The 57,509-nt window shown below is 65.8% G+C and carries 44 protein-coding genes, 1 tRNA gene, 1 pseudogene and 2 riboswitches (1 of these 48 only partly in view); of the genes and pseudogenes, 17 read left to right on the plus strand and 29 right to left on the minus strand.

Features of this window, described 5'->3' with window-relative positions; translation table 11 throughout:
* Positions 1-236: 236 nt before the first annotated feature.
* Positions 237-488 carry a hypothetical protein gene (locus ACPDIX_RS10155; RefSeq protein ID WP_423431684.1) on the minus strand — a complete coding sequence of 84 codons (252 nt, stop codon included), beginning with the start codon at positions 486-488 and terminating at the stop codon, positions 237-239.
* Between the two features lie 216 nt (positions 489-704).
* Here ACPDIX_RS10155 and ACPDIX_RS10160 point away from each other — a divergent pair, with 216 nt between their 5' ends.
* A complete protein-coding gene (locus ACPDIX_RS10160; RefSeq protein WP_423431685.1) occupies positions 705-1,850 on the plus strand; it encodes an ATP-binding protein in 1,146 nt (381 codons plus the stop codon).
* A gap of 71 nt (positions 1,851-1,921) precedes the next feature.
* On the opposite strand, the gene ACPDIX_RS10165 is transcribed toward ACPDIX_RS10160, so the two are convergent.
* A complete protein-coding gene (locus tag ACPDIX_RS10165) occupies positions 1,922-2,617 on the minus strand; it encodes a hypothetical protein (RefSeq protein ID WP_423431686.1) in 696 nt (231 codons plus the stop codon).
* 293 nt (positions 2,618-2,910) lie between these two features.
* Here ACPDIX_RS10165 and ACPDIX_RS10170 point away from each other — a divergent pair.
* Positions 2,911-3,153 (plus strand): annotated as a pseudogene (locus tag ACPDIX_RS10170) (hypothetical protein); the annotation flags it as partial.
* A gap of 14 nt (positions 3,154-3,167) precedes the next feature.
* The gene (locus tag ACPDIX_RS10175) at positions 3,168-3,485 is read left to right on the plus strand and encodes a hypothetical protein (protein ID WP_423431781.1); all 318 of its coding nucleotides are present in this window, start codon (positions 3,168-3,170) and stop codon (positions 3,483-3,485) included.
* Between the two features lie 356 nt (positions 3,486-3,841).
* On the opposite strand, the gene ACPDIX_RS10180 is transcribed toward ACPDIX_RS10175, so the two are convergent.
* The 6 genes from ACPDIX_RS10180 to ACPDIX_RS10205 form a co-directional block, all read right to left on the minus strand.
* Complete coding sequence (locus tag ACPDIX_RS10180) at positions 3,842-4,540, minus strand: cytochrome c biogenesis CcdA family protein (RefSeq protein ID WP_423431687.1); 699 nt, start codon at positions 4,538-4,540, stop codon at positions 3,842-3,844.
* A gap of 3 nt (positions 4,541-4,543) precedes the next feature.
* The gene (locus tag ACPDIX_RS10185; RefSeq protein ID WP_423431688.1) at positions 4,544-5,119 is read right to left on the minus strand and encodes a nitrophenyl compound nitroreductase subunit ArsF family protein; all 576 of its coding nucleotides are present in this window, start codon (positions 5,117-5,119) and stop codon (positions 4,544-4,546) included.
* 141 nt (positions 5,120-5,260) lie between these two features.
* Entirely contained in the window at positions 5,261-5,773 is a 513-nt protein-coding gene (locus tag ACPDIX_RS10190; protein WP_423431689.1) for a thioredoxin family protein, read from the minus strand.
* Positions 5,774-5,971: 198 nt separating this feature from the next.
* Positions 5,972-6,748, minus strand: coding sequence for a pyrroline-5-carboxylate reductase family protein (locus tag ACPDIX_RS10195; RefSeq protein WP_423431690.1), 777 nt, complete (start codon positions 6,746-6,748; stop codon positions 5,972-5,974).
* 17 nt (positions 6,749-6,765) lie between these two features.
* Positions 6,766-7,032, minus strand: a complete 267-nt coding sequence (locus tag ACPDIX_RS10200) for a thioredoxin family protein (protein WP_423431691.1) — start codon at positions 7,030-7,032, stop codon at positions 6,766-6,768.
* A 24-nt stretch (positions 7,033-7,056) separates the two neighbouring features.
* Entirely contained in the window at positions 7,057-8,361 is a 1,305-nt protein-coding gene (locus ACPDIX_RS10205; RefSeq protein WP_423431692.1) for a permease, read from the minus strand.
* A gap of 607 nt (positions 8,362-8,968) precedes the next feature.
* On the opposite strand from ACPDIX_RS10205, the gene ACPDIX_RS10210 reads away from it, so the two are divergent.
* From ACPDIX_RS10210 to ACPDIX_RS10220, 3 genes are read left to right on the plus strand one after another with little or no spacing between them, the layout of a single operon-like run.
* Positions 8,969-9,901 (plus strand): ATP-binding cassette domain-containing protein, encoded by a 933-nt coding sequence (locus tag ACPDIX_RS10210; RefSeq protein ID WP_423431693.1) that lies wholly within the window; start codon positions 8,969-8,971, stop codon positions 9,899-9,901.
* Positions 9,898-11,175, plus strand: coding sequence for an ABC transporter permease (locus tag ACPDIX_RS10215; protein ID WP_423431694.1), 1,278 nt, complete (start codon positions 9,898-9,900; stop codon positions 11,173-11,175). Before ACPDIX_RS10210 ends, ACPDIX_RS10215 begins: the two co-directional genes overlap by 4 nt.
* Positions 11,172-12,305: an ABC transporter permease gene (locus ACPDIX_RS10220; RefSeq protein WP_423431695.1), complete on the plus strand. Its 1,134-nt coding sequence runs from the start codon at positions 11,172-11,174 to the stop codon at positions 12,303-12,305. Before ACPDIX_RS10215 ends, ACPDIX_RS10220 begins: the two co-directional genes overlap by 4 nt.
* 524 nt (positions 12,306-12,829) lie before the next feature.
* Here ACPDIX_RS10220 and ACPDIX_RS10225 read toward each other — a convergent pair.
* The 11 genes from ACPDIX_RS10225 to ACPDIX_RS10275 all read right to left on the minus strand — a co-directional run bounded on the left by ACPDIX_RS10225 (position 12,830) and on the right by ACPDIX_RS10275 (position 24,469).
* A complete protein-coding gene (locus ACPDIX_RS10225; RefSeq protein ID WP_423431696.1) occupies positions 12,830-12,958 on the minus strand; it encodes a hypothetical protein in 129 nt (42 codons plus the stop codon).
* A 12-nt stretch (positions 12,959-12,970) separates the two neighbouring features.
* Positions 12,971-13,861 (minus strand): HlyD family efflux transporter periplasmic adaptor subunit, encoded by an 891-nt coding sequence (locus ACPDIX_RS10230; protein WP_423431697.1) that lies wholly within the window; start codon positions 13,859-13,861, stop codon positions 12,971-12,973.
* 54 nt (positions 13,862-13,915) lie between these two features.
* On the minus strand, positions 13,916-16,582 hold the full coding sequence (gene mgtA, locus ACPDIX_RS10235) for a magnesium-translocating P-type ATPase (RefSeq protein ID WP_423431698.1): 2,667 nt from the start codon (positions 16,580-16,582) through the stop codon (positions 13,916-13,918).
* A 237-nt stretch (positions 16,583-16,819) separates the two neighbouring features.
* On the minus strand, positions 16,820-17,245 hold the full coding sequence (locus ACPDIX_RS10240) for a universal stress protein (protein ID WP_423431699.1): 426 nt from the start codon (positions 17,243-17,245) through the stop codon (positions 16,820-16,822).
* A 7-nt stretch (positions 17,246-17,252) separates the two neighbouring features.
* Complete coding sequence (locus ACPDIX_RS10245; protein WP_423431700.1) at positions 17,253-18,473, minus strand: cation:proton antiporter; 1,221 nt, start codon at positions 18,471-18,473, stop codon at positions 17,253-17,255.
* Between the two features lie 24 nt (positions 18,474-18,497).
* A riboswitch (Fluoride riboswitch) is annotated at positions 18,498-18,589 on the minus strand.
* A gap of 200 nt (positions 18,590-18,789) precedes the next feature.
* Positions 18,790-20,445, minus strand: coding sequence for a dynamin family protein (locus tag ACPDIX_RS10250; protein ID WP_423431701.1), 1,656 nt, complete (start codon positions 20,443-20,445; stop codon positions 18,790-18,792).
* A 14-nt stretch (positions 20,446-20,459) separates the two neighbouring features.
* Complete coding sequence (locus ACPDIX_RS10255; RefSeq protein ID WP_423431702.1) at positions 20,460-20,906, minus strand: hypothetical protein; 447 nt, start codon at positions 20,904-20,906, stop codon at positions 20,460-20,462.
* A gap of 241 nt (positions 20,907-21,147) precedes the next feature.
* Positions 21,148-21,225, minus strand: a riboswitch (Fluoride riboswitch).
* A gap of 294 nt (positions 21,226-21,519) precedes the next feature.
* Positions 21,520-22,596 carry an ACR3 family arsenite efflux transporter gene (gene arsB, locus ACPDIX_RS10260; protein ID WP_423431703.1) on the minus strand — a complete coding sequence of 359 codons (1,077 nt, stop codon included), beginning with the start codon at positions 22,594-22,596 and terminating at the stop codon, positions 21,520-21,522.
* A gap of 70 nt (positions 22,597-22,666) precedes the next feature.
* Positions 22,667-23,536, minus strand: coding sequence for an arsenite methyltransferase (locus ACPDIX_RS10265; RefSeq protein WP_423431704.1), 870 nt, complete (start codon positions 23,534-23,536; stop codon positions 22,667-22,669).
* A gap of 109 nt (positions 23,537-23,645) precedes the next feature.
* The gene (locus ACPDIX_RS10270; RefSeq protein ID WP_423431705.1) at positions 23,646-24,107 is read right to left on the minus strand and encodes an arsenate reductase ArsC; all 462 of its coding nucleotides are present in this window, start codon (positions 24,105-24,107) and stop codon (positions 23,646-23,648) included.
* Positions 24,104-24,469, minus strand: coding sequence for an ArsR/SmtB family transcription factor (locus tag ACPDIX_RS10275; RefSeq protein ID WP_423431706.1), 366 nt, complete (start codon positions 24,467-24,469; stop codon positions 24,104-24,106). The genes ACPDIX_RS10270 and ACPDIX_RS10275 overlap by 4 nt, the downstream gene beginning before the upstream one ends.
* 897 nt (positions 24,470-25,366) lie before the next feature.
* Between ACPDIX_RS10275 and ACPDIX_RS10280 the strand changes: the two genes are divergently transcribed.
* Positions 25,367-27,586, plus strand: coding sequence for a PQQ-binding-like beta-propeller repeat protein (locus tag ACPDIX_RS10280; protein ID WP_423431707.1), 2,220 nt, complete (start codon positions 25,367-25,369; stop codon positions 27,584-27,586).
* A gap of 57 nt (positions 27,587-27,643) precedes the next feature.
* Here ACPDIX_RS10280 and ACPDIX_RS10285 read toward each other — a convergent pair whose 3' ends face one another.
* The 3 genes from ACPDIX_RS10285 to ACPDIX_RS10295 form a co-directional block, all read right to left on the minus strand.
* Positions 27,644-28,282, minus strand: coding sequence for a response regulator (locus ACPDIX_RS10285; protein WP_423431708.1), 639 nt, complete (start codon positions 28,280-28,282; stop codon positions 27,644-27,646).
* 69 nt (positions 28,283-28,351) lie between these two features.
* Positions 28,352-31,378: a sensor histidine kinase gene (locus tag ACPDIX_RS10290; protein ID WP_423431709.1), complete on the minus strand. Its 3,027-nt coding sequence runs from the start codon at positions 31,376-31,378 to the stop codon at positions 28,352-28,354.
* A 365-nt stretch (positions 31,379-31,743) separates the two neighbouring features.
* Positions 31,744-32,163, minus strand: a complete 420-nt coding sequence (locus ACPDIX_RS10295; protein ID WP_423431710.1) for an ArsR/SmtB family transcription factor — start codon at positions 32,161-32,163, stop codon at positions 31,744-31,746.
* 532 nt (positions 32,164-32,695) lie between these two features.
* Between ACPDIX_RS10295 and ACPDIX_RS10300 the strand changes: the two genes are divergently transcribed.
* The 3 genes from ACPDIX_RS10300 to ACPDIX_RS10310 all read left to right on the plus strand — a co-directional run bounded on the left by ACPDIX_RS10300 (position 32,696) and on the right by ACPDIX_RS10310 (position 39,023).
* Positions 32,696-33,631, plus strand: coding sequence for a right-handed parallel beta-helix repeat-containing protein (locus ACPDIX_RS10300; protein ID WP_423431711.1), 936 nt, complete (start codon positions 32,696-32,698; stop codon positions 33,629-33,631).
* A gap of 327 nt (positions 33,632-33,958) precedes the next feature.
* A complete protein-coding gene (locus ACPDIX_RS10305; protein ID WP_423431712.1) occupies positions 33,959-36,115 on the plus strand; it encodes a hypothetical protein in 2,157 nt (718 codons plus the stop codon).
* Positions 36,116-36,287: 172 nt separating this feature from the next.
* Complete coding sequence (locus ACPDIX_RS10310; protein WP_423431713.1) at positions 36,288-39,023, plus strand: excinuclease ABC subunit UvrA; 2,736 nt, start codon at positions 36,288-36,290, stop codon at positions 39,021-39,023.
* Positions 39,024-39,048: 25 nt separating this feature from the next.
* Here the strand turns inward: ACPDIX_RS10310 and ACPDIX_RS10315 are convergent, their stop codons facing one another.
* The 3 genes from ACPDIX_RS10315 to ACPDIX_RS10325 are packed head-to-tail and all read right to left on the minus strand — an operon-like array spanning position 39,049 to position 44,595.
* Positions 39,049-41,352, minus strand: a complete 2,304-nt coding sequence (locus ACPDIX_RS10315; RefSeq protein WP_423431714.1) for a PAS domain-containing protein — start codon at positions 41,350-41,352, stop codon at positions 39,049-39,051.
* Between the two features lie 30 nt (positions 41,353-41,382).
* Complete coding sequence (locus ACPDIX_RS10320; protein WP_423431715.1) at positions 41,383-42,672, minus strand: HD domain-containing phosphohydrolase; 1,290 nt, start codon at positions 42,670-42,672, stop codon at positions 41,383-41,385.
* Between the two features lie 3 nt (positions 42,673-42,675).
* Positions 42,676-44,595, minus strand: a complete 1,920-nt coding sequence (locus tag ACPDIX_RS10325; protein ID WP_423431716.1) for a two-component system sensor histidine kinase NtrB — start codon at positions 44,593-44,595, stop codon at positions 42,676-42,678.
* A gap of 449 nt (positions 44,596-45,044) precedes the next feature.
* On the opposite strand from ACPDIX_RS10325, the gene pheS reads away from it, so the two are divergent.
* From pheS to ACPDIX_RS10340, 3 genes are all read left to right on the plus strand, one after another.
* A complete protein-coding gene (gene pheS, locus ACPDIX_RS10330; RefSeq protein WP_423431717.1) occupies positions 45,045-46,061 on the plus strand; it encodes a phenylalanine--tRNA ligase subunit alpha in 1,017 nt (338 codons plus the stop codon).
* 148 nt (positions 46,062-46,209) lie between these two features.
* Positions 46,210-47,397, plus strand: coding sequence for a hypothetical protein (locus tag ACPDIX_RS10335; protein WP_423431718.1), 1,188 nt, complete (start codon positions 46,210-46,212; stop codon positions 47,395-47,397).
* 147 nt (positions 47,398-47,544) lie between these two features.
* Positions 47,545-51,309, plus strand: a complete 3,765-nt coding sequence (locus ACPDIX_RS10340; protein ID WP_423431719.1) for a glycosyl hydrolase — start codon at positions 47,545-47,547, stop codon at positions 51,307-51,309.
* Positions 51,310-51,342: 33 nt separating this feature from the next.
* On the opposite strand, the gene ACPDIX_RS10345 is transcribed toward ACPDIX_RS10340, so the two are convergent.
* From ACPDIX_RS10345 to ACPDIX_RS10360, 4 genes are read right to left on the minus strand one after another with little or no spacing between them, the layout of a single operon-like run.
* Positions 51,343-52,197, minus strand: coding sequence for an HAD family hydrolase (locus tag ACPDIX_RS10345; RefSeq protein WP_423431720.1), 855 nt, complete (start codon positions 52,195-52,197; stop codon positions 51,343-51,345).
* 37 nt (positions 52,198-52,234) lie between these two features.
* Entirely contained in the window at positions 52,235-53,131 is an 897-nt protein-coding gene (locus ACPDIX_RS10350; RefSeq protein ID WP_423431721.1) for a dolichyl-phosphate beta-glucosyltransferase, read from the minus strand.
* A 3-nt stretch (positions 53,132-53,134) separates the two neighbouring features.
* Complete coding sequence (locus tag ACPDIX_RS10355) at positions 53,135-53,965, minus strand: 2-phosphosulfolactate phosphatase (RefSeq protein ID WP_423431722.1); 831 nt, start codon at positions 53,963-53,965, stop codon at positions 53,135-53,137.
* 42 nt (positions 53,966-54,007) lie between these two features.
* Positions 54,008-55,225: an aspartate kinase gene (locus ACPDIX_RS10360; protein WP_423431723.1), complete on the minus strand. Its 1,218-nt coding sequence runs from the start codon at positions 55,223-55,225 to the stop codon at positions 54,008-54,010.
* A 193-nt stretch (positions 55,226-55,418) separates the two neighbouring features.
* Here ACPDIX_RS10360 and ACPDIX_RS10365 point away from each other — a divergent pair.
* The 4 genes from ACPDIX_RS10365 to ACPDIX_RS10380 form a co-directional block, all read left to right on the plus strand.
* Positions 55,419-55,496 (plus strand) — tRNA-Pro (locus ACPDIX_RS10365).
* A gap of 165 nt (positions 55,497-55,661) precedes the next feature.
* Positions 55,662-56,543: a branched-chain-amino-acid transaminase gene (gene ilvE, locus ACPDIX_RS10370; protein ID WP_423431724.1), complete on the plus strand. Its 882-nt coding sequence runs from the start codon at positions 55,662-55,664 to the stop codon at positions 56,541-56,543.
* Positions 56,540-57,049, plus strand: coding sequence for a UvrB/UvrC motif-containing protein (locus tag ACPDIX_RS10375; protein WP_423431725.1), 510 nt, complete (start codon positions 56,540-56,542; stop codon positions 57,047-57,049). Before ilvE ends, ACPDIX_RS10375 begins: the two co-directional genes overlap by 4 nt.
* Before the next feature lie 4 nt (positions 57,050-57,053).
* On the plus strand, positions 57,054-57,509 hold the 5' portion of the coding sequence (locus ACPDIX_RS10380) for a protein arginine kinase (RefSeq protein WP_423431726.1). The gene runs 639 nt beyond the window's last position; only the first 456 of its 1,095 coding nucleotides appear in the window; its start codon is at positions 57,054-57,056; its stop codon lies beyond the right edge, outside the window.

A 57,509-nucleotide genomic window follows, 5' to 3' on the forward strand; every position in this document is an offset into this window, starting at 1 on the left:
CATGTCTCCAGCGGCAGCCCCTTTCCAATTCCCGGCTCTGCCGGGACGGTTACAGCCAGCCGCAGATCGGATTGAGCGCAGTAGGAACTGGACCGGCCGAAGTCGGCGAGTGCGAGGTCGCTCAACCAATAGCGCGCGTCCTGGAACTCGATGAACGCGTGCGCCTGATCGGTGAACCCGTAATCGGCGCTCAGGCGCGTGCGCAGCAGGAGGACATCGTCCGCCGCGCCCGTGCCTTAGTGCAGGATGTTAAAGTTGTCGAGGTATTCGTAGCGGGCACGCAGGTTGAAGCCGAAGTCGAGCCTGCCGGGACCGGCCTTGATGTCTTTAAGCGGCGAATACCAGGGCTTGGCAGACAGCGGAGGGGCGTTTTGTGAAGGCGGAGCAGAGGGTCCTGCGGCCTGGAGCGAGAAGGCCAGGCAGGCGAGTATGACAAGCAGGGCGCAACTCAGAGCGACGTAGCCCAGATTGCAAATCTGCCGTAGCACGGATGGGTCACCCGCGAATCCCCGGTTGCGTCGAAGCCTCTGCCCACCACCAATCGGCGAGACAGCAGACTGCCGGTCTGCGCTAAGGTGTCTGCCGCCTGGCGGCCGGCTGGGTGTTCCCCCTGCGCTCCCATGCCCGAAAAGGCGGGCGGCACGGCAGTTTCCAAACGTCAGCGAACTTGCATTGGGTTTGACCAAACGCCAATATACAAACGTATGGTAAAACGCCCATTTTGGATCAACCTGGTGGAACGTCAGTGGGCGCGGCGGTCCATCGTGTGGCTGCACGGCGTCCGGCGCGTGGGCAAGACTTGTCTGGCCCAAAGCCTGGAGCGGGTCGAGTATTTCGACTGCGAATTGCCGCGCGTGCGTCGCGCGATGGAAGACCCGGAGGGATTCCTGTCCGGGCTGCGCGGCAAGAGGGTCGTGCTGGACGAGGTGCATCGGCTGCCCAATCCCTCCGAGCTGCTCAAGATCGCGGCCGATCATTTCCCGGACGTCCGCGTGCTGGCAACCGGTTCGTCCACGCTCGGGTCGAGCGCCCGGTTTCGCGATACCCTGGCGGGGCGCAAGGCCGACGTGTGGCTCACCCCGATGATCGAGTCGGACCTGAAGCCGTTTGGCAACACCGACCTGCCACACCGCTTGTTGCACGGCGGGCTGCCGCCTTTCTTCCTGTCGCCGGAGTTGCCGGAGCGGGATTTTCAGGAGTGGATGGACGCGTATTGGGCCAAGGACATCCAGGAACTGTTCCGGCTGGAAAAGCGTGCCTCGTTTCAGCGGTTCGTGGAACTGCTTATGGCCCAGAGCGGCGGGCTGTTCGAGGCCACCCGATTCGCCGCGCCGTGCGAAGTCAGCCGCACGACCATCCAGAATTACCTGGCGGTGCTGGAAGCCACGGGGGTGGCCATTGTGGTCCGCCCGTTCAGTTCGCGCCGCAGTCACGAAATCATTGCCGCGCCCAGGGTTTATGGGTTTGACACGGGCTTCGTGTGTGCCCACCGGGGCTGGACGGATCTCCGGCGTGAAGACCTGGGCGTGCTTTGGGAACACTACGTCCTCAACGAACTGCTGGCCCGCACGCAATCTTCGGCCGTCCGTTACTGGCGGGACAAGCAGGGCCACGAAGTGGACTTCATTTTCGTGCCGCGCCGCGGCCCGGTCCTGGCGCTCGAATGCAAATGGTCGGCCCGGGACTTTGATCCCGTCGGATTGCGGGCTTTCGCCCGAAACTATCCGAAGGCTCGGCTGCTGGTGGTGACGACCGACGCTCATCCACGATTCCAACGCAAGTGCGATGGTCATACCGTGGAGTTTCTGAGTCTGAACGAGGCCGCAAGGCTCATCGCCGGTGACGAATAAATGTGCCTGCCCAACGGAGGCGTCCGCGCCTTGGGCCGACTGGTTGGATGCCGGATTGGTCCACTCCGCGTTCACACGGTTGCTGGTGTTGTTTGTCCCAGGCCGGCCTCCGGCGCAGCGGGTTTGCCGAGGCGCAGGACCAGCGTGAGGACGTACACCAGCGCGAGCAGAACCAGGCCGGCATCAAAGCCGGTGTAAGCCCAGCGGGTCAAGGTCGCGAGCCATCCAGGCTTCAAAAGCACCAGCGCGCCGCACGCACCGGTCAGCACCAGCAGTACCCACAAGGCTTTGCCGAGAACCGCCGGCGTGCCTGCCGTTCCGCCGTTGACGGGACGGTGCAGCGCGAGGACCAAGCCCACGAGCAACACTCCCATGCCGATCCAGAAATGCGCTGCATCGAGCGTGAACCGGCGGGCGGTCATGTATTCCGCCAGGCCGGGCGTGCGCACAACCAGCAATCCGCCCACGACCAAGCCCGCCAAGGCAAGCCAGGATAGCGCGACGGCCGTTTGGGGTGTCACGACGCCATACCGCAGCGCCACGTTTCGCAAGCCAAGGATGACCAGCAAGCCCGCCAGCAACGCCAGCAGCCCGTAGAGGATCGGCTTAAGCGTCGCCTCCCGAAAAGCGCCCAGCCGCACGGCGGCGGTCGAATAGCCGAGGAGCGTGTAATTCGGCGTCCACACAGGTCGGGCGTCGTCAAGCGAGAACGCGGCCAGCAGCACTGGCTGATCGAAAAAGCGCGAGTTAAACGAATGGCAGTCCACGCAACCACTCGCGCCAAGCGAATGCTGGGGCTGCCCGCAGGACGGTTCTGGCAAGCAGAATCGTTTGACCATTGGGTGCGGGACGACAAGGAACGAGCGAGGATCGCGCGGTATATCCGAAACAATCCGGTTACCGCGGGACTTTGCCAGCGGCCGGAGGATGCGCCTTGGAGCAGCGCATGGCGTGAACCGAGCGAAGTCGAGCGCTGCACCCAAGCGTAGCGCAGACTTCCAGTCTGCTGTGTCGCGGATTTCCAATCCGCAAAAGCTGCAAACTCTCCAAAGCGCCTCGAATGACCACACCCCGCCCACTGGAAGTCGGCGATACAGCAGGTTGGAAACCTGCGCTACTAGAACCTATCCCAAAACCATTGACAAGCATTTGTGACTTAGTCATCCTGCAGTCGTGCCGAAACTTACAGACAGGCTGTTGGATTGGTTTTGCGCACGCATTCCGGATCCTCCCAGGAAGCCCCAAGCGCGGCCGCCCCCGAACCGACAAGCACAAGGCACTGGCGGGCATCTTCTGGTTGTTGGACCACGGAGCCAAATGGAAAGACCTGCCCCGGCAATTCGGCTCCAAGAGTGCCGTCCACATGCCTTCCAGCGCTGGGGGCGGGAGGGTGTATTCGAACGGCTGTTGCAGGAGGCCGGGCAACTGGTGGAGGAGCACGGAGAGTATCGGCTGTATGAAGGCTTTCCGGATGCGGCGTTCTGTCCGGCACGTGGTGGAGGCGACGGGATCGGGCGCACGAAGGTGGGCAAGGGGGTGAAGATCCTCATTGCCGTGGACGCCCGGGGATTGCCGATTGCGGTGCAGAGCTGTTCGGCCCGGCCGCTGCAGTTTCGGCGGCAGTGCATCCGGTAAGAGAAGTCGAGCCGGGCGTTTGAGGCGTATTTGCAGATGGCCTGCGCGTTTCTGCTGGTGCGGCAGGTGTTCGGCTGAGCTGCCAGGAGAGCTTTCCTGCCATCGTGTTGATGCAGCTGTTTTGTTGCGGCCCCGGGTCGCTGGTCGCCCTTTGTGCTGGTTAGCCATCCACAAGCCTGACAAGGCACTTTCCCTGCTCCGCGAAGGTCTCCTCGGTGTGATGTGTACCATCTGATCTTCGCCTCGCACGACTCCCACCACGCCGGCAAACGACTTACAACGACGGTTTAGGGATAGGTTCTAATCAGAACCAACGCACGTGTCATACGTGGACGGGCAACTATTCCCCCACACGACTAGTGGGCAGTATAAACCAGCCAGAGGCCTGCCAGCATAACCAATACCCCACAAATGGTTTTCAGAATGGTGACTGCTTTTGACCGTTCGTTCCATCTGAGCCAGCGCTCGACAAGCTCAGTAAATGTGCCTGCTGCAACGATCACGCTGCAATGGCCGATGCCGTAGGCGAGCAGGAGCAGCGCGCCGTAAGCAAAATTGGTTGCCGCAAGCTTGAAAGTGACTGCCAGCATCGGGGCCATGTAGGCGAACGTGCACGGGCCGAGAGCCACACCGAACACCAGTCCCAGAATGAACGCCCCCAGCAGGCCCTTGCGTTTCATGTCCACCTGTCCCGGCCCGGACCACGGCATGGGGATCACGCCCACAAGATGCAGCCCCACAATGAAAAAGATGAAGGCAACGAAATAGTTCCCGTACCGGCCCACGTCGCCCATCATGCGACCCGCTGCTGCTGTGATCGCGCCAACGGCCGCGATGGTAATGAGCATGCCCACAGCAAAAACTGTCGCGGTCCAAAACGCACGCCGAACCGTCACCTGGCCCTGCTCGCTGATGAACCCCACAATGAGCGGGATGCTGGCGAGGTGGCACGGGCTGAGGACTATGCTCAACACGCCCCAGGCTGCCGCCGCGCTCAACGCGAGCAACGGCGTGCCTTCGACAGCACGGCTTAGGGTGGTGAAGAGTTGTTCCATAGATCACAGGTCGTTTGGAGAATGCAAAACACCAGCTTGATTGGGGCCGATTGGCTGCTCCTGCCAATCCAGAAAATTCCGCACTTCCGACTCCACGTAGCTGATCAGCTTGTCCGGCTCATGCACCAGTTGCCACGTATCGGCCAGCAGCTTCCATCGCTCCGGCTTGCCCTCCTGACGCAGAACTAAGACCAGGGAGGGACAGGTCAACTTGTAGTCGGTCAGGAAGTGCCGATTTTCAGGCAGGTCATAATTCACCGATTCCCAAATGAGCCGTTTTGCCGCCAGGTCAGCGCCGAACTGCTGCTCCACCACGGCCCGGGCCAGCGCTTCGATCAGCAGACACGTCTCGCAGCGGACCGTGCCGTGAAAGTAATAGGCCGTCACGGTGTGCGCTGCGGCGTTGGTGACGGCCTGATTCGTGTTACGGGCAACGGACTGCGAATCGGGCAAAAGCGTGAACGGACAGCATGCGCCGTTGCTTTGGGGGCGAATCCCATTTCCGCGGCGCATGACCGCCACCGCCATCATCAGCAGCAGAGCCGCCAGAAAGAAAATGATCTGCGCTCGGAGTTTCATTATTTGCCCATGCATGCCTCACCATCGCTAGCAGGCCACGCCTTCACGGAAGCCAGACCGGCATTACTCCACACCCAATTCCTGGAGCATGACACTCACCCACGCTTGACCAGCCATGGTGACGTGAAGCTTTGCCGCAATTTACTGGGCGGGCTTGCCAGATGCCGCCTCGCCGCCCAGGTCCACCCCCAGTTCACGGAACTTGGCCAGGATGTCTTCCTTGGCGATGAATCCGACGTGGCGCGCCCGCTCGCGGCCCTCGGCGTCGTAGAAGATTTGCGTGGGGATCATCTGGATGCCGTAGCGCCGGCCTGCGTCAGGGTTCTTCCACACGTCAATGAACTCAACCTCCAGGCGGCCGGCATACTCGCGCTTCAGCTCTTCCAAGACGGGCGCCATCATTCTACACGGAATGCACTTGTCAGCACCAAGATCGAGCAACTTGGGCAGCTTTTTCGGAATAGTAGCCGGCGGCGCGGCCGTGGACACGCCTGACGCGTCAGGTGTCTGGCTGGCTGATGGCGCCTGGACAGTCTGCGGTGGCGTGGTGCCACCAGGTCCAGACTCGTTTGTGCCTTTTTGCTTGAGCGCGACCGCAGCAATAACAGCTACAGCCAACGCGGCAACGATTAGGAGCTTAACTTGCGTTTTCATGAGAGTTAACGTGTGTTGAAGCTTGCACCGAACTTCGTACAGGCGGGCGTAGCTCAGGCTTCCAATCTGCTTGGTCCCGGCTTACGGTCAGCAGCATGTGGTCACCTGAACCACTCCCAGCAGCCCGCGGCGTTCCCGAATTGGAACCCCGCGTCACGGTAGACTGGAAATCTGCCCTGCGATGGAAAAACACTGCGTTCATGGTTTGATCTTCTGGTAAATGGCGGGCAGGCGCGCGCGATACAGTTCATTCACATGCGCCTCCATCTCGGTCAGCGGCTTGAGGGGGATCAGGTCCATCACCTCGGGCGGCGTGAGGCCCGATTCGAGCAATGTACGTGCGCTGCCGCAGACCATGCGCTTGAGGGCCGGGACAATCTCGGCATCCCTCAGGCCGAAGCCCGCCGCTACCTCGCGCAGTGCCTGGAGCTGAAACCACAGGCAGGTTGGCCCCATCGCGGTGATCACGGCGTAAGCCTCGAGTTTTTCCTCCGCGACCTCGGGGCACTCGCCCAACGGCTCAAGCAACCCCTTCAGCTCGGACTTGTCAGACTCGGTCAGGCTCGCCGCAAAGCACACCGGGTTGTAGCCTGCGCCAATGATCGAAGGCGCGTTGGGAATCACGCGCGCAATGCGCCCAAACCCGCCCAGCAGCCCGGTCAACTTGGCCACGGTGAACCTGGGTGCGAGCGACACCACGAGTGCACCCGGTTTGAGCGCGCCCTTGATGCCGCCGCAGACCTTCGCCAGCACCGGCGGATGCACGGCCAGGAACACGATGTCCTGCCCGGCAGCCGCCGCGTTAACTGAGGCCGTCTGCACTTCGGGCCACTTGGCCTTGATGCGGGCGAGCGCATCGGCATTGCAATCGCTCACCACAATGTTGGCGGGCAATTTGCCGACGCGCGCCCAGCCAGCAAGAAAGATGCGCGTGATGCGCCCCCCGCCAATGAAGCCGATGCTTTTGTGGTGCATGCCGGTCCTTTACCGCTTCACGTTTTACTTCCCGACTTTTCCGCCCCAGCAGCCTCGCTGAGCAAGGCTTTGAGTTCAGCTACGCTGGGAACCTTGCCGGCCACCTTGACGGTGCCGTTGATGGCCAGCGCGGGCGTCATCATCACGCCCAAGGCCATGATTTGTTTGAGGTCGGTGACCTTGATGAGTTCGTATTGCAGGCCGAGTTCTTTTGCGGCCTGCTCGGTAAACTGCGCAAGGGTTTTGCACCGCGCGCAGCCGGGTCCAATGACTGTTAGTTGCATGATGATTCCTTTCGTTGTGGTTGGTTAAAAAAGCGCGCCGTAAATCATGCCCGTGATCGTGGCCATGACGACAACGAGCGAGACGTACACAACGGTTTTTTTCGTGCCCATGATGCTGCGGAGCACCAGCATGTTGGGCAACGAAAGCGCCGGACCAGCCAAGAGCAGTGCCAAGGCCGGGCCCTTGCCCATGCCGCTACCGATCAGGCCCTGCAAAATGGGCACCTCGGTGAGCGTGGCAAAATACATGAACGCGCCGACCACCGACGCGAAGAAATTCGCCCCGAGCGAATTGCCACCGACGAGGCGGGTTACCCAGGCATTGGGGATCAGCCCTTCGTTGCCTGGTCGGCCCAGCAGCAGGCCGGCCACCAACACTCCGAGCAGCAGCAGGGGCAGAATCTGTTTCGCGAACGTCCACGTCGCCGCAAACCAGTCCCCCGCCTCACCCTCGCTGGTGCTGGTAATGACTGACAGTCCAAGCGCGCCGGCGACAAAGGCAATCATCGGCTCATGGGGAAACGCAGCCGCCAGAGCGGCTGTGGGTATCGCCACAGCCAACACCTTCCACCACGGCACACGGATCCATTTTACCAGCACGATGCCGAGGGCCACGGCGAAGGCTGCCGTAATGCGCCATTTCCAACTCCAGACCGCGTACCAGAAACCGCCGTCCGCGGCGGGCCGTCCCCAGTTTGCAAACACCAGAATCCCAATCATCGTGGCGAAATAAATCACGGTTTGCCCCAGGGGACGCTTCACCTCCGGCTCGGGCGTCATGACCGCGGCGTCGGCCTTTGCCTGTTCTTCCTTGCGAAAGATGAGGTGCATGGCCAGGCCGATGACGACGCTGAACGCCACCGCACCGATGGCGCGCGCGACGCCCAGCTCCAGCCCGAGAATCCGCGCCGTGAGAATAATGGCCAGCACGTTGATCGCGGGGCCGGAATACAGAAACGCTATGGCCGGCCCCAGTCCCGCGCCCATGCGCCAGATGCCCGCAAACAAAGGCAGCACCGTGCAGGAGCACACCGCCAAAATTGTGCCCGAAACTGAAGCCACGCCATAGGCCAGGACCTTGCGCGCCTTTGGCCCGAGATACTTCATCACCGACGCCTGGCTGACAAAGACGCCAATCGCCCCCGCGATGAAGAATGCCGGGATCAAACACATGATGACATGCTCGCGCGCATACCACTTGACGAGTTCGAGGGACTCCCGGATTGCGTTGTCAAATCGGGGTGTTCCGACTGGCAGGAAGAAGCACGCCAGGAACACGGCCACGATTGCAGCCAGCGGTTTCCATTCCTTGCTCCATTCAGTTTTCATGTGTGCGAATTGCCCCATGTCAAAGCCGCGGAGGCTCGCTTCGGAAGCGTCCGCGGACTGCTGTGGTATGTTTGCGCGCTGTTGATCGCGCCGCGGGGCAGGGCGGGAAACGCCTTGAAAAGTGGGGCTTTCGGGCCGGGACCTCGTTTGCGTGGCGGAGGAATCCCTGTTGGGAAGCGCGAAAGGCCGGAACGTGGCGGTGGTGCCCGTCCGTCTGCCCGGGACGGTGTCCCTGGGCTTGGCGCCGTGGGAGGGACCAGCTCTGTGTCATGTCGCAAAGATATTTAGCCAACTGGCTAAGAATGTCAAGGCCCGTGGTGTGCGCAAGGGGGTGGCCGGATCGCCGGGGCCCGAAACCGACCTTGCCGAGGCGGGGTTTACCCGGCAGGCGGCCCAGGGATGCCGGAGCAACAGGCACGCCGATCCCGGACCTGCCGCGGCGGATCCGGGCCGGGCCCTGCGGGAATCGTTCGCCGTCGGGTTGCTTCGGGCGTGGTCCGGCCCCGACGAGAGGCACGGACCGGCCGCTGTGCGGAGGCATTGAACCGGCCCCGCAGGGGCTGGGGTTGGACTTGTCTGGAGCCGGGTTTTCAAGTTGTCTTCGGGCATGTCACTTCTGCGCGTGGAGCGGCTCAGCAAAAGCTTCGGAGCGGTTCGCGCGGTGGACGGCGTCAGCTTCGAGGTGGGTGCCGGAGAATTGTACGGGTTGCTCGGCCCCAATGGCGCCGGCAAGACCACGACGATTGCCATGATTGCCGGTCTTTTGCGGCCGGACTCCGGGGAGGTGTTCATTGACGGACGGCCCCTGGGCGCGGACCCGCAGCGTGCCCGGCGCATCCTGGGTGTGGTTCCCCAGGAGTTGGCCCTTTACGAGGAGCTGAGCGCCCGGGAGAACCTGGAATTTTGGGGGCGCCTGGGGGGCCTCTCGTCGCGGGACGCCCGCAGGCGCGCGACCGAGTTGCTGGAGGCTCTCTCGCTTGCCGATCGCGCGCGCGAGCCGGTGAAGACCTACTCGGGCGGGATGAAGCGGAGGGTGAATCTTGCCTGTGCGCTGCTGCACCGGCCCCGGTTGTTGTTGTTGGACGAGCCGACGGTGGGCATTGATCCCCAGGCACGCCTGGGCATTCTCGAGTTCATTCGGCACCTCCGGCACGAAGGCACGGCCATTCTGTACACGACGCATTACCTCGAGGAGGCCGAGGCGCTCTGCCAGCGCATCGGAATCCTTGACCAGGGACGCCTGCTGGTCGAAGGCACGCTGGCCCGGCTTCGGGAGCGGGTGGGGGGTGACCGGCTGTTTGTACTGGAGGGCGATCTGCGCGGGGCACGGCCCGAGGCGTGGCCCGGGTTTGCCGACCGGTTTCGGGTGATTCAACTCACGGAAGACCACATGGTCACCGCGGCGCGTGACGCCCGCGATCCGGTGGAGTGCCTGCGCGACCTGTTGAGCCTTCCTGTCCGTGTGGAGAACGTGACTGTCAAGCGCCCGAGTTTGAGCGACGTGTTTCTTCAGCTCACCGGGCGGGAGCTGCGTGAATGAACCTGCTGTGCCTGTTGGTTGCCAAGGACCTGCGCCGCGCTTTGCGGAATCCCCTGCCGTGGGTCATCCACCTGGCGATTCCGCTGGCCATCACCGCACTGTTGGGACTGAGCTTCGGGGGTGGAGGCAGCGAGGGCAGGGGACTGGGACGCGTGCGGTTCGCCCTGGTGGATGAGGACGACTCGGCGTTGAGCCGGTTTTTGCGGGGTGCACTGCTGCAGGGGCAGGCGGCGGGCCATTGGGAGCCGGTGGTGCTGGACCGGACATCGGCCCTGGCCCGGTTGGAGGCCAACCAGCTCAGCGCCGTGCTGATCCTGCCGCCGCATTTTACGCGCGACTACCTCACCGGCCGTACACCGGTTCGGCTGGAGCTGATCAAGAACCCTGCCCAAAGCCTTCAGCCGGCCGTGCTGGAGGAGTTGTTGGGGGTGGTGGTGACCGGACTCAATGCCGTGGCGGGCAATCTGCGTTCCGAGTTCCCCGCCTGGCGCCAGGCGCTGGAAAGCGGCGCGGATTACCGGCGCGTGGCCGATCTGATTGTCCGCACCGGTGAAAAACTCGACACCCTGAGGCCCTACCTGGATCCGCCGCGGGTCTGGTACACTCGTGAAGTGAGGTCCGCCGGAGAAGAGCGGTCCGGCGTTTCGGGTACGGTGTCGGGCGTGAACCTGTTCGGTTACCTCCTGGTGGGGTTGAGCACCATGTTCCTGCTGTTTCAGGCCAACACGGCCCGGTCGGACCTGCACCGCGAGTTGGCCTGCGGCACCTTCGAACGCTACCACACGCTGCATGATCGGCTGTGGCCGTTTCTGGTGGCGAAGGGGGTGTTCGTCGGTGCCATGGTGCTGTTGAGCGCGGTTATCCTTTTGGGCGGGGGCGGCCTGGTATTTGGAGTGGCCTGGCAGCGTCCGTGGGTGATGGCTCTCTTGGTGGTGGGATACGCCGTATTTGCCGCCGGGTTCTCGGCTTTGTTTGCTGCGTTCGTGCCGGATGCACGGGCGGCCGACGCGCTGGACAACCTGGTGGTCATGGCGCTGGGATTGGCCGGTGGCTGCGCCTTTCCGCCGCAGTCGCTCCCTGTTTGGGTGCGCGACCACATCACGCCCATGTTGCCGACGGCCTGGTTGGCGCAGACCCTGCGGGAGATGGAGTTCGGCAGCGGCTCGCCGGCCTGGGACCTTGTGCTGCTGCGGCTGGTGGGGTTGGGCCTGGCTCTGCTGGGCGTGGCAGCCTGGCGGTTCCGACGTCGTTTTGCGGAGGGCGGGGTGTCATGAGGGCGATCCTGACGCTGGGCCACAATGATCTGCGGCTTTTTCTGCGGAGCCGGATGGCGACGGTCTGGCTGTTCCTCATGCCCCTGGCGTTCGTGTACTTCATGGGTTTTGCGAATCGGGGTGCGGACGACCCTGCCGATCCCCGGTCGCCCGTTCTGGTGGAGAATCACGATGGGGGTTTTCTCAGTCGGCTCTTTCTCGACGAATTGGGGGCGCAAGGGATGGCGGTTTTGGACCCTTCTCAACGCGCACGCGCCCGGCGCGGCATACGAATCCCGGCCGATTTCACGGAGCGGGTATGCCGGGGCGAGACGGCCCGGGTGGAGTTCTTCCGGGTCAGTGATGCCCTCACGGGCGGGGATGCGCTGATCGAATTCCGTTTGCTGCGTACGGTCATGGCCATGAACGGCCACCTGCTCGAGCTGGTGACGCGCCACGGTTGGGCAGCCGTGACGAACGAGTCGGCCTGGCGATCTGTGCTGTCCCTGGAAGATCCGGTGCGCTTGGAAAGCCGGTTCGCGGGTCGTCGCCCCGTGCCGGCCGGCTTCCATTTTTCGCTGCCGGGCGTCCTGGTGATGTACCTGTTGATGAACCTGACGGTATTCGGCGGTGCGGCCCTGGGGGCCGAGCGGCGCAACGGCGTGCTGCGCCGGTTGGCGGCGACGGCCCTGCCACGGGGCGCGATGATCGCCGGCAAACTTTACGGGCTCGGACTGCTGGGCGGGGTGCAAATTGTCTTTTTGTTGGCGACCGGACGCTTTCTGTTCGGCGTACCGCTGGGTGCGAACCTACCGGCCGTGCTGGTGACGCTGCTGCTCTTTGCCTGGGTGGCTGCCGCGATGGGAGTTCTGGCCGGCAGCGCGATACGCAGCGAGGATCGCGTGGTGGGCATCTGCGTGCTGGCCAGTCTGTTGATGGCCGCGCTGGGCGGCTGTTGGTGGCCTCTGGAGGTTGCGCCGGGCGCGTTGAAGACAGTTGCCCATTTCCTGCCGACCGGCTGGGCCATGGACGCGCTGCATCAGCTCATCAGTTTCGGAGCCGGCTGGACGGCGGTGATCCGGCCGCTGACGGTTCTCACGGGGTTTGGCGCGCTTTTCACCACGTTGGCTGTGCGCGCATTTCGCGTGTGAGATTCCGGCCGTGGCAAGAGAGTCCGGCCCATTCGGGCGGGGCCCGGTCCATCCGGGATCGCGTGCGGGAGGACATCGGCTGGCAAGTGGTCGCGGGGCGGGCCGAACCGGGCGGCCAAGCTTTTCCGGGGGCCTGCGGACCGGGGCGGTCTCGTCTTACTTCGCGTGGCGCCGGCAACAGAACCGTCCGATTGCGAATCCGCTCGGTTCACGGGTGGGTGGCAGAGCAGGCGGACCTGCAATCGCCGGTGGCGACGGCGCGCTGGGAACGTACTCTTCACGATCGGAGGGCAGCGAATCCGCGGGACCCGACGGGTTGCGAGAACCGCACGCCCAACCTGTGGCCGGTGTGGACCGAAATTCGAGCGCCGGCTTGCGCTCCGCGCTGATCCCACGCGCGCGTGGCGTTGCAGAGCTTGCAGACCGAGAGCATCACCGGCACTTCGACCAGCACGCCCACCACCGCGGCCAGCAACACCAGCGAGGTGACCAGGTGGGGTTTTTCAGATAGCCTTCGACGATGTTCATCGGATCCCCTCCGGACGTTTGGCTTCCGCGACTTCAAGGACATGCATTCCTTCCGCCAGGGTCATCAACCTGGCGGGCCGGGCGATGATCACGCGGTCGCCGGCTTTCAATTCGCCCTCGACCACGGCGCGGTCCAGCTAACGGTCCACCACCTTCACCGTCACCGGATGCACCATGCCGTCACGCACCACGAACACATGGGCGCCCTGGTCGCCCTCCAGCAACGCGTCCGCGACCACGGACAGTCCTTCGGCCGTGCTCGAATGCACATCCACCCCGACCGTGGCTCCGGAGACAAGGCCCGGCGGTGGATTCGTTAGATCGACTTCTAAAGCAGCGAGATGAGCGGCGGTCATGGCCGGGAACACCCGCGAGACCTTCTCCTCCAACTCGAGGTCGTCGGGCGTAAGTGTCACCGGTTGGCCGACCTGCAGACGTGGCAGGTCCTCCGTGGGCAGTTGGGCCCGAATGCGAACGGTCTGCTGCCGCACCAACTTGAACAACGGCTTGCCCGGAAGCGCTGGGTCGCCGCTATCAATCCGCACTCCCGCGAGACGCTGCCCGCGCGCGGCCTGCACGCACCGCGCCGCCTTGGTGGCGATGAGCGTCTGAAAATTCAGCACGTTCAGCAGCAGCGTCTCGAGCGGTTGCGCCTCCAGCAGGCCGCCCTCGACGCGCGCCACCGGCTCGAGCGGAAACACCGCCTCGCCCTCCGGCGGCAGCCCGAGCGAACCGCGAAACCGGAATGCCCCCAGCGCCTCCACAAACGCCGCCTCGAACCCCTCGCCCCGCAGAAACGCCTGTTCGGCCTCACCGAACCGGAACTGCTCCAGCGCCTCAACCAGCGTGGCCGCGCCGGCGAAGACGGCGTAACCGCCGCCAAACGGCAGCGTGCGGAAGAAGTAATCGAACACCGCCGGCACGTCGGCCCGGCCCTCCCGCCAGTACACCCAGGCCATGCTCAGCTCGTAACGGTCGGTGTAAAGGCCGCCGAGCATCGGAGGCGCTTCGGTCTGCGGCGCGGTCATGGCCGAAGATTACGGTTGCCGCCGGGTTGCGGCAACGGCCTCCACCGCGCGGGCTCACAGCCAGCTCTTGAACCGGCGGATGTAAACGGCCTTTACGGCTTGCGTCAGCAGACAATAGGCAACGAGCACCAGGGGCAGGTAGAGGAAGTATCCGGCCGGCAGCGGCTGCAACCTGATCGCGGAGGCGATGGGCGAAAACGGCAGCCACACGCCCACGGCCATCACCGCCGCCGTGGTCGCCAGCACCACCGGCGCGGCGGTGCTTTGCAGGAACGGAATCTTCTCCGTGCGGATCATGTGGACGATGAGCGTCTGCGTCAGCAGGCCCACGACGAACCAGCCGGATTGAAAAAGCGACTGCTGGGCAACCGTGTTTGCGCCGAACACGTGCCACATCACCCAAAAGGTCGTGAGGTCGAAGATGGAGCTGATCGGCCCGATGCAGAGCATGAAGGTGGCGATTGTGCCCGCGTTCCACTGCCGCGGCGTTTTCAACCAGTCCTCGTCCATCCGATCCCATGGGATGGCGATTTGGGAAATGTCGTAGAGCAGGTTTTGCACGAGCAGTTGCACCGCCAGCATGGGCAGGAACGGCAGAAACGCGCTGGCCACCAGCACGCTGAAGACGTTCCCGAAGTTGGAGCTGGCGGTCATCTTGATGTATTTGATGACGTTGCCGAAGGTGCGCCGGCCTTCCACGATGCCGCGTTCCAGCACCAGGAGGCTTTTCTCCAGCAGGATGATGTCGGCCGCTTCCCTGGCCACGTCCACGGCGGTGTCCACCGAGATGCCCACATCGGCCTCGCGCAGGGCGGTGGCGTCGTTGATGCCGTCACCCATGAACCCGACGGTGTGGCCGCGCGCCTTGAGCACGCGCACGACGCGGGCTTTTTGCATGGGCGAAAGCTTCGCGAAAATGGTCGTGCGCTCGGCCAGTTCGCCCAGGGCCACGTCGTCCAACGACTCGACCTCCGCGCCGGTGGCGATGTGCGCCACGTCGAGGCCCACGTCGCGGCAGATTTTGCGGGCGACGATGGCGTTGTCGCCGGTGAGGATTTTCACGGTCACGCCGTGTTCGCGCAGCAGGCGCAGCGCCTCCGCCGTGGTTTCCTTGGCCGGGTCGAGAAAGGCCACGAACCCGGAGAACACCAGATCGCACTCATCCGCGGCTGAAACCGGCGGTGCGTCGGGCGGCAGCTTTTTGTATCCCACCGCGACCACTCGAAGGCCATCCTCGTTGAGCCGGTCGCGCAGCGCCTTCAACTGCTCGCGCAGGACCGGCGAGAGGGCGGCGATGCGCCCGTCGTCTTCGACGTGCGTGCAAATATCCAACATTTCCTCGACCGCGCCCTTGCAGTAAAGAACACGCTCCCGCCGCGAGCGGGTCAGCACCACGGACATGCGCCGGCGGACGAAGTCGAACGGGATTTCGTCCACCTTCCACCATTGCTTGGCGACCTCGCGGAGGCCGAGGGCTTCGGCGCGGTCAATCACGGCGCGATCGAGCAGGTTCTTCAGCCCCGTTTGGAACAGGCTGTTGAGGTAGGCATGCTCGAGCACGCGCCGGCTGTCGCTGCCACGCAAGTCCACGTGGCGAATGAGCACCACCTTGTCCTGCGTGAGCGTGCCGGTCTTGTCGGTGCACAGCACGTCCATCGCGCCGAAGTTCTGGATGGCGTGCAGCCTTTTGACGATGGTTTTCTGGCGGGCCAGCGCGATCGCCCCGCGGGCGAGGTTGGCGTTGACGATCATCGGCAGCATCTCCGGCGTCAGGCCCACGGCGATGGCGACGGCGAACAGGAAGGCATCGAGCCAATCGTGTTTGAGCAGGCCGTTGATGAGGAACACCAGCGGCGTCATCACCAGCATGAATCGGATCAGCAGCCAACTGACCTGACGGACGCCGCGGTCAAAGGCCGTTTCGGGCCGCTTGGCGCTGAGTTTTTCGGCCATTTGGCCGAAGTAGGTGCGGTTGCCGGTGGCCAGCACCACGGCCTTGCCCGTGCCGCTGACGATGCTGCTGCCCATGAACAGCAGGTGCGGCGAATCCAGCACCTCCGCCGGCAGAACCTCGCGCGCGGCGGCCTCGCGCCGGGGCAATTGGCGCTCCGGTTCGTATTTCTCCACCGGCATGGCCTCGCCGGTAAGCGCAGATTGCGTGACGAACAGGTCGCGCGATTCGAGCAGGCGCAAGTCCGCGGGGATCATGTCGCCGGCCGAGAGCAGCACGATGTCGCCGGGCACAAGCTCCCGCGTGGGAATGTCGGAGGCGAGGCGGTTCAAGGCGTTCGGCTTGCGGTTCACGCCCGCGTTTTCCGCGCGCAACACGGTGGCCTCTGTGCGCATCATCCGGCGCAGCGACTCGGCCTGCATCTGGGATTTCAGCTCCTGCCAGAACCGCAACCCGACGCTCAGCACAATCATCGCCAGCATGACGACCGTGGCCTTCAGGTCACCGGTGACGAACGAAATCACCACCAGCACACCGAGCACGGCGTTGAAGGGATGTTTGAGCGCGCCCCACAGAATCACCGGCCAGCCGGGTGGTTTCTGGGCGGACAGCTCATTCGGGCCGAATTGTTCGAGCCGGCGAACTGCTTCGCTCCAGGACAAGCCCTCGGGCGAGGTCTGCAGACGTCGCAGTACCTCGGCCAGGTCGGCCCTAGCCGCTTCGACGAGGGTGTCAAACAGCCGCAGGTGACTGTCGCCCGGAGCAGTCATGTTTCCTCCGACAGCGTGTCGTGCTGCCGACCAAACGTCATCTCGGCCCGCAACAAGTCATGCAGCGTCACCACGCCTGCCTCGCCGCCGTCTGGCGAGTCGCGCTGACCGCTGTCCACAGGCGAAGGATATGGTCTGCGGTTTTTTGGAACAACGCACTTTCGTTGGGCGCAAGCGCGTCGGCGGATACACTGGCCTGACGCAGCCTTGCCGCGCGCATACCGGGGTTGGCGCGTGTCAGCTCTTGACGATCAACACGCTGCAATGGGCGTGGTCGCTGATGCGGTCGGTGGTGTCGCCCAACAGCCGCCCCCACAGTTCCGAATGATCGCTGTGGCCCACGACGATCAGGTCGTAACCGCCCTCTTTGGCGAAGTTGACGATGATTTTGGCCGGATGGCCGTGGCGCGTCTCGCACCGGATGGTGATGCCGTGTTGGGCGGCCACGTCGGCAACCTCCCGCTGGCGTTCGCGGAAGTATTCGTCCGCCGCATCGGCTTCGCCCTCGGGTTCGCCGGGCAGGTCGGTGTAACGCGACAAAGGCTCGCGCACCCAAAGGGCCGTGAGCTGTGCGCCGGATTGTTTCGCCATGACGGCCGCGCGCTGGAGCGCCGCTTTGCCGCCTTTCGAACCGTCGTAGCCGACGAGGATTTTCGTGAACATGGTTGCCTCACTTCTCTGCGGGTTGAACTGCGGAGTCGGGCCGACCCCGGCCCGGCCCTCGATGCCGCTGTCCCCAGGCGTTCATTTGCTCCAAGGTTGGCTCGAAAAACTTCTGCGCGATCACCGTCGGGACAATCGCGCTCAGGATGACGACGGTGACCAGGATGGAATACTGCCGCTGGTCAATGATCCGGTTTTGCAGGCCGAACAGGGCCGAGATTGTGCCGAAGGTCAGGCCGGTGGACATGAGCAGCGTGGTGTAGTTGGCCTCACGCGCGCGCAGGTGGAACAGGCGCGAGAGCGGCAGCACGCCGATGAATTTGGTGATCATTTTCAGCGCCAGCAACAGGCCGATGACGCCCAGGGCTGTCCAGAGCGCGGGCAACGCCACAAACGAGCCGGCCCGGATGAAGTAAAACGGCGTGAACATGGCAAAGGCAATCGAGCGCATCCGATGCACCAGCGTCTTGTCCCGCAGAAACACCCCGGCCAGCACCAGCCCGAGCAGATAGGCCGGCAACACCGCCTCGCTTTTGGCCGTGGACGCCAGCCCGCCCAGGAAGAACAGCACGAAGAAGATGAACTTGATTTCCGGCTCGCTCACGCGCGTTGCCCCGAACCGGGCCACGATCCGGTGCATCCAGCGCGGCATCAGCCAGAGCGCCAGGGCGGTGACCACGACAAACACCAGCAGCCAGAGGTTGAAGTTGGCGAAGATCAGGCCCAGGGCGACCACCGTGCCGAGGTCGTTGATGAAACAGGCGGCCAGGATCATCCTGCCCAACGCGGTTTCGCTCTGCCCGGTTTCGATCATCACTGCATCAACGACGGCCACGGAAGTGGTCGAGAGCGCGATGCCGGCGATTTGGGCCTGGGGCATCGGCCAACCGAGCGCCAGTTGCGTGAAGGCCCACACGCCGCCAAAGGGCAGCAGAAACGCCGCCGTGCCGATGGCCAGGCTGGGCCGCAAGTTGGCCCGCAACGCCACCGGATCAATCTCCGCCCCGGCCAGAAACGTCAGCACCCCGCTGCCGAGCATGGCCAGGAAGTTGGTCCAGTCGGTCGAGCGGAGCAGTGAATGGCCGTCGCCAAAGTGGAGGTTACCGGCGGCGACGCCGACGAGGATTTCGATGAGGGCAACCGAGATGCCCAGCCGTATTGAGATGAGGCTGGCCAGCAGTGCCAGGCCGATCCAGATGGCCGCGATGAACCAGATGTTTTCCAGCATAAACACAAACTCCCGCCAAAAGCGGTTTTGGCAGGAGTCATCAGCGCTGAACCCGGTTCAGGCGGTTCTCTCCGCCGCTCGTGGCGGAGACGGCAAACTCCATTGCCGACCTGTTCAAAGCGGCCGTTCGTTCCCTGGCCGTCAAGAAAGTCCGCCAATGACCACCGCCGCACCCGCTGCCCCTTGTGATCGAAGGGCGCACTTGATCTTGGTCCGGCTCGGTTGCGGCTTCAAATCGTCGTGCAATGAGCCGACGCCGTTTCGGTTCGGGAAATGGCCGGGGCTCATTCCCGTGCCACGATGACCTGTTGGGCAGTCACCGGGATGCAGTTTCTTGCGGGCATACCGCCGGTTCTTGGCAGCATCGGGTGAAGGCCTCGAGCCGCCGCATTTGTTCCTTCAGGCCCGGCAGGTCGGAAGGGGTTTGCGCGAGCAGTCGTTCCAGGTCGTTCAGTTCAGCGCGGGCAGCGGCCTCTGCCTCGCGTGAGAGCCGGGTCAGGGCGGCTTGAATCCGGTCACGCCACGCCGCGGCCAGGCGCGAGATGTTTTTTGCGACCTCGTAACGGGCCTTGCGCGCAAGGACGTGTTCGATTGGCCTCCGAAAGAGGCGCGTCGGGATCAGCCAGGCCAGGGTGCTGAACATCACCTCCGTGGCCCAGGCCACGTCCACCGGCGGCGCTTCGGGTGGGGCAAGCTGTAGAGTGAACTCGCGCGGCGCCAGCGAGACACCCAGGGCGGAGCGGACGTGCCCGGACAACCGGTCGTGGAAGGCTTGCAGGGTGCGGTGCAGATGCGTGCGGGTTCGTTCCAACGGCTCGAGAAACAGGTCCGCCTGGTCTTGGGAAATCTCGCTCAATTCATGCCGCAGCCAGTCATGCAGCCACGCGCGCCAGGTCTCGAGGATGCGCGGCAGGGGCAGACGCCACTCGAGCATCCGTTGATGAAGTTCGGATGTCACTCGGGCCTGAAGGGCGGCCTGCGTGGGCTGCAGCTTGAGGAGATAATCGTCCAGCGCCCGGGCGGCGGCGTCGTGCGGGAGCAGGCTCAGTTCGGCTCGCAGCAGGTCGAAGCGGGAACGTTCCTCGGCCAGACGCTGCCGCAAGGCCTCACGTGCCGATTCGGTTTGGGCGGCTGCGGCCAGGGCCACCTGGAGATGTTGCAGCAGTTGCATCCGCAGTTCCTCCAATTTATGGAGCAGGATCTCCCGGCCTGCTTCGGTGGCGTGCTGTCGCAAGGGCTCGAGCAGTTCGGTCCGCAGGAGGCTTTTCAGTGCGGCCAGTTCGGGTCGGACGGAATAAAAGAAGACGGCGAGGTCGCTCAGCCCTCTATGGTGCAATTGGGATGTGACGAAAGACCGCACCTCGGTTCGTTGGGTTTCGGTCAGCAGATCGGCCTTGGTGAGTAACAGCGCCACGCGAGGGGTTTGACGGCGCAACTCCGCCAGCAGATTCAGATCGCGCTCCGAGAGCGGCGCATCGGAGCTGATCGCCACCAGCGCCGCGGCGGCTTGCGGCAACCAATTCCAGGCGACCTCGGTGTTGTGTTCCAGAGCGCTGCCGAGACCTGGCGTGTCCACGAAGGTGAGCGGGGCAAGGGGCTTCAGTTCGGGCAGCGCCACTTCCACCTGCGCAACCTGGCGCCGGTTTTCCGGATTTTCTTTCTCGGTGACATACAGCGCGAGGTCGGTCACCGGAATTTCCCTTCGCGTCCCATCCAAGAATTGCACCTCGGCGCGGTCCTGCTCGCCCGCTCGCAGCCGGGTGATCACGGCGGTGAGTGGGATCACCCCGACCGGCAGGACCGCTCTGCCGATCAGGTCGTTGAGAAACGAGCTTTTCCCGGCTTTGAAACGGCCCAAAACGGCCACCTCCAGAGATCCGCGGCTTTGCATCAGCCGCCGGCAGGATTCCACCCGCGCCGCCAGGTGGCCGAGACGCCATTCAGCCACCAAGGGAGCCAAAACATTCAGCATGGTTTCAGGCTGATTCATGGGCAAGGAGGGCTTTGCAGCCTCGCGATCAGGCGGTGGATGGCTTCCTCCAGCACCGCGATTTCGCGCTCGAGATAATCCGCTGTTTCCGTCGGCACGTCGCCGTAGCCCCGTAAGCCGTGCTCCGGGCGACATTCCTCCAGACCGATGGCGGCCAGCTCCAGGCCCACCACCAGAGAGCGGCGCACCGATTCATTGGCGGCCGGCAGGGCCAGCGCATCCGCCAGCCGCCAAACCCTCGCTTCCACCTCGCTCACCTCTGGCATCAGACTGGCGGCCTCGCGCGGATCGAAGCACTCCTCGTAACGGGTCAGGCGCAGATTTTGCGGTGGGTGTTGGAGGTGGGTTCGCAACTCGGCCAACAGTTTTTCCAAGGTCGCCAGCGTGACGCGCACGTGGCGTGCCTGGGCCTCGTTCAGGGGCGGAAACGCTTCAGGTTTCATCGGGTGGGGAAAGGTCAAAGGTATCGCTGAAAGCAACGGGTGAAGGCCGGGGCGTAAAGGGAACAATTCGCGGCCTTCGTTGTCCGCCCTGCTGCGCGTCCGGCCAAGGTGCGCAACCCGCGGCGGCTGCATCCGGGCGCTTCAAGCCGGCCCATTCCGCGGTTGGAGGGAACGCGGGAGGACAACCCTTCAGCCCGTGCGCGGAACATGGTTGCATGACTCGCTGCCGTGTCACTTGTTGCGGGCGGTAGGAGTCATCAGTCCGGTGTCCCAGGACGGTTTCCCCGAAGGGGCGGCAAACTCCATTGCCGTGTGACAGGTTAGCGGATCGCACCTTCAGGTGCAACGCCATTGCCCTCGGGATCTCCACACGTTTCTGATGGGGAACGCCAGCTTGAAGGCCACGGGCGTTGTCTGCCGCTGCGCGTTGGCTCAACAGACCGTGGGGAACGAGACCCACAGGCAGCATCGCGTGGTCGCGATCATCGCGGTGGGCAGGAGCGCAGCACACCCGCGGGTTGGCCCGCAGAGTGGGAGGCGGCCAAATCAACCAGCTCTACGGATCTCGTTCTCCACCGCGGGATCACGACCGGCTATACGCTCAACCCTGGGTTCAAGCCCCTGCTTCCAAGCCGCGCTGATACCACGCGCGCGTGGCGTTGCAGAGCTTGCAGACCGAGAGCATCACCGGCACTTCGACCAGCACGCCGACCACGCAGGCCAGCGCTGCGGGCGAACCCGGGCCGAACAGCGTGATGGCCACGGCCACCGCCAGTTCGAAGAAGTTGCTGGCGCCGATCAGCGCGCCGGGTGAGGCCACGTTGTGGGGCACTTTGAACAGCCACATCAAGCCGTAGGCCAGGCTCGAATTGAAATAGACCTGCACCAGAATCGGCACGGCCAGCAGGACGACGGCGAACCACTTGGTCGTCAGATTCTCCGCCTGGAAGGCGAAGATCAGCACCAGCGTGGCCAGCAACGCCACCACGGTGACGGGATGGAATTTCGGCAGGAAATTCTTTTCAAACCATTCCCGGCCGTGCGACTTCAGCAGCAGCGTGCGCGTCAGGTACCCTGCCGCCAGCGGGATGACGATGAACACGACGACCGAGGTGATGAGCACTTTGCTGGGCACGACCACGTTGGCCACGCCGCACAGGAACATCACGATGGGCGCAAAGGCGAAGAGCATGATCAGGTCGTTGAGCGCCACTTGCACCAGCGTGTAGGCCGGGTCGCCATCGGTGAGGTAGCTCCAGACGAACACCATGGCGGTGCAGGGCGCGGCGGCCAGGATGATGAGGCCGGCGGTGTAGTTGCGGGCGGTCTCGGGGTCAATCCACGGGGCAAAGACGTGTTGAAGGAAGACCCAGGCGAAGAAGGCCATGCTGAAGGGCTTGACCAGCCAGTTGACGAACAGGGTGATCAGCAGGCCCTTGGGGCGTTTGGTCACGCCCACCAGCGAGCCGAAGTCAATCTTGAGCATCATCGGGTAGATCATCAGCCAGATGAGCACGGCGATGGGGATGTTCACCTGCGAGCCTTGGCCGAATTCGAGCCGGCTCAGGGCGGCGACCGTGCCCGGCATCAGTTTGCCGAGGGCCACGCCCACGACCATGCAGATCAGCACCCAGATTGACAGGTAACGCTCGAAGAAGTTCAGCCGCTTGGGTGGTAAGGTCTGCGTCATCGTTGTTCGGTTGCCCGTTCCTACGGCGGTGCTCATGGGGAGTCGTGTGTGGACTGTGATTCGTGGGGGATTACGCCGGGTCGTTGCCACGGCCGGATACGGCCGGTTTGCGCGCGGTGATTTCGAGGCTAGTGATGAAGTCGCCGGGCTTCGTGCCGGGCGGCAGGTGGGCGAGGATTTCGCGGTAAAGCGGGTCTTGCCAGTCGGCCATGCTGTCCACGTAATCCGAGCGCGGTGTCAGCACAATGTCCACCAGGCCGGCCTCGCGCGCCATGCGCTCGGTTTCGCTCACCAACACCGCGCCGGCGATGCAGCCAACCAGCGCTTGCACGCTTTCGACAATGGCCGGCGGCAGCGGCTGCAGCAGCGCCAGATCGGACACGGCCACACGCCCGCCCGGTTTGAGCACGCGGACAATCTCGCGCCAGACCTGCGGTTTGTCGGGCGAAAGGTTGATGACACAGTTGGAGATCACGACGTCCACGCTGGCGTCGGCCACGGGCAAATGCTCGATTTCTCCGAGCCGGAACTCGACGTTGTCCAGCCCGGTTTGCTGGCGGTACACAGCGGCGTTGCGCCGGGCTTTGGCGATCATTTCCGGCGTCATGTCCACGCCGATGACGCGGCCCGTGGGGCCGACCTTGCGTCCGGCGATGAAGACGTCGAAGCCGGCGCCGCTGCCCAGGTCCAGGACGACCTCACCCGGCTTGAGTGCCGCCAGAGCGTTCGGATTGCCACAGGACAGGCCCAGGTTCGCGCCTTCGGGCAGCGCAGCCAGTTCATCGGCGGAATAGCCGATGCGCTCGGCCAGGGTGTCGGGCGCTGCATTGCCACAACAAGAGGTGGCCGGACCACAACACGAGTCGCCTTCCCGGGCGATGGCGCCGTAGCCGGCGCGGACCTGTTCACGGATTTCCTGAGCGTGGAGTTCGTTGTTCATGGAGTGGATGGATTGAATTTGCGATTCAAGCTGGTGAGTTCGCTAACGGTGGTCGTTTCGCACAGCGGCAGACCGGCGGTCTGCGCTTCGTGGCAGTGGCGCGCGGGTTTCATGCCTGATTCCCCGCGGGTTTTTGGCCGGCGCGGAGCTGGTCGCGCCGACCGGCGGCGTATGCTTCGAAGACCCGACGGATTTCGTCGCGCACCCGACGGAACACGGCGAGTTTCTCCTCGTCGGTGCCCGTGGCTTTGGCCGGGTCGTCGAAGGGCCAGTGATGGCGATTGACCTGCCCGGGAAAGGTGGGGCAGGCCTGGTCGGCGTTGCCGCAAACGGTGATGACGGTTTCGACGGGGCGGTTGAGAAACTCGTTCAGGTGCTTGGAGCGATGGCCGGAGATATCAATCCCGATTTCGCGCATGACCTGGATGGCCAACGGGTGCACGTAGCCGGCCGGATTCGAGCCGGCGCTGGCCACCTCGAGAAAATCGCCGGCGGCGGCGCGGAGGATGCCTTCGGCCAGGTGACTGCGACAGGAGTTGCCGGTGCAGAGGATCAGAACGAGCGGTTTCATGCGCGGAGTTGTTTGCGGCAAAGGTCGGATGGGTCGCATCGGCGGATGGCCGCCAGGCGTTTGCGGTCGGCCACGGCCTCGGGAGAGCGGCCGAGCGTCATGACGACCCAGTCCAGTGCCTTGCGCACGGCCGCGGGCGCGTGGCGGCCCGGCAGCGCGTAGTAGATCCAGCGCCCCTCCCTGCGCTGGGTGACCAGGCCGGCCTGGTGCAGGATGGCCAGGTGTTTGGAGATGGTGGAGGGGGCGAGTCCGAACAACTCGGTGATCTGGCACACGCACAGCTCGCCCTCGCGCAGCGCCAGGAGCGCCCGCACGCGTGTGGGGTCGGCCAGTGCCCGGGTGATGCTCAAGAACTCGTGCATTTTTCGACATATTGCCAAACGACGAAATATCGTCAAGACCCCGACCGGTGCGGCTGGCCGCGCCCGCCCGGTGCGGCCCCGGCGGGTCCGTGTCGCGAGCGAACCGCGGAACGGACGGCGTGCGGCGGCGCGGGCGGGAAACAGGCCGGCGGTGAATCCCGCGCACGGGTGGAATCGGGGTCTGCCCGGATTCCTCGCCCGCCTGATCCGGGGCACGAGTGCGGTGAGTTGCGCGTGAACCGCACTCCGGTCCGACCCGGCACGACAGAGCCCCGGTGGGCCGCGGCCGAATCCACGAGAGGAGCCGCGTCGTGTGGGCCACGCATGCTGCGTCCGCGTGGTGCGGCGGCCTTCCGGAGTGTTTTTTCCCGGTTTGGGGCCTGTGTGGATGATTGCGAAACGGCTGCGCGGGCGGTGGCGTGGTGGCGGCGGGTGGGACGACCCCGGGGTCGGCTCCTCTGTGAATGCCTCCGTCCGGACGGTGGGCCCTGCGGCACCGGTGCTTGGCGGGGCGGGGCTGGGAAGTCGGATGGGCGGTGGGTGCGGGGAGACACGGTACGACCGGAGCGCCGCCGTTCGGTTGGGAGAAACCCGCGGCAAGGGAGGGGTCGGGGACTGGTGGAGGGGCCTGAGTGCAGCGCTTTGTGTCGGTGTGGAAACAAGGGAGTGGGCCGAGGGGGTCGTCGGGGGGCGTCTACACGCGAACTTTCCGCCGGGGATTCGCATCAGTGCGACCGGGGCGAGGGCGGAGGTTCCGTGTGCTCACCGGCCGGAATGCGGGGAAGGTGCGATCCGTGGTGTTTGGCTTGACGCAAGCGGAGCAGGGACATAGGCGTGTGGGAGCCGGTTGCCAGTTGGATCCCGACGGGGCGGCATGTGGTTGGCTTGCGAGCGTCCATGGAAGGTCCTCAATCGTTCGAAAGAGGGGCGGTCAGGTGCAGGGGTGGAGCCTGCCTGCTGGGGAAACGACTCCGGAGAGTTTGCGGGCTCTTCCTGGTGGTCCAGGCGGCGGGACAAGCCGTGGTTGGCGGTGCGGGCCGGGATTGGGACGAATATCTGGGAGATCCGGGTCGATCGCATTATTCGGAGTTGCGGCAGATTCACCGGCACAATGTGCATCGGTTGAAGGTGGCGTGGGTGTACCGGAGCGGTGACGCTCGAACGAACCCGCCCTCGCAGATTCAGTGCAATCCTCTGGTGGTGGAGGGTGTTCTGTACGGGACCTCGCCGGGTTTGAAACTCTTTGCTCTGGACGCGGCGAGCGGCCGGGAGCTGTGGAGGTTCGATCCCGTGGCAGCGGGTCTGCCCGGGACCGACGGCGGGATCAACCGGGGCGTGGCGCTCTGGAAAGACGGCACGCGCGCGCGGCTGTTCTACATCGCAGGCCCCTGGTTGTTGTGCGTGGACGCGCGCACGGGGCGGCTCGTGCCGGAGTTCGGTCGCGAGGGCCGGGTGGATCTGCGTGACGATCTGGGGCGGGACGCGCGGAACCTCTACGTGGCGGGAACCTCGCCTCCCGCGTTGTACGAGGACCTCGTCATCGTGCCCGTGAGAGTGGGCGAGGGGCCCGAGCCGGCCGCGCCGGGGCACGTGCGTGCCTATGACGCGCGCACCGGCCGGTTGGTTTGGCGGTTTCACACCATTCCGCAACCGGGCGAGCCGGGCCACGAGACCTGGCCGCCGGATGCGTGGCGTCACGTCGGGGGCGCGAATTGCTGGGCCGGCATGGCCGTGGACAGCCGCCGCGGCATCGTCTTCGTGCCCACCGGATCCGCCACCTACGACTTTTGGGGCGGCGACCGAATCGGCGAGAACCTCTACGCCAACTGCCTGCTCGCCCTTGACGCGCGGACCGGTCGGCTGCTCTGGCATTTTCAGTTCGTGCATCACGATCTGTGGGACCGCGACCTGCCCGCCCCGCCCACACTCTGCACCGTCCGCCGGAACGGGCGCCTGATCGAGGCGGTGGCACAGGTCACCAAGTCGGGGCATGTCTTCGTTTTCGATCGTCTCACCGGCCGGTCGCTCTTTCCCGTGGAAGAACGCCCCGTGCCGGCGAGTGATCTGCCGGGTGAATCCGCCTGGCCCACGCAACCATTCCCGCTGCGCCCGGCTCCGTTCGCCCGCCAGTTGTTCACCTACTCGGAGATCACCGACCGCTCGCCGGCCGCGCACCGTACGGTGCTGGACCGGTTTGCGCGGCTCCGGCCGCACGTGCCGTTCCAACCGCCGAGTCGCGAGGGCACCATCATCCTGCCCGGTTTCGACGGCGGGGCGGAATGGGGTGGCGCAGCCGTGGACCCGGGAGGGGTGTTGTATGTAAACGCCAACGAGATGCCCTGGGTCCTGACCATGGTGGAGGTGCCCGCACCGGGCAGCGGTGCAGTTCCGGACGGGCCCTCGCTCTATCTGCAGATCTGTGCGGCCTGTCACGGGACGGATCGCAAGGGCCGGACCGCCCACGGCCAGGAGGTGCCGCCGCTGCTCGAGATCGGTCGCAAGCTGGACCGTCACGGCTTCCTCCAACTGTTGGAGACCGGCCGCGGCGGCATGCCTTCCTTCGCCTTCCTCACACCGGAACAAAAGGCCGCGCTGGCGGATCACCTGCTCGGCACCGGGGAAGCCGCTTCCCCGCCCGCGCCCATCCGCCGGTCCGCCACCCCCGTCCATGCGCTGGGACGGGTGCCTTTCGTGTCCACCGGCTATCACCGTTGGCTCGATCCGGACGGTTACCCCGCCATCAAACCGCCGTGGGGCACGCTCACCGCGATTGACCTCAACACCGGCGAGTTTCGCTGGCAGATCCCCCTGGGTGAATACCCGGAGCTGATCGCACGAGGCGTCCCACCGACGGGAACCGAGAACTACGGCGGCCCTCTCGTGACCGCGGGTGATCTGCTGTTCATCGCCGCGACGAGGGACCAGAAGTTCCGTGCGTTCGACCGCCGCAACGGGCGCCTGTTGTGGGAGACGCGACTGCCCGCGGGCGGCTACGCCACGCCTGCCACGTACCAGGTGAACGGGCGCCAGTTCGTGGTCATCGCCTGCGGCGGTGGAAAAATGGGGACACCCGCCGGCGACGCTTACGTGGCATTTGCCCTGCCCGAAGCGGACTGAGAGCGTCCGCCCGCGCGCGGGCACCACCGGCGCTTGCTTCCGCACGGCGGGAGCGCCTCAGGCATGGCGATCCGCGCCCAGGTATTTCACCACCGCCTCCGTGCGCGACTGGACGTGAAGCTTCTCGTAGATCGTGTGGAGGTGCGTGCGCACCGTGCTGAGGCTGATGCCCAACAGGTCGGCGATTTCCTTGTACAAATAGCCGCGCGCCAGCAGGGCCAGGATCTCCTGCTCGCGCTTGGTCAACTGTTCGACCTCGGAGCGGGGCTGGTGGATCTGTTGGAAGTAGGCCACCACCTTGCGGGCAATCCGCATGGACATGGGCGCCCCGCCCGCATGCACCTGTTCGATCGCCTGGATCAGCTCGGAGGCGGGCTGATTCTTCAACAAATACCCGGTGGCGCCGGCCCGGAGGGACTCGAAAATGAGTTCGCTGTCCTCGTACATCGTGAGCATGAGCACCTGCACCCCGGGCCGGCGCAGTTTCATGCGCACCACGCATTCGATGCCGCTCATGCCGGGCAGGTGGATGTCCATCAGGACGACGTCCGGCAGTGTTTGATCGAGATGCCGCAGGGCTTCCTCTCCCGTGGCGTGCGCGCCGGCGCACACCAGTTGCGGTGCCTGCGTCACCAGGGCGCACAGGCTCTCCCGCATCCCGGCGTTGTCTTCGACGATCAGTACGCGAATCGGCATCTTCCTCCGTTTCCCCCTCACCGAACATGTCCCGGCACGGTCCCCGCCGCCATCGGCCAAACGTTCGATTCAGCGCGGGTCGTCCCGCCACGGCACGAAGAGACGAACCGTGGTGCCCCGGCCCGGTCTGCTGAGGATCTCGCAGCGACCGCCGACCTCGGCCATCCGCTGGCGCATGTTCCGCAAACCGTCGCTGCCCGCAGCTGCCGGCGCCGCGTCGAAACCCCGGCCGTTGTCCTCGATCTCCCAGTACAGCCCTTCCGGTTCCACCCGGGCCCGGAGCTGCACCTCGGTCGCCCGCGCGTGTTTGACGACGTTGTGCAGCGCCTCCTTCACGGCAAGGAAACAATGATGTCGCAGGTCCGGAGGCATCGGTCGTTCCGGCGTCGGTTCCGGGAACTCCAACCGGCACCGGACACCGGCCGCGTGCAGGTAGTCCACGGCGTACTGGCCGGCATAATCAATCATCTGGGCCAGCGTGTCGTTGCGCGGGTTCACCGCCCAGACGATCTCGTCCAGCGAGCGGACCACCTGGCGCGCCGTGGCTGCGATGCGGACCAGCAGGGGACCGTCCTGGGTGACGTCGCTCCGGCCCTGTTGGGCCAGGTCACACAACAACGCGATCCGGGTCAGGCTCGCGCCCACGTCGTCATGGATGTCCTTGGCGATGCGTGCCCGCTCGCGGAACAGGGCCGTTTGCTGTTCCAACTCGCGCAGTCGCCGGCGCAACCGGCGGAAGGAGACCCAGCGCACGGCGCCGGCCAGACCCAGGGCGACCAACGCGATCGCGCCGGCCCGGAACCACCACGTCTGCCAGACAAAGGGCCGCACGACGAAGGCCAGCTGCGCCTCGCTTTCGCTCCACACCCCGGCTGCCGTGACCGCTGCGATCCGGAAGCGGTACCGTCCAGGCGGCAACCGGGGGTAACCGGCGACGCGCCTGGTTCCGGCCTCCACCCACGCGTCGTCAAAGCCGTCCAAGCGGTACCGGAAATGCACGTTCTCCGGAGCCGCATAGGTCAGGGCCGTGAAGGCGAACTCCACCTTGCGCGGTCTCGGCGGCAGGCGCAGCTCGCCCTGCCAGCGGCGCAAATCGCTTGGAGGCGGCCCCTCGTGGATCCGGAGCGGGAACTCACTGTCGTACAGCGCCAGCGTGTGATCGTCCACCGTCACGCGTTCGAGCACCACCGGCGGCGGTGCCGCGTCACGGGCCAGTGCTCCCGGATGAATCACCACCAGACCCAATCGCGTGGCCATTACCACCCGGCCGTCCCGGCGGCGCACGGCGCCCGGTGCACTGTCATAGGTGGCGGGTAATGCCGGCAACCCCTCGCTGCGGCCGTAGGAGATCGAATGCACATATCCGGTGCCGGCCGCGGCAGCGGCCAGATCCGCCAGAGAGGCCTGAAACACGCCGCGATTGCCGCCGAACCACAGCCGCCCTTCACCGTCGGACATGATTTGGGAGATGTAATCCTCGCTCAGACCGTGCGCCGTCGTCAGTCGGACCCATCTGCCTCCGCGCCACCATCCCAGCCCGTACCCTGCGTAACCCACCCACACCGATCCATCCGGCGTGGCATGCAAACACCGGATCGAGGGGGTTCGCCCTTCCACGCGCACCGTCCGGTTTTGCAACCGCTCGTGCTCGATTTCCAGCAGCAAGCCGTCGGCCGTGCCCACCCACACGTGACCCTCCGCGTCCACCGTCATTGCCCGGATCGAACGTGTGCCGGCCGGCAGCGCAAACGTCTCCCAGCGACCGTTCCTCCAGCATTGGATCCACGGCCGCGCCCCGCCGGCGATCCACACCTCGCCCGGGCCGGTCACACAAAGCGAACGCACGGCCGGGTCCGCCAACCCGTCGCTGCGACGGAGGATCCGTGTCCATTCCCCCTTCCACAGATACACCCCCCGATCGCGCGTGCCCACCCAGACCCCGCCTGCGGGATCGGATGCCACACACACGGCGGAGCCGCCGGGCCAATCCTGCTGCTGGGTGAGGACCTCCCAACCCCCTGCCGCCTGCTCCCGCACCAGTTGCCCGTCCATCGTCACCACCCACAAGCGGCCCTCCACATCCTCGCAGACCGAACGCACGGCGGCAAAAGGCAGGCCCCGTTCCGTGCTCCACAGCTCGATCCTCCGCGGACGCAGCCGGTTCAAACCCCCGCCGGCCGTCCCCACCCACAGGTTACCCTCGTGATCCTCCGTCAGGCACAGAATCTCCGGATGACTCGTCTTCACCCATTCCCAGCGGCCGGAGGCGTAACGACCCAACCCGTGGGTGCCGGTGCCGACCCAAACCCCGCCGGCCTGGTCCTCCCACAGCAATCGCGGTGTCCAGGACCTGCCCGTCGCAGGCCATCGAAACACCATCTGCACCGGCGACGAGGTGGAGAGGCGGTAGAGTCCTCCGGCAGTTCCCAGCCACAGCCCGCCCGTACGGGCCGCCACCATGCATTCCACCGGTTCGCCAAGCTCGAACCGAGGTTGAAACTGTCCCCGCTCCATCACGCCCACCCGACTCCCCTGCGCGCACCAGAGCCGGCCATTCGGCTCCGTGGCCAGCACCGCCCGGCCACCGGCGGCGCCCGGCCGATCCGGATGGCGTTCCACTTTTTCCCCCTCGATCCGGGCCAACCCTCCATTGGCGTAGACCACCCACACTGCGCCGGAGGTTTCCTCTGCAAACCCCACGATCCGCAAATCCGGCAAACCGTCCCGATCCCCGTAAACCCGAACCCTACGGCCATCCACACAAACCACCGGACCGCGGTCCATGCCGAGCCACAGCCGCCCGAACCGATCCCGGTACAGGGCCCGCGCCACACGATTCGGCACGCCCGGCAGATGCGTGAGCGAGAACTCCTCGAACCGGACACCGTCGAAGCGGGCCAACCCACCGTGCGTGGCCAGCCAGAGATAGCCCGTTTCGTCCTGGACCACGCCGTAAACCGTATTATCGGGAAGGCCCTCGTCAGTTTGCCACACCCGCGCCGCCCATGGGGAAGAGTCTCCGGCGGGTGCGGTTTTTTCGACCGCCGGTGCCGCCGCCGATCCGAGCAGCGCGAGAACCCACGCCCACACTCGCACGCAGGCATGCTACTTCACCGCCGCCCGCGGGCAAGTTGCCAGCGCGCAAGGTTCGAGCCGGGTCTCGTCCGATGCCCCGGCCACATCGGAGCGTGACGGATTGAATCGGGCCGCTGCTCAGGGCTCCATCGGGGTTTTTGGTGGATGCACCGTGCTTGTCCGTCGAGCCTTCCTGCGGAATCGGAGCAGTGCATCGGGGCGCAAGTGGACGCCAAGGCCGGATATATGTGGCAAAGGCACGGGGTCCGGCGTCTGAGGCCGAATCTGACCGTGGGTTCGGGGGACGGGTCTGTGCACCTTTGGCGGGTTTGTCGGTGAGGCGGGTGGCGAGCCGTGTGTGGTCTGTTGGCCCGGGGCGCATTCGCTCAAGCGTGTGCTTTGCGCCTGCGCGACGGGTGGGTTTGGCCGTTCCCTTGGGAAGGGGATGCCGGGGGAGGTCCGGATGCTGCGCCGGTTTTCTGACGCGGCGCCACGCCGCTTGTGGTGCCGGGCGTTTCTTCCTGCACGGCAGCAAGACATTCGAAAAAGCGCAGGACACACGGCGTGCGCAGTCGGTAGAAGACCTGGGGACCGCGTTTTTCGTCCTCCACGATGCCGGCCTGGCGCAGCAGGGCCAGATGCCGCGAGACGGTGGGCATGCGCACGCCCAACAGGGCGGCCAGCTCACAAACGCACCGTTCCCCGCGGGCCAGTTCCTCGACGATGAGGAGCCGGCCCGGGTGTCCGAGCGCTTTGAACACGCGGGCTGGTTCCTTCCACGGCCTGAGGCGCGCGGCATCACTCATGAGTGCATCATTAGCGGATGTGCTAAATATGTCAAGAGGATGCATGGTTCTGAGCGAGCTTCCAGGTTTTCAGTTTCCGAGCTGGTTGCCACAGATTGGATTGAGCGTCGCCTGCCACGGCCTGCCCAGGGTTCGCCGGCCGGGTTCCCCAGGCAGACCGGATCGGGCACGCGCGGCTCGACGGGGAAAGATAGCATCCGTCCGCCCATGTCCCCGGAAGTCTGATCGGGACGCGGCCATGGTCCACGGGTTTGGGCCCATCATTCTTGAACACCCACCGGAGTCCGGCTTGCGGTTCGGTTACGTTCGATGCCGTGGCGGGATTCAACGAGCCGATCGGCGCGCCGGGGCGGCCCCGGGCGCCAGCAAGGCCGGTGGAGCGGCCGCTCTTCCCGGGACCGGGCAGTTGTGGCGGTCGGAGCACGGGGCAGTGGAATCATGTCCGGGGGATGGCCAATTTTGGCCATGGCGGGATTGGGGGCGACGCACCAGGATCAGCGCCTGAACAGCCCGAAACAATGGAGAGTCAACCATGAAAAAGCTGACATCCCTGACAGTGTGTTCCCTCATGCTGAGCCTCCAGCTCAATGCAGCCACGGCCTACGTGACCCGGTCGGGATCCACCTACACCGGAAAAGTGGATGGAAGCGTGGTTTACAGCGGCCCGAGCTACAACGCCGCGATACAGGCGTGCATTGACAACATGAGTTCCGGGACCATTTACATACGGAACAGCGGAACCTGTGAGCCGACCTACGGAATTGCGCCCAAGGACGGGTTGACGCTCGACTACGGTGGGACGCAGGCGACGGGGACATCGTCCACCATTTCCGTGATCCAACTGGACCGGAAAAGCAACGTCACCATCCGGAATCTTCGGATTGCAGGCAATCCGCGCTACGGTATTTGGTCCAGGAGCAGCAGCGGGATTACCCTGAGTGGTTGCAGCGCCCAGGTGACCGGGGGGCTCCCGTTCCGATTTGACGACAGCAAAAGCGGGGGATCCCGGAACATCAACGTCAACAGCATCACTTCCAACGGGCAGACGGCACACGGACTCGAGACCTACACGGTGGACGGGTTTTACTGGAGCACGGTGAGCGCCAATGACTCGGCGGGCTGCGGGCTGTTGCTCAACAACACCATCAACTGGTCGGGGGGATCCGTCTACGCCTACAACTGCAATTACGGTGGTGGATATGCGGGATTCCGCGTGGCGAACAGCAACGGACGGGGGACGGTGAACTACGTGGACGCGAACCGTTGCGGGCGGGGCATCTTCAGTCTGACCCAGAGTCGGGATGCCACGATCAACAATTGTTACATCCGCAATTGCAGTGGGATCGGCATCTGGCTGCAGGATTCGTACAACACGCGCGTGTTGGCTGGCACCGTAGAAAACAACGGTGGTGGTTGTTACAGCATCACGGGCGGATCAGGCAATTCGGTGAACGTGTCCTGCCGCTGAGCCTTGAGGACGCCGGCAGGTGGGGCATCCCGGGCCTGAGCTGTTGGATCGGGTCGCAGCGGCATGAATGGTTCCCAGTGAGGGTCCGGGGTGCCCGGTTGCGTCTGATGTGTTTCGAAGGGCTTCACTCCCATGCGATATCGGATCTTCCTTCTGGTGGCGGTGACCTTGGCAGCCGGATTCACCTTGGGGTGGATCGGGCGGGCTCGTTTCGATTTCACGACGCGCGCCCACCCGGAACCTCAGGTTCCACAGTCCGTGTCTGATGTTGTGGCGCCACCGTCGGCGCGGGAAGGTCGTAGTCCGTCAGATCGAGTGTCGGACCTTGTGCGCCGTATTTCACTGGCCTGCGAAGGTCGCGTTTGGCGAAGGTCCGCAGCGTGGGAAGAAATCCTGGAGTCGTTAAGTGCCGGTGAACTTGAGAGTGTGGTCCGGCAACTGGACTCGTTGCTGCGACAGCCGGCGCAGAAGGAACTGCGCTCCTTTCTGATCGGGCTCTGGGCCCGGCGGGACGCGGCTGCGGCGCTGCGTTGCGTCGTCGAGTGGCCCGGTTCACACGACCGGGACCGGCTGGTGGTCATGTGTTGCCGGGAGTGGTTGAGGCAGGATCCGTCTCAGGCAAGCGAATGGGTTCGGGCGTTGCCGTCCTCGTCATTGCGGCACGAGCTGGTGAACCTGGTGGTTGAGGCGTGGTCGGCCACGGATCCTGTGGTGGCGCTGGAGTGGTGCCTCGAGCTGCCCCCGCTGATGCGGGGAAAGAGCTACGGGATGGTTTTCAGTGCCTGGGGGGCCTCCGACCCGCAAGAGGCCTTGAGTCATCTGATCGGACTGAACCTTCCACCTTCAGTCGGCCACGAAGCGGTCAGTGGGTTGTACCGTTCGTGGGCGTTGCTTTCGCCGCGGGAGGCATTGGAGGCGGTGGGGCAGCTCGGGCGCGGTACGCTTCAACAGGCAGCCCTGCGGGCCGCACTCCAATCCTGGGCCGAGGTGTCCCCACGGGAGGCAGCGGCGCACGTGGAAAACCTGCCGGAGGGGCTGCAACGCAATCGGGCCATGCTGATCCTGGCGGAGTTCTGGCCGGAATCGGATCCGGAGGGGGTGGTGGAACTCTTGCAAAGGCTTCCGCCCGGGACGGCCCGCGAAGAGGGGCTTCGGCTGTGGCTGCCGCAATGGGCTCAGGTGGCTCCCGATGCGGCCTGGGGCTACGTGGGCAAGCTTCCCGACGGGCCGGCAAAGATGGAGGCGGTCTCGCAGGTCCTTCAGCAGTGGGCGATTGACGAGCCTGAGAAGGCGCTGGAGAAGCTTCGGGAACTTCCGCGCGGCAAGGCGCGCACGGCACTGCTGGAATCGGTCTTCCTGCAATTGGCTCAGAAGGATCCGCAACAGGCCTGGGCGCTGGTTCATCAGTGGTCGGTCGAGGTTGAAAAGCCCGTGTTGTATGCGGCCATGGCTCGGGCGTGGATTGAATTGGATCCCGCCCGGGCCGCGGGGGCGGCCGCAGGCCTGCCACCGGGCCCGCTTGCCATGGAGATCATTCCCGAGATCGTGTCGGCCTATGCGCAGGCCGATGAGCGCGGCGCCCGGCAATGGGCACTGGGCCTGCCTGAGGGCCCGGCCCGCGATCTCGCCCTGGGCCGACTGGTGCAACACATGGCCGCTGCGGATCCGGTGGGTGCCCTGGAATGGGTGCTTCAGGCGCCGCGGCCTGCCGAGCAAAGGAGGCTGGTGGATACGGTGCTCCAGGAATGGGTGCGGCAGGATTCCCATGGAGCCCTTCAGTGGTGGAACCAAATCCCGGATCCGGGTCTGAGATCCTACCTGGCTCCTTCGGTCGTGAACGAGCTGGCCTACTCAGATCCCGTGCGGGCATTTGAACTTGCGGATGCAATTCCGGACCCATTGGAGAGGCAGGGAACTTTGGAACGGTTGGGACGGATCTGGGGGTCCAGCAACCTGGATGAAGCCCTGCAACGGATGGCGGGGATTGGAGACCCGGCTGCACTGGACGCGTTTCTGCAGGGGGTGATCCGCTCTGTCACCGAAGTGGACCCGGCGGAGGCGTGGGCGCTGTGGCGGACTCATGGGGCGGGCAAGACTTCCGCGGACGTCCTGGTTCAGGTGTTCGGAGAATGGGCGATGTACGATCCGGTCTCAGCCAGCCGGCACGTGCAAGGGATCCCCGACCCGGATGTCAGATTGCGGGTGGTTGAACAGCTCGTTGCATCCTGGGTCTCAATGAACCCCGATCAGGCCTCAGACTGGCTCCAGCGGTTGCCCCCGACGCCCGAACGGGACGTGGCCTTGGTTACTTTTGTCCGTCACCAGGCAGGAATGGACCGGGCCGCTGCTGCTGCTTGGGTGCCGTGGATTCAAGACCCCGGCCTTCGTGCCGCGATGGAGCGTGAGCTGGCTGGAGCGGCGGCGGTGGCCCCGTGGCCGATGCCCACCGGTGGCGCGGGTGCCGGCTCCGGAGTCGGGCCCTGATCCGATGACAGCGGTGGGTGTGCGGCAGCGCGCGGGCGGCAAACGATCCCATGCCGCCCGCTTTTTGCATGGCCCGCGGAGGTTCGGGCTTCATACCCGGGGGGATTGTGAATGGCGGCCGCAATCTCCGTTGATTTGAGTCCGGGCGGTGGCGGTGGTAAGAGTGCACGGCATGAGGCGAGGCAGGCAGGCGCTGGCTGCGGCGGCGCGCAACGCCATCGTGGTGCAAGGGGCGCGGGAGCACAACCTGAAGGATCTGACGGTGGTCATCCCGCGCGGGCGGTTTGTGGTGATCACCGGCGTGAGCGGTTCGGGCAAGAGCACGCTGGCGTTTGACATCCTTTTTGCCGAGGGGCAGCGCCGCTTCCTGGATTCGCTCAACGCCTACGCACGGCAGTTTGTGGAGCAATTGCCGAGGCCGGAGGTGGACCGGATCCTGGGCCTGCCGCCGACGGTGAGCATCGAACAGCGCACGAGTCGCGGCGGGGGCAAGAGCACCGTGGCCACGGTGACGGAGGTTCACCATTTTTTGCGCCTGTTGTACGCCCGGCTGGGGGTGGTCCATTGTCCGGAGTGCGGGCTGCCGGTGGCGCCCCAGACGCGGCAGAGCCTGGTGAACCAATTGCGGCAGGAGAGCCGGCGGCGCGGGCCGCTGACCCTCCTGGCGCCGGTGGTGCGGCATCGGAAAGGTTTTCACACTGAAGTGGCCGAGTGGGCGGCGCGCCACGGTTACGGCTGGTTGCGGGTGGACGGGACGATTGTGGCGGCTGATGCATTCCCGCAGCTGGACCGTTATCGCGAACACGATGTGGAGATCGTCGTGGGGCGGCTGGCCGCCGGGCGCGGAGTGTCGGGTCGGGCCGGGGCGGGCGATACCGCGCTGGTGGACGCGGCTCTGGAGGTGGGCCGGGGTGTGCTGTTTGCGCTGGATGAGGCGGGGCATCTGACGGTGCATGCCACGGAGCGGGCGTGTCCGGGTTGCGGGCGTTCGTACCCGCCGCTGGATCCGAAGCATTTCAGTTACAACTCCCCGCTGGGCTGGTGTCCGCGGTGCCGGGGGTTCGGCGAGCTGTTTTATCTGCCGGATGCCGAGCGTGGGGCGGATGCCGAGCAGATCGAGGAGACGTGGTGGAGCTGGGCGGAGGAGCGGGAGGTGTGTCCGGAGTGTGGGGGGACGCGGCTGAATCCGCTGGCGCGGTCGGTTCGCCTGCCGGTGGCCGGCGATCCTGAGGGTGTGCCTGCTGAGCCGACGTTGGTGGATCTGGGCCGGCTGCCGGTGGACCGTGCGGAGCGGTTTTTCCAGCGGCTCCGCTTCACGGGTGTGGCGGCGCGGATTGCGCGGGACATCCTGCCGGAGATCCGGAGCCGGCTGCGGTTTCTGCAGGCGGTGGGTCTGGGGTATCTGCATCTGGACCGCGGGGTGCCGACATTGTCCGGCGGGGAGGCCCAGCGCATCCGGCTGGCGGCGCAGTTGGGGTCGAACCTCAGCGGGGTGTTGTATGTGTTGGACGAGCCGACGATCGGGTTGCATCCGCGGGACAACGAACGGTTGTTGGATTGCCTGGAGCGATTGTGTGCGCGGGGCAATTCGGTGGTGGTGGTGGAGCATGACGAGCAGACGATGCGGCGGGCGGACTGGGTGATCGATCTGGGGCCCGGGGCCGGCATTCACGGGGGTCGGGTGGTGGCGGAGGGCACGCTGGCGACGCTGCGCCGTCATCCCGCCAGTGTGACGGGGCGATACCTGCGGATGCGCCGGCGCTATCCGCGGCGTGGATCGCGCCGGCCCGTGCCGTGGCCTCCGGGCAGCGGGGCCGGGCCGGGCGGGGAGGGACTGTCCTGGCTGCGATTGGTCCATGCGCGGAAACACAATCTGAAGGACCTGACGGTGTGGATCCCGCTGGGGCGATTGGTGGTGGTGACGGGTGTGAGCGGTTCGGGCAAGAGCACGCTGGTGCATGATTGTCTCCTGCCGGCGTTGCGCCGGGCGTTGGCCCGGGGACGCGGTCGCGGGTCGGACCGGCCGGCGGGCCCGGCTGATGAGGGGGAGGAGCTGCAGGTTTACGGATTCGAGGCCCTGCGTGCGGTGTACGAGGTGGATCAGAGTCCGATTGGCCGGACGCCGCGTTCGATCCCGGCGACGTACGTCGGGTTTTTCGACGAGATCCGGTCCTTGTTTGCGGGGACGCCCGAGGCGAGGATGCGGGGGTTCGGGCCGGGCCGGTTTTCGTTCAACAGTCCGGAGGGTCGTTGTCCGGCCTGTCAGGGGGCCGGGCAGATTCGTTTGCAGATGAACTTCTTGCCGGCGGCATTTGTGCGGTGCGAGACCTGCGGGGGGACGCGATTCCATCCGACGACGTTGGAGGTGCGGTACGCGGGACGGAACATTGCGGAGGTGTTGGATCTGACGGTGGAGGAGGCGCTGGAGGTGTTTGGCGCGGTGCCTCCGGTGCGGCGGGCGCTGGAGGCGTTGCGCGACACGGGTCTGGGTTATCTGAAGCTGGGCCAGACCAGTCCCACTCTCAGTGGCGGGGAGGCGCAGCGGGTGAAATTGGTGACGCATTTGCTGGCCGGTCTGCGCCAGGCGGCCGGGAGCGGCCGGGGTGGGCCGGGCGCACAGCCGCCGAAGGGTCATTTGTTCGTGCTGGAGGAGCCGACGATCGGGTTGCATGCGGCGGACGTGGAGCAATTGGTGGGGGTGCTGCAACGGTTGGTGGATGGGGGGCACACGGTGCTGGTGATCGAGCATCATCCGGAACTGATCGCGGAGGCGGACTGGGTGATTGACCTGGGGCCGGAAGGTGGCGAGGGCGGCGGCCGCGTGGTGGTGAGCGGTCCTCCGGAGACGGTGGCGGCGTGTGCGGAGAGTCACACCGGCCGGTTTTTGCGTCCGTTGCTGGACCGGTAAACGGCCGGGATGGGTGGGCCGGGTTTCAGCGGCCGGGTTGGGGTGGTTGGGCGGGCTCGGCCAGTTTGCGGGTGATGAGCTCGGAAGCGTCGCGCATGTCGTAGGGTTTGGCCAGGACACTGACGTTGAGCTGGCCCAGACGGGCGCGCAGGGCGGGGTCGAGGTAGCCCGAGGCCAGGACGCAGCGCATGCCGGGCCAGCGGTGGAGCACGGCCTCGATGAGTTCGAGGCCGTTCATGCCGGGCATGCTGTAGTCGGTGAAGAGCAGGTCCACCTGGGGTTCTGCGGTTTCGAGGATTTTGAGTGCCTCGGGGCCGCTTTCGGCGACGAGGACCTCCAGTCCGGCGGCCTCGAGGAAGCTGCGGGTGAAATCGCGGAGCAGGTCGAGGTCATCCACGACCAGGACGCGGCCGCGGCCCTGGGCGAGGGGCGGGACGGTGCGTTCCGGTGTGGCTGCGGGCGGCTCGGAGGAGAGGGGGAAGAAGAGGTGAAAGGCGCTGCCCTGGCCGAGGGCGCTTTCGACCTCGATGAAGCCTCCGGCTTCCTCGGTGATGCGCTGGACGATGGGCAGGCCGAGTCCGGTGCCCTTGCCGCGGCCCTTGGTGGTGAAGAACGGGGTGAAGATGCGGGGGAGCAGGTCGGGGTGGATGCCGGTGCCGGTGTCGCGGACGGTGCAGCGTGCGTAGGGTGTGCCGGGGACGAGGTTGTGGCGGCGGGCCTGTTCGTCGGTGATGCGGACGCGTTCGGTTTCCAAGGTGATGCGGCCGCCGTTGGGCATGGCGTCCTGTGCGTTGACGCAGAGGTTGAGGATGGCCTGGCTGGCCCGGGTGGCGTCGATGCGGACGGGCAGGGTGTCCGGTGTGGTGGAGGTTTCGAGGGTGACGTTGCCGCGGAGGGTGCGCCGGACGAGGACGAGGGCTTCGTGGAGGATCTGGTTGAGGTCGAGGACGGCGCAGTTGTCGTTGCTTTCGCGGCTGAAGGAGAGCAGCTGCTGGGTGATGTCGGCGGCGCGTGCGGCGGCCAGATCGATTTGTTCGATCTCCCGGCGCAGGCGGTTGTCGGTGCCGGTTTCGCGCAGGAGGAGTCCGCAGTTGCCGCGGATGGCCTGGAGGAGGTTGTTGAAGTCGTGGGCCACGCCGGCGGCCAGCGTGCCGATGATCTCCATTTTCTGGGCCTGGAAGAGCTGTTGCTGCAGTTCGTGGTAGTGGGTTTGGTCGGTGATGCTGCAGATGAGGCCACGGACCTGGGTGCCGTCCACCCAGGGGGAGACCTTGAGCAGCCAGTGGCGGCCGTCGGCGGTTTGGTAGCGATTGTCCACGGGTCGACCGGTTTGGAGGACCTCGCGGAAGACGCGTTCCAGCTCGGCGCGTCGGGCGGGGTCGGGCACGTAGTCGAGGAGGCTGCGGCCGAGTGTGGGGGGTGCTTCGATGCGCAGGCCGGCGTGTTCGGCGGGCAGATGGCGCCAGCCGTCGTTGGCGTGGGTGAGGCGGAACTCGCAGTCGAGGCTGTAGATGGCGCCGTCGAGGGACTGGAGGATGCTGTGGATGAAGTCGCGTTGGATGCGGAGTTGTTCCTGGAGTTGGATGCGGAGGGTGATGTCCCGTTCGCAGGCCACGTAGCCCATGAAACGGCCGGCCATGTCGGCGATGGGTGAGATGGTGGCCTCGACGTGGTAGGGGGAGCCGTCGCGGCGGATGTTGACCAGCTCGCCGATCCATTCGCGGCCTGCGGTCACGGCTTCCAGGTAGGCTTGGACCTTTTCCTGTTCGAAGGGCGCGCGGAGGAAGGCGTCGGGGCGGCCGAGGACTTCCTCCATGCTGTAGCCTGTGAGGGTTTGGAAGGCCGGGTTGACGAAGGTGATGCGGAGGTCGCTGTCGGCCAGGAAGAAGGCGTCGGGCGTGGCGTCGATGGCGGTGATGAGGCGTTGGATGTGGGTTTCGAGGCGGAGGCGCCGGCTGACGTCCTTGAAGAGGAGGAGGTAGTGGTCGTGACCGAGCGGCACGTACTCGAGGTCCACGGGCAGGTGCGGGGCGCCTTCGCGCAGGGTGATGACGGAGTGGAGGATGTCGGGTTTGCGGGGTGCCTGTTGGAGGGCGCGGCGGAGTTTTTGGTCGGCCGGGGGCGCGACCCATTGCCAGAGGGAGAGGGTTTCGGGTGCGGTGCCGGGCGGGATTTGGAAGAGGTGGGCGGCGCGGCGGTTGAACTGGAGGACAAGGCCGTCGGAGCGGCAGACGGCCTGGGCATGCTCGGCGGCCTCGAAGGCGGCCTGCCACCACTGGCACACCGCCTCGGTGCCCGGAGCGTCATGTGGTTCGGTCCGGTTCAGCATGCGGCACAACCCTGTGTGCGGTGGTCCGGTTCAACAATAGACCACCAGCGATTGGGTTATCGGCTGAATCCGGTGATGGTTGAGGAGTTTTTCGATGAAGGTGGCGTTGAGGCGTTGGCCTTCGGGGATGAGGAGCAGGCCGTTGGCGGTGTAGACGCCGCGGGCCAGGACCATGCCGGGCCGCAGTTCGGCCAGGGTGACCTCGCGTTCGCGTCGGGGCAGCTCGACGGATGGGAGTGCCTGAAGGAAGACGCGGACGGCCTCCGGGTCGAAGGCGCTGCCGGCCTGCTGTTTGATGCGTTCGACGGCGTCGGTGGGGGGCAGGGGGCTGGAGGCGTAGGCGACGGCCACGGCCAGGAGGCGGGCCAGCCAGGGGATGTTCTCGCCGACGAGCTGGTCGGGGTAACCGGATCCGTCGAATCGTTCGTGATGGGCGCGGATGATCTGGCCCACCTGGTCGAGGTCGCTGGTGAAGGCGGCCAGTTCCTGGCCCAGGATGGGGTGCTGTTCGATGAGTGCCTTTTCGGCGGGGTTGAGGGAGTGGGGATCGTCCTGCCAGCGCCGGATGATGTGGCGGGGGACGCCCACCAGGCCGATGTCGTGGAGGAGGGCGCTGCTTTCGAGCACGCGTCGGTCGTGAGGGGAGAGCTGTGCGGCCTGGGCCATGCCCTTGCAGAGCGCGGCCACACGGCGGGCCTGGCTGCCGAGGGAGGGATAGAAGGTCTGCATGGTGTGCACGCAGAGCTCCAGCGAGCGCATGAGGTTGCGTTCGAGGGCGGCGTTCACCTGGGCGAGTTGTTCGTTTTGCTGGGCGACGAGTTTGACCTGTTGTTCGAGCGAGCGGTTCAGTTCCACCAGTTGGCGGTTCATCTCCTGGGTGGCGGCCTGGAGATGGGCGTTCTGGCAGATGAGTTCGTACCGTTGGACGGCGTTTTTGACGGTGGCGAGGAATTCCTCGCGCAGCCAGGGTTTGACGATGAACCGGTAGATCTCGCCCTTGTTGATGGCCTCGATGACGGTGTCGAGGCTGAGCACCGCGGTGATGAGGATGCGGGTGGCAAAGGGTTGGATCTGCCGGGCCCGGGCGAGCAGTTCGAGTCCGGACATGCCCGGCATGCTCTGGTCGGTGATGATGACGGAGAACTCCTGTTGTTTGAGGAGCTCGACAGCGGCGAGGGGATCGGCCTCGGTGACGACCTCGTAGGGGGTGCGGCGCAGCGTTTCGCGGAGGGCGGCCAGCACGATTTCCTCGTCGTCGACCACGAGGATGGGCGGCGCCGTGAACTCGTTGTCGGGTTGGGGTTCGGTGGCTGGGTTCATCGTTCAGTCTGCGTCGAGGAGGCGGTGGATCCGGTTCTGCCATTCCGGCGCGGGGAGGTCGGCCGGCAGGACCATGTCCACGCGTTCGAGGAAGGTGGTATCCAGTTCGTCCTGGTTGCAGGCGGCCAGGCAGAGGACCTTGAGCGGCAGGTTGGTGGAACGGACGCGGTCGAGCAACCGGCCGAAGGACCGGCCGTTTTCCGCGCAGAGGAGCACCAGCCCGGTGAAGTGGAAATAGGGCGAGTGCAGCAGTTCGAGCGCCTCGGCCTCGGAATGGGCGGGTGCGACGTACATTCCGTTTTCGCGCAGCCGGGCGACGACCTGGTCGAACGCGGGTCCTGCGGGGCCGAGGGCCAGGAGGGTGTGCCGGACGGTGCGGCGATCCGGCGGCTGGACCTGGAGGTCTGCCTGGAGATCGGCCAGCGGGAACCAGAAGTGGAAAGTGGTGCCGCGGTTTTCGGCGGTTTCCACCGAGATGGCCGCGCCGTGGCGTTCGGCGAAGAGGCGGGTGTTGTACAGGCCCAGGCCGGAACCCTTGCCGAGCGGTTTGGTGGTGAAGAAGGGGTCGAAGATGGTGTTCAACAGGCGTGCCGGGATGCCGACGCCGGTGTCCTGCACGGAGAGTCCCACCAGGGGCAGGCGGGGCAGCGAGCCTTGCAAGGGCGGGATGGGCGGGGGCTGTTGATGGATGGAAGTGCGGAAGGTGAGCTGGCCGCCCTGGGGCATGGCGTCCACGGCATTGAGGGCCAGGTTGACCAGCACCTGTCTCAATTCGACGGCGTCGAGGTAGACCGGGCATTGGCCCTCGGCCAGCTCGGTGACCACGCGGACACGCCGCGCCAGCACCTTGCGGAGCAGATCGGCCATGGAGCGGACGATTTCGTTGAGGTCGTGGAAGTTTTTCTCGCCGGGGGTGCCCTGGTGAAGCTGACGGAACCGGTGGGCGAGTTGACTGGCTTCGAGGGCGGTGGCGCGGATGAGCTCGAGCCCTTCGCGGAGGCGGCTGTTGCCCTCCAGCTCGGACTGGTAGGTCTCGCTGAGGGAGATGATGCCGGTCATGATGTTGCAGAAGTCGTGTGCCAGTCCGAGGGTGAGGGTGCCGAGGGTTTCCTTCCACGACATGGTCAGAAGCCGGCGTTCGGCGATGGTCTGGCGTGTGATGTCAAGCCAGAGCCCTTCATATCCGAGGAGGAGTCCGCCGGCTGTGCGCACCGGTTGGCGGTATTCCCAGAGGTAGCTGACGCGTCCGGTTTGGAGGTGGCGGATGCGGTAGGTGGTGGCGCCGCCCTCGGGTGGCCAATCAGCCCGGCGGAGGCGGTTCATCAGCATCTCCACGTCCGCCTCGTGGACGACGCGCCAGAAATACTCGGAGCTGCGGCGCCATTCCTGCGGGGGCACGCCGGTGAGTTCCTCGACGCGCGGGCTGATGTAGCGGAAGGAGAAATCGGGTCGTTGACTGAAGAGGATGCCGGGCCAGTGGAGGGTGAGGTTTTCGAGCTGGGCCTCGGCGCGGAGGAGCCGTTGGTAGGCCTGATGGGCGGCCATGCGGCCCCAGCGGTCGGGGGGGAAGAGGTTTTCCCATTCGCGTGCCGGGGGGAGGGCGGTTTCGAGGCGGACGAACAGTTCCCTGCCGTGGCGGCAGACGTCCACGATCAGGCGCTCGGCGTCGGGTGCGAGGTCGGCGGGCAGTTCGAGCCGATCGAAATCGGACGCGGTGGCGAGGAAGTCGCGCAGGTTGGTTTCCCAGCCGGGATGGCGCTGGCCGAGCAGGCGCGGGAGGGAACATCCCGGCAGCTCCCAGGGGGAGATCCGCAGCCACAGGGCCAGCGTATCGTTGGCGCGGAGGATGCGGCCTGCCTCGTCGAGGACGGCCTGGCCGTTTTCGAGCAGGGCGGGCGAACCCGCTCCTGTAGGGGAAGTCACAGGTTCAAAGACCGGACCCGGGTTCTGGGCTGCGGGTTCCGGTTGCCGCTGTCTGCCGCTTGCCGCCTGCTTCATAAGTGGGTCACTGCCGCGGGTGACCCCGGCTGCGCCGCTTCAGCCGGTGTCCCGGTCCGGACGAGCCGGACCGCGGTTGGTGCTGCAACCGGGGGTTTGGGGCGCGTGGCGCCCGGCCGCCCCGGCTGGCCCGGTCGTGGGGAGCCCCGCGTCCGCGGGGAACCCGCATGATCCGTAAAACTACTGACAGATTTCCGGGGATCGAACAAGTGGCATTTTTGTGTCGGATGCAGGCGCGGGTGACGGTCGCACCGATGGAAAAGGATGGAGAGGGCGTGCTTTCCCGGACGTGTCGGCCGGGTGGGTTCGGGCAGCTGACCGGCGGCGTTTTGGGCTGTGATTGGATCCGGGTTTACCCTTAAATGCGGGGCGGCATGGCATGGTGGAATGATTTGGAACCGTTGAAGCAGGAGGCCCTGGCGGCGTTTGCCGCGGCCAGGGACCTGGCCGCGTTGGATCAGGCCAAGGCGGCCTGGTTGGGTTCGCACGGTCGGCTGACGGCCCTCATGAAACAATTGGGCGGTCTGCCCAGGGAGGAACGTCCGACCGCGGGCAAGGCGATCAACGCGGTGAAGGCGGAGTTGGAGGCGGCCCTGGTGGGGCGGCGCCGGGAACTGGAGTTGGAGGCGGCCCGGCCGAAGGTGCCGTTTGACTTCACGTTGCCCGGACGCCGGCGGCCGGTGGGCCGGTTGCATCCGTTGACGCAGGTGGTGGAGGACATCGTCCGGAGCTTTCGGCGGCTGGGTTTTGCGGTGGCGGACGGCCCCGAGTTGGAGGACGAGTACCATTGCTTCGACGCGCTGAACACGCCGGCGGATCATCCGGCGCGGGACACGCAGGACACGTTTTATCTGCCTGATGCGCCCGGGCCGCACGGCCGGTGGTTGCTGCGCACGCACACCTCCAGCGTGCAGATCCGGGTGATGGAAAGCCAGCCGCCGCCGGTACGGATCATCGTGCCGGGCCGGGTCTACCGCCGGGACAATGCCGATGCGACGCACAATCCGACCTTCCACCAGATCGAGGGTCTGTACGTGGACCGGGGTGTGACGGTGGGCGATTTGAAGGGGACGGTCGAGCATGTGTTTCGGGAGCTGATGGGCCGGGATGTGCGGATCCGGTTTCGTCCCCACTACTTCAGTTACACCGAGCCCAGTTACGAGATCGACTTCAGCAACGCGCTGACGCGGAAGATGGGTCGGGAATGGCTGGAGATCGCCGGGTGCGGCATGGTGAACCCGGTGGTGTTCGAGACGGTGGGTTACGATCCGGAGGTGTGGACCGGATGGGCTTTTGGGTTTGGTATCGAACGGATTGCCATGCTGCGGTACGGCATTCCGGACATCCGGCTGTTTTACGAAAACGATCTCAGGTTCCTGCACCAGTTCTGAGGGATCGAGGTCTGCATCCCGGCGGGTTTCAGTCCGTGGGAAAGGAGGGACTGGTCCGGGCGACACGAAAGGAGGGCGGAACGTGAGGTTTCGGGCGTGGGCGGGCGCCACTCCGTGTGGCGGGGGGAGGCGCGATCTCGGGCTTGCCATGGGTTGGCTGCTGGCGGTGGCTGCGGCCTTGCCGGCGGGGGCGCAGGTGGATCCGGTGGCCCGGGATCTGATCCAGTTCGGTTACAACCAGGCCTTTCAGGGGCATGCGCCTTTCTCGGGCTACGCCTTTTACTACCGGAATGAGCCCGGGTTTTTGAGGTCGAACCTGACGCTGCGGCTGGCACTGGCGCCGGTGTATGTGGACGGCGAACTGGCGGCGCGGGATGCACTGGGTCGTGACACACACGTGGCCATCGGCGTGGCCGGAGGCGGGTTTGGCGAGAGTTACAACGAGATCCGGCGCGGCCGCTATGTTCCGGCTGAATCGTTCGTGGGACACGGTGGGACGGTCTCGGCGAGCGTTTATCACCGACTCGATCCGGGCTGGCGGGTTCCGTTGCACGCCCTGGTCCGGGTCTCGGGGTTTTACACCGAGTACGACGACGAAGACGACACCGCGGCCGGGTTTGCCCTGCCGCCGGATCATTTCGGCGGCCGGGTGCGGACCGGTCTGCGCTGGGGCGGGAGCGAGCCGGTGTTGTTTCCGCGGTCGGCGCTGGAACTGTCGGTGTGGTATGAACTGGAGCGCCGGGGTTCACACGGGGCGTACGGTTTCGCGGGCGACCGCGAGCTGGAGTCCTGGAGTCATCGGTGGTGGATCCGGGCGTTGATGGCGTACACCCATCCGGATCTCGGCGCGCATCTGTCCGGCGGGGTGACGGCGGGCGGGAGCGCGCAGGCGGATCGGTTGAGTGCATTTCGGTTGGGTGCCGTGCTGCCGTTTGCGACGGAGTTTGCGGTGGCGTTGCCCGGTTACTATTTCCAGGAATTGACGGCCGAGGGTTTTGTGTTGGGGCATGCGTCCCTGTCCTGGCCGCTGGACCCGGCCGGGCGGTGGTACGCAGTGCTCACAGGTTCGGCCGCGTGGGTGGATGACCTGCCCGGGGTGCCACTGGCGGGGCGATGGCACCAAGGGGTGGGTGTGGGGGTGCGATACCGGAGCGATGCCTGGCAGATGGCGGTGGCCTACGGTTACGGGGTGCGGGCGCTGCGGTCGGACGGGTTCGGGGCGCACAGTGTGGCGTTGCTGGTGCAGGTGGATCTGCAGAGGAGCCGGGCGGCCCTGATCGGCCCGGAGAGTCCGTTCCGGTCCCGTGCGTTCTTTCGGTGGTGGGGCGGCGATTGAGGCTCACGAGGGCGGCGGTGGCGGGCGGGTCCCCCGAACGGGGGAGTTGCCGGGCCGGGCCGATTGTGCGATGGATGGGGCGTCATGCCTGCAGGTGGGTTTTGGGTTTCGAGGAGGTGCCCTGGTCGGTCCTGGTTGTGCTGGACGATGCTTTTCGGGCTGGGTGTGCGACTGGCCGCGCAGGACCGGGTGTTCGACGGGGGCGTGGTGACGTTTCCGGCATTGACCAACACCTTTGCGGTGGTGACCGGCCGTTGTGAGCTGCGATTGACAGCGGGGGTGCAACCTTTGCCGGGCAGCACGGTAAGTCTGGATTCTCCCGATGCGTATCTGGTGTTCACAGCGATTCGGCCCTCGGTGGTGGCGGCATCGTATCTGGGGCAGGTCCGGATCCAGCGCCTGCCGGCGGTGCATGGGAACAACTGCCGCGTGGTGGCGTACGGGGATGGGACGGTGATCGTCCCGCACGGCAGCGCATTCCGCCCGCTGGAGATCTTCGAGGGACCGCACTTTACCGGGGCAAGCACTTCGCTGCTGTCCTACGTGTATTACCGGGGCAACGCGCTCGGTGCGTTCCAGGCCGGGGTGAGGTCGTTCCGCCTCCGGCGCGGGTACGCGGTGACGCTGGCCGAGTGGGAGGACGGGACGGGTTACAGCCGCCATTATGTGGCGGCCGATGGGGAGGTGGAGATGGGCGTGTTGCCGGCCGAACTGAGCGGTCGGGTCCGGTTCGTGTACGTGGTTCCGTGGCGTTGGAGCTCGAAGAAGGGGATCGCCGGGGACATTGAGGCGGGGTTGAACGTCGGATGGAAATACAACTGGAACTTGAACCAGAGCTCGACCGCCGACGTGGAGTACGTGCCGATTCGGCAGAACCGCTGGTGGCCGGGTTTGAATCAGGACTGGCGGGCGCGCGGTTCGGTGCACCTGCTGGGGTTCAATGAGCCGGACCGGCCGGACCAGGCGAATTTGAGCGTGGCCGACGCGTTGTCGGCCTGGCCGGAGCTGCTGGCCACGGGTTTGCGCGTGGGTTCACCCGCGCCTTCGGACGGCGGTCGCAACGGTTGGTTGTATCCTTTCATCCAGCAGGCGGATGCGGCCGGGCTGCGCGTGGATTTCGTGGCGGTGCATTACTACTGGTGTTTCAACCCGGCGGATCCGGCGGGGGCGGCCAGCCAGTTTTACAATTTCCTCAAGGCGACCTACGACCAGGTGAAGCGCCCGATCTGGATCACCGAATGGAACAACGGGGCCAACTGGACCGGTTGCGCCGATCCGACCTTTGCGCAGCAGCAGGCGTGCATTGCCGCGATGATCCAGATGCTGGAGGAGACGCCCTGGGTGGAGCGGTACGCCCTGTACAACTGGGTGGAGGACGTCCGGCGCGTGAAATGGGACGACGGGAGTCTGACGCCGGCGGGTGTGGTCTATCGGGACCAACCCTCGCGCATCGGTTATTTGCAGACGGGTTTCGACCCCGGCACGCGGGGGATGGGGCAGTACTCGTTCGACGGTCATGTGCGGGACGAGTCGGGTCACGGGCATCACGGTGTGACCAGCGGGAGTCCGGTGTTCACCAACGGCGTGCGCGGCCAGGCCCTGGTGTTCGACGGTGTGCAGACCCGGGTGTCCCTGCCGCCGGGGATCGCCCGGGGCAACGGGTTCACGTTTGCCGCGTGGGTGTACTGGCGCGGGGGCGGGAACTGGCAACGGATCTTTGATTTCGGCAACAGCACCACGGAGTACATGTTTCTCACACCGCGCAGCAGCGCGGGCACCCTGCGGTTCGGCCTGCGCAACGGCGGCAGCGAACAGATCGTGGAGACCGCGCAACTGCCGATCAACCGGTGGACGCACGTGGCTGTCACGCTCAGCGCCTCCGGTGCGCAACTGTACGTCAACGGGGTGCGCGTTGCCGCGGCGGCCACGTCCATCACGCCGGCACAGTTCCGGCCGCGCTACAATTTTCTGGGGCGAAGTCAGTGGCCGGCCGACCCGCACTTTGCCGGGATGCTGGACGAGGTGCTGATCACCGACTACGTGATGACGTCCGATCAGATTGCGCGGCTGCTGACGAATCAACCGCCGCAGTTTACCAACCGGGTGTTCGACCTTGGCACGGCCGTTGCCGGTGAACCTTTTTCGGCCACGCTGGCTGGGACGGCTTTCGATCCCGATCCCGGCGACACGTTGGTGGGTTTCCGGAAGGCGGCCGGTCCGGACTGGGTCCAGGTGTCGTTGGAGGGCGGGATCAGCGGTGTCCCGGACGCCGCCGCGGCCGGGCCGCAGTACGTCACCGTGCGCGTGACGGATGCAGCCGGGCAGAATGATTACGCGGTGGCGGTGGTGCGGGTCCGACCGACGCGCGGCAGCGGCCGGTGGGCGGCCGACGCGGACGGTTTCTGGAGCGATCCGGCCCGGTGGGAAGGCGGTTGGATCGCTTCGGGTGCGGGACAGACCGCGGATTTTGCCTCGCTGAACATCGGTGCGGCGCGGACGGTCTGGTTGGACACCAACCAGACGATCGGCGTGCTGCGCTTCGGCGATCAGGCCGGTGCGCAGGGCTGGACGCTGGCGGGCACGAATGATGCCGTCCTGACGCTGGACTCCGGCACGAACGAACCGCCGCGGATCTTCGTGACGAATTTTGTGACGCTGGCGGTGCCCTTGTCGGGGACCAACGGTTGGGCCAAGTCGGGGCCGGGGGTGTTGGTGCTGGCAGGGGAGAACAGCGTGACCGGGACGGCCTTTCTGGACAGCGGCGGCGCGGCGGGGTCCGACGGCATCGTGCGGGCCGTGCATCCGCGTGCGCTGGCCACGTTGCAACGGCTGAGCCTGCGAAACAACAACAGCGGCGTTTCCACGCTGGAGCTGGACGGTTCGCAGGGTGGTGTCAGCGTGGTCGGCGCGTTGGTCATCCACTGCCGCAACCACGGCACGGCAGCGGTGCGGAATCTTGCGGGGACGAACACGTTGGGCGGGCCGGTTTACGTGGACGTGGGGGGCGACCGGGTGGTGTTCGAGTCCAGTTCCGGTCAGTTGCGGATGCTTGGGCCGGTGCAGTACACCGGCGCCCTCACCGGCGGGCGCAGCGTGGTTTTCACGGGTGCGGGCGACCACTGGGTGACCGGATCCATCCGTGCCTCGACCAACGGTGCGCCGATCGGGCTGATCAAAAACGGCACCGGTACGCTGGTTCTGGGCGGCTTGCACACCTACACCAATGCCACGCAGTTGCAGGGCGGGACCCTTTGGGTGACAGGTGTGTTGGGGCCCGGGCCCGTGACGGTGGGTGCCGGGACGGTTCTGGGCGGGACCGGCACGATTCCCGGCACGGTCCGGGTTCAGGCCGGCGGGGTGTGCTCGCCCGGGCTGGATGGGGCGGGCCGGTTGACCGTGGTTCAGGCCCTGGAATTCCAGCCCGGCAGTCATCTGCGCATCGGATTGGATCCGTTGCACCGCACACAGGCGGTTTTGGCGGTGGTGGGCGGTCTCACGGGCACGGCGCACCTGACGTTCACCAATGTGAGCGGCGAGCCCGGCGCATTCCGTGCGGGCGAGGTGTACGCATGGTTGGAGCACGGGGAACCGGCCGTGCAGTGGGCTTCCGTGACGCTGCCGGCCCTGCCGCCCGGCCTGGACTGGAACACGAACCTTCTGTCGCAGGGGCGTCTGGCGGTGGTGCGTGCGCAGGTGGAGGAACGTCCGCGGCTGGCGTTCCAATGGGAACCGGCCGGGGGGAGCGGCCGGTTGACCTGGCCGAGTGCGTACCGCGGTTGGTTGCTGGAGACCAATGCCACGGATCTGACCGATCCTTCGGCCTGGTTCCCGGTGCCGGAATCTGCCTTTACCAACTCGTGGGTTTGGCCGGCCGGTTCGGGGCCGGTGTTCTACCGGTTGCGGGCGCCCTGAGAAGATTTTGCCGGCCGGTTGCCGGTGGCGGGGTTAGCCACCGCGGGAGGGTGGGATGGTTTCTCCCAGCAGGAGGCGCAAGAGCTCGGGACCATCACGGAAATCGGGGATCAACACCTGGGCGCCCGCGTCCTGCAACATGCGGCGTTTGTCGGCGTCGAGCCGGCCCGAGCCGGGTGCGGTTTCCTCCACGGCCACGCCCACGGCCAGGCCGTCCACGGTCCGGGTGTCGCGGATTTCCACCACGCCGTCGCCGAAGGCCAGGAGTTGTCGGCCCGCGATGTGATGTTGGCGGAGGATGGACCGGATGACGGCGGCCTTGGTGAAGGATTCCTCCCGTGCGCCGTGGATGTGCGGCCCGAAGAACCCGGCCAGGCCGAGCAATCGGACCTCCTCGAGCAGGGCTTTTTCATCGGTGCCGCTGGCCAGGTGCAGCACGAGCCCGCGCTCGTGGAGGTGACGAAGGAAGGCCCGGGCACCCGGGACCAGCCATGTGTCCGGCGGGGTGCGGCCCGAGCGGATGGCGGCTTGACGGGGCCCGGTCAGTGCGGCGAGTCGGTTGAGGAACTCCTGTTTGTAATCGCGGGGATCGCGTGGCCGGCCGCCGCGCTCGCGGATGCGTTCTGTCAAACGGATCATTTGATGGAGGGTCTGGCGGCCGTTGAGCTCCAGGATGTCCGACCGCGCCAGGCGGTGTCGTGCTTCGGCGCTTTCGCCCGGCAGGGGTGGCAGGGCGGCGGCGTACAGGTCGGTCATGACGTCGGCCCATCCGGATCGCAGTAGCGAGAGGGTGCCGTCCCAATCGAACAACACCACGCGCAGCTCTGGACGGGGCTCGAAATCCGGGGCCAACTCGATTCTGGCTGGTTGGTGGAGGTCCTCGGGCATGGTTGGGAGGGCCGGGGCCGGGCCCGCTGGTTCGGACTCAGATTGTGCGGTCCCTGCCGGGGGAGGTGGGGGCGGGGTCGTGTTTGGTCGGTTGCCGGGTGGCCGCGGGCTGGATGGCGGACGGATCAGGGCCGGGCAACGGCACGGGTGCGCGGAGTTTCTTGTAGAGCCAGGCCTCCAGCGGGCGCAACGGGCGCAACCAGCGGTAGAAGGGCGAGTAGATCAGGCGGATGCGGATCACCGACAGCAGCATGGTCAGCGAGGTGCGGAAGAGGCGGACCTTGGACCCGATCTGGTCGGTCCATTCGGTGGGGACCTCCAGGATGCGGAAGCCGGCGCGTTTGAGGCAGTAGAGCAGGTTGATGTCGAAGGCCATGTCGGCGATGGTGAGGCTGGCGTGGATTTTTTCGACTGCCTCGCGGCGCATTACCTTGGCCCCGCACTGGGTGTCGCGAATGTTCATGCGGAAGAGCAACTGCACGATGGCGTGGAAGACGCGGCTGGCGAAGCGGCGGGGGCTGCTCTGGGGGATGTGCAGGACGGCGCCGGGCAGCCAGCGGGAGCCGATGACACAGTCGGCTTCCGGGAGGCGGCGCACCAGGGCATGGAAGGCCTCGGGCGGGGTGGCACCGTCGGCGTCCACGTAGCCGATGGCCTCGGCCTGGGCGGCCAGTTTGAGTCCCTCGATCAAGGCGCCGCCCTTGCCGATGGGCTCGGGGAACTCGAGCCAGCGAATGCAGGGGTGTTCTTGCGCGACGCGTTCGACCACGGCGCGGGTGTTGTCCCGGCAGCCGTTGAGCACCACGACGATTTGGAAGGGGCCGGTGTAATGGCGCGCGAAGTACTCGGCGTAGCGGCGCAGCACCGGTTCGATGCGGCGCTCCTCGTTGTAAGCGGGGATCAGGAGCAACAGGCTTGGCTCGGCCACGCCCATGGACTAGCACAGGCTGGCTCCGGGGGGAAGGCCGGCCTGGCGGGGGCGCAGCGCTTCTGCTGCTGCGGCGGGGGTGCCGGCCCGCAGCCCTCCGTCCGGTCCGGCGAGCCACACGGCCAGGTTGAAGCGGTCCGGCTGAAGGCACCATGTCACGTCATCGCGCAGGTCCGGATGGGCGGTCAACCGCCGTGCGTTGGCGGAGTCCCGCATTGCGTCGGCAGGGTTGGTGCCGGCGCTGCGCCAGAGATGCCGCGCGGCGGCTGCGGCGTCGGTGAGGTGCACGGCCGGATCGGCGGTGCACCAGCGTTCCACCAGTGCACCGGCGGCCAACAGGTCTTCCAGGGCGAATTCCTCGCCGGTTCCCGCGCAGACCAGGACCACGTGTGGCGGCCGGAGGAAGCGCAGGGTTTCCAGTGTGGCCCCGAGGTTCAGAAAGGCGCCCGTCAGGACCGCGTCGGCGGCCTGGCAGGCGCGGAGGGCGCGGCTCCCGTTGGTGGTGGTGAAGACGATGAGGCGGCCCCGGACACGGTCGGGGAGGAATTCCCGTGGTGAATTGCCGAGGTCGAACGGGATCCCGCCGGTGAGATGGGGAGAGGGTCGCACGCCACTGCGTTCGCCGGCCAGGAGACAGTCGGGACGGCGCTGTCGCCATGCGACGGCTTCCTCCAGTGTGGCCACAGGTATGAGGGCGGCCGCGCCGTGGGCGAGGGCGGTGACGGCGGTGCTGGTGGCGCGGAGCACATCGAACACCACGGCTGTGGTGCCGGAGCCGGGTGCGCGGGCGGGGTCCTGCCACTCCGCGGGGCTGAGCAGCACGTGGAGCCGGGTGGGCATGGACGGGCCGTGCGGCCGGGTGGGACCGGCGTGGGGCGGCGGTCAGCCGATGAAGGCGGCGTGGACGGCGCGCATGGCGTCCTCGGCCCGGGCCAGATCGATCACCACCGAGATCTTGATTTCGCTGGTGGAGATCATGTCGATGTTGACGCCCTCCCGGGCGAGGACCTCGAACATTTTGCCGGCCACGCCGGTGTGGCTTTTCATGCCCACGCCCACGATGGAGAGTTTGCCGATGTTTTCGTTGGCCAGCACCTCGCGGAAACCCAGCTCGGGCTGGAGCGACTCGATCACCTTGCGGGCCTTGAGCAGATCGGCCTTGTCCACGGTGAAGGAGAGGTCGGTCTGGGGCGGGCCCTCTCCGTGACTGATGTTTTGGACGATCATGTCCACGTTGACGGCGGCATCCCCCAGGGCCTTGAAGATGCGGGCGGCCACGCCGGGTCGGTCCGGCACGCCCACCAGGGTGAGCTTGGCCTGGTTTTTGTCGAGTGAGACGCCGCGGACCACAACGCCTTCCATACTTTTGGTTTCCTCTTTCACGATGGTTCCCGGGTTGTCGTTGAGGCTGGAACGGACTTCGAAAACGACTCCGAATTTTTTGGCGAATTCGACCGACCGGCTCTGCATGACCTTGGCGCCCAGGCTGGCCAATTCGAGCATTTCGTCGTAGGAGATCTCGTCGAGTTTTCGCGCGGTGGGGACGATGCGCGGGTCGGCCGTGTAAACGCCGTCCACGTCGGTGTAGATCTGGCAGAGATCGGCCTTCAAGGCCGCGGCCATGGCGATGGCGGTCAGGTCGGAGCCCCCGCGGCCCAGGGTGGTGATCTGGCCTTCCGGTGTCTCGCCCTGGAAGCCGGCCACGATGACCACGGCTCCGGACTCCAACAGTTCGCGCACCGCCTTGGGCGTGATGTTGCGGATGCGGGCCTTGGTGTGGACGCCGTCGGTGACGATGCCGGCCTGGGCGCCGGTGAGCGACACGGCGGGCACGCCGAGCGCGTGCAGGGCCATCGCAGTGAGCGCGATGGTCTGCTGCTCGCCGGTGGCCAGCAACATGTCCAGCTCCCGCTCGTTCGGCAGGGGCGTGATTTCCTTGGCCAGTTTGATCAGGCCATCGGTCACGCCGCTCATGGCTGATACGACCACCACCACCTGGTCACCGCGCCGATGGTAATCGGCCACGCGACGCGCAACGTTTTTGATGCGCTCGGTGTTGGCGACCGAGGTCCCCCCGTACTTCTGTACGATCAATGCCATAGAATCTGCGGGTCCCGGGCGAGGCGGTTTCCCGGCCGGGAAACCGGTCGCGCCGGTTTGCCGAACCGTCACACTAGGGCAGCGCCGGTCGGTTGGAAAGTTCCGAAACGCCCGGGCGACGGTGGCGGGGCGGGCGGCCTTGCGAGCCCTCTTGATTTTTCTCGGGCGGCCGTGCATATATAGGGGCGTGAGTCGGGGCGTAGCGTAGCCTGGCTAGCGCGCTTGTTTCGGGTACAAGAGGTCGTGAGTTCAAATCTCACCGCCCCGACCACTTCTTTTTTGTCTCGTTTCGGGCGGGTTCTTTTTCCGGTTTGCGGCCGATCGGACGCCTTGGGGGGAGGTTTTGCGTGCGGTTGGGTGCGGGGCCGGGCGGCGGCGACCGGCGCCTGTCGGGTTGCGCGCGGCAACGCCTTTCACTAGGTTGCCGGGGACGGACATGAAAGTGTACATCAACGGCAGGTTCTACCGGGAGGCCGAGGCCAAGATTTCCGTCTTCGATCACGGGTTGTTGTATGGCGACGGCGTGTTCGAGGGGATCCGCGCCTACAACGGTCGGGTGTTTCAGCTCAAGGAGCACATTGACCGGTTGTACGCGTCGGCCCGGGCGATCCTGTTGTCGGTTCCGATGACGCCCCAGGCGATGACCGAGGCGGTGTTGGAGACGTGCCGGCAGAACCGGGTTCGGGACGGATACATTCGGCTGGTGGTGACGCGCGGGGTGGGGACGCTGGGGTTGAACCCGTACAATTGCAAGCGGGGCTCGGTGATCATCATCGCCGGAAAGATCCAGCTCTATCCGCAGGAGTTCTACGAGAAGGGGTTGTCGATCATCACGGTGCCGACCACGCGGAATCTGCACAACGCGGTGAACCCGGCGATCAAGTCGCTGAACTACCTGAACAGCATTCTGGCGAAGATCGAAGCCCTCAATGCCGGTTGCGAAGAGGCGGTGATGTTGAATGCGGAGGGGTACGTGGCGGAGTGCACGGGGGACAATCTTTTCGTTGTTCGAGACGGGGAGTTGCAGACGCCGCCCTTGTCGGCCGGTGCCCTGCGGGGGATCACGCGGCGGGTGGTGATGGACCTGGCGCGGGAACAGGGCTGGCGGGTGAGCGAGCCGAATCTGACGCGGTACGATCTGTTCAACGCGGACGAGTGTTTTCTGACCGGCACCGCGGCGGAGATCGTGCCGGTGGTCAAGATTGACGGGCGGGTGATCGGCAATGGACGGCCCGGCCCGGTCACCCGGAGACTGATGGAGCTGTACCGGGCCTTGACCCGGAACAGCGGCGAGCCGATTTATCCGGGACGGGTATGAAATGTTGCTTGTGCAAGGAACGCGAGGCCACGGTGCATCTGACCCAGATCGTGGGGGACAAGATGCAGAAGCTGGACCTCTGCGAGGAGTGCGCGCGAAGCAAGGGGGTCAACGATCCCACGGGTTTTTCTCTGGCGGACCTGTTGCTGGGGTTGAGCGGGGCGCAGGAGACCGAACCGCGGCCGCGCAGCGGCGATCTGCGGTGTCCCCACTGCGGGTTCAGCCAGGCGGAATTCAAGAAGCTGGGGCGGTTCGGCTGTCCCGAGTGTTACCAGACGTTTGCCGAAGGGCTGGACGATCTGCTCAAGACCATGCACAAGGGGGTCCGCCATGTGGGCAAGGTGCCGAAGGCCTACCGGGGGGTGGAGGATCTGAAGCGGCGGCTGCAACGGCTGCAGCAGGAGCTGGCCCGTGCCGTGCAGGAGGAGAACTTCGAGCGGGCGGCCGAGCTGCGGGACGAGATCAAACAACTCCAGGCCCGCCTGACGAGCCCGCGGGGACATTGAACCCATGGAACTGAAGGAATTCCTGCCACCGGCTTCGGAAGTCGCCCGTCGCACCGGGCCGCAGGACCGGATCGTGCTGTCCAGCCGGGTTCGACTGGCGCGGAATCTGAAGGGATTTCCCTTTCCGGGCTGGGCCAAGCGTGCCGACCGCCTTCAGGTGTACGAGAAGGTCGCCGGTGCGGTGGCGGAGGTGCCCGCGCTGGCAGGTTGTTTTTGCGAGACGTTGGACAAGCTTTCGGCGCTGGAGCGGCAGCTGTTGGTGGAGCGACACCTGATCAGCCGCGAGCATGCTGCGCGGACCAGCGGGGGCGGTGTGGTGCTCAACCGGCAGGAGACCCTCTGCCTGATGATCAATGAGGAGGATCATCTGCGGATGCAATCGCTCCGGCCCGGCCTGCAATTGCGCGAGGCCTGGGCGGAACTGGACGCATTGGACAGCCTTTTGGAGGAGCACCTCGAG

This window comes from Limisphaera sp. 4302-co, from assembly GCF_049537155.1.
Classification (GTDB): domain Bacteria; phylum Verrucomicrobiota; class Verrucomicrobiia; order Limisphaerales; family Limisphaeraceae; genus Limisphaera.

What these genes read in the sequence shown, in the direction of transcription:
- ACPDIX_RS10160 (WP_423431685.1), top strand. Translation starts at nt 705, where the DNA reads ATGGTAAAACGCCCATTTTGGATCAACCTGGTGGAACGTCAGTGGGCG.
- ACPDIX_RS10175 (WP_423431781.1), top strand. Translation starts at nt 3,168, where the DNA reads ATGGAAAGACCTGCCCCGGCAATTCGGCTCCAAGAGTGCCGTCCACAT.
- ACPDIX_RS10180 (WP_423431687.1), bottom strand. Translation starts at nt 4,540, where the DNA reads ATGGAACAACTCTTCACCACCCTAAGCCGTGCTGTCGAAGGCACGCCG.
- ACPDIX_RS10185 (WP_423431688.1), bottom strand. Translation starts at nt 5,119, where the DNA reads ATGAAACTCCGAGCGCAGATCATTTTCTTTCTGGCGGCTCTGCTGCTG.
- ACPDIX_RS10190 (WP_423431689.1), bottom strand. Translation starts at nt 5,773, where the DNA reads ATGAAAACGCAAGTTAAGCTCCTAATCGTTGCCGCGTTGGCTGTAGCT.
- ACPDIX_RS10195 (WP_423431690.1), bottom strand. Translation starts at nt 6,748, where the DNA reads ATGCACCACAAAAGCATCGGCTTCATTGGCGGGGGGCGCATCACGCGC.
- ACPDIX_RS10200 (WP_423431691.1), bottom strand. Translation starts at nt 7,032, where the DNA reads ATGCAACTAACAGTCATTGGACCCGGCTGCGCGCGGTGCAAAACCCTT.
- ACPDIX_RS10205 (WP_423431692.1), bottom strand. Translation starts at nt 8,361, where the DNA reads ATGAAAACTGAATGGAGCAAGGAATGGAAACCGCTGGCTGCAATCGTG.
- ACPDIX_RS10210 (WP_423431693.1), top strand. Translation starts at nt 8,969, where the DNA reads ATGTCACTTCTGCGCGTGGAGCGGCTCAGCAAAAGCTTCGGAGCGGTT.
- ACPDIX_RS10215 (WP_423431694.1), top strand. Translation starts at nt 9,898, where the DNA reads ATGAACCTGCTGTGCCTGTTGGTTGCCAAGGACCTGCGCCGCGCTTTG.
- ACPDIX_RS10220 (WP_423431695.1), top strand. Translation starts at nt 11,172, where the DNA reads ATGAGGGCGATCCTGACGCTGGGCCACAATGATCTGCGGCTTTTTCTG.
- ACPDIX_RS10230 (WP_423431697.1), bottom strand. Translation starts at nt 13,861, where the DNA reads ATGACCGCGCCGCAGACCGAAGCGCCTCCGATGCTCGGCGGCCTTTAC.
- mgtA (WP_423431698.1), bottom strand. Translation starts at nt 16,582, where the DNA reads ATGACTGCTCCGGGCGACAGTCACCTGCGGCTGTTTGACACCCTCGTC.
- ACPDIX_RS10240 (WP_423431699.1), bottom strand. Translation starts at nt 17,245, where the DNA reads ATGTTCACGAAAATCCTCGTCGGCTACGACGGTTCGAAAGGCGGCAAA.
- ACPDIX_RS10245 (WP_423431700.1), bottom strand. Translation starts at nt 18,473, where the DNA reads ATGCTGGAAAACATCTGGTTCATCGCGGCCATCTGGATCGGCCTGGCA.
- ACPDIX_RS10250 (WP_423431701.1), bottom strand. Translation starts at nt 20,445, where the DNA reads ATGCTGAATGTTTTGGCTCCCTTGGTGGCTGAATGGCGTCTCGGCCAC.
- ACPDIX_RS10255 (WP_423431702.1), bottom strand. Translation starts at nt 20,906, where the DNA reads ATGAAACCTGAAGCGTTTCCGCCCCTGAACGAGGCCCAGGCACGCCAC.
- arsB (WP_423431703.1), bottom strand. Translation starts at nt 22,596, where the DNA reads ATGACGCAGACCTTACCACCCAAGCGGCTGAACTTCTTCGAGCGTTAC.
- ACPDIX_RS10265 (WP_423431704.1), bottom strand. Translation starts at nt 23,536, where the DNA reads ATGAACAACGAACTCCACGCTCAGGAAATCCGTGAACAGGTCCGCGCC.
- ACPDIX_RS10270 (WP_423431705.1), bottom strand. Translation starts at nt 24,107, where the DNA reads ATGAAACCGCTCGTTCTGATCCTCTGCACCGGCAACTCCTGTCGCAGT.
- ACPDIX_RS10275 (WP_423431706.1), bottom strand. Translation starts at nt 24,469, where the DNA reads ATGCACGAGTTCTTGAGCATCACCCGGGCACTGGCCGACCCCACACGC.
- ACPDIX_RS10280 (WP_423431707.1), top strand. Translation starts at nt 25,367, where the DNA reads ATGGAAGGTCCTCAATCGTTCGAAAGAGGGGCGGTCAGGTGCAGGGGT.
- ACPDIX_RS10285 (WP_423431708.1), bottom strand. Translation starts at nt 28,282, where the DNA reads ATGCCGATTCGCGTACTGATCGTCGAAGACAACGCCGGGATGCGGGAG.
- ACPDIX_RS10295 (WP_423431710.1), bottom strand. Translation starts at nt 32,163, where the DNA reads ATGAGTGATGCCGCGCGCCTCAGGCCGTGGAAGGAACCAGCCCGCGTG.
- ACPDIX_RS10300 (WP_423431711.1), top strand. Translation starts at nt 32,696, where the DNA reads ATGAAAAAGCTGACATCCCTGACAGTGTGTTCCCTCATGCTGAGCCTC.
- ACPDIX_RS10310 (WP_423431713.1), top strand. Translation starts at nt 36,288, where the DNA reads ATGAGGCGAGGCAGGCAGGCGCTGGCTGCGGCGGCGCGCAACGCCATC.
- ACPDIX_RS10315 (WP_423431714.1), bottom strand. Translation starts at nt 41,352, where the DNA reads ATGCTGAACCGGACCGAACCACATGACGCTCCGGGCACCGAGGCGGTG.
- ACPDIX_RS10320 (WP_423431715.1), bottom strand. Translation starts at nt 42,672, where the DNA reads ATGAACCCAGCCACCGAACCCCAACCCGACAACGAGTTCACGGCGCCG.
- pheS (WP_423431717.1), top strand. Translation starts at nt 45,045, where the DNA reads ATGGCATGGTGGAATGATTTGGAACCGTTGAAGCAGGAGGCCCTGGCG.
- ACPDIX_RS10335 (WP_423431718.1), top strand. Translation starts at nt 46,210, where the DNA reads ATGGGTTGGCTGCTGGCGGTGGCTGCGGCCTTGCCGGCGGGGGCGCAG.
- ACPDIX_RS10340 (WP_423431719.1), top strand. Translation starts at nt 47,545, where the DNA reads ATGCTTTTCGGGCTGGGTGTGCGACTGGCCGCGCAGGACCGGGTGTTC.
- ACPDIX_RS10345 (WP_423431720.1), bottom strand. Translation starts at nt 52,197, where the DNA reads ATGCCCGAGGACCTCCACCAACCAGCCAGAATCGAGTTGGCCCCGGAT.
- ACPDIX_RS10350 (WP_423431721.1), bottom strand. Translation starts at nt 53,131, where the DNA reads ATGGGCGTGGCCGAGCCAAGCCTGTTGCTCCTGATCCCCGCTTACAAC.
- ACPDIX_RS10355 (WP_423431722.1), bottom strand. Translation starts at nt 53,965, where the DNA reads ATGCCCACCCGGCTCCACGTGCTGCTCAGCCCCGCGGAGTGGCAGGAC.
- ACPDIX_RS10360 (WP_423431723.1), bottom strand. Translation starts at nt 55,225, where the DNA reads ATGGCATTGATCGTACAGAAGTACGGGGGGACCTCGGTCGCCAACACC.
- ilvE (WP_423431724.1), top strand. Translation starts at nt 55,662, where the DNA reads ATGAAAGTGTACATCAACGGCAGGTTCTACCGGGAGGCCGAGGCCAAG.
- ACPDIX_RS10375 (WP_423431725.1), top strand. Translation starts at nt 56,540, where the DNA reads ATGAAATGTTGCTTGTGCAAGGAACGCGAGGCCACGGTGCATCTGACC.